We start from the raw sequence: 57671 nt of genomic DNA on the forward strand, positions 1-57671 counted from the left end.
CGGCGGCGGCAACGCCCGGCGCACGGCCTCGCTCAGGCTCGGTGCCCCGTCGTCGAGTGCCGCGGCGAGCGTGGGGACGGTCGCGCGCACACCGGCGGTGTCGGACAGGCCGGAATACACCCCACCGAGCAGCGGATCGACGCTGCGCCGCACCACCTGCTCGCCGAATCGTGTCCCGACGAGTTCGGCGACCGAGACGTCTCCGCCGCGTTCCCAGTGCAACGGCAGGTTCGGTTCGGCGGCGATCCGGTCGAGGGTGGCGGTGTCGACGAGCCCGGCCAGGGTCTGCGCATCGGCGGGGATGCCCATCAGGGTGCCGCCCGGCATCGGATGCAGCTCGGCGCCCGCGTAGATCAGCGGCCGGGCACCGGCCGGGTACACGAGCTGATCGGTCAGGCCCAGTTCGTCGAGCAGCGCCGGCATCTCGGGGCGGCGGCCGATGAAGGCCTCGGCACCGACGTCGACGGGGTCGCCCGCGAGCGGGACGGTGCGCAGTTTCCCGCCGAGCCGATCGGACTGTTCCAGGATCACGATCCGGGCACCGGCACCGAGGCTGGTCCGCAGCCGGTAGGCGGTCACGAGGCCGGTGACACCACCGCCCACGACGACGACGGTCGGCGTGCTCACAGCGAATGCACCAGCTCGACGACGCGGGTCAGCACTGTCGGATCCGTGTCGGGCAGCACGCCGTGGCCCAGGTTGAAGATGTGGCCGGTGGCGCCGACGGCGCGGGCACGATCCGCCTCGGCGGCGATCCGGCGCACCTCGCGTTCGATCACGTTCCACCCGGCGAACAGGATCGCCGGATCGAGGTTGCCCTGCAGGCCCTTGCCCGGGCCGACGCGGCCGGCGGCGACGTCGAGCGGGATGCGCCAGTCGACGCCCACTACGTCGGCGCCGGCCTCGCCCATCGCTCCGAGCAGCTCGCCGGTGCCGACCCCGAAGTGGATGCGCGGCACCCCGGCCGCCTCGATCTCGGCGAACACCCGTTGCGAGTGCGGCAGTACGTACTCGCGGTAGTCGGCGAGCGAGAGCGCCCCTGCCCACGAATCGAACAACTGGATCGCGTCGACGCCCGCGTGCAGCTGTGCCTGCAGGAAGGCGATGGTGATGTCCGCCAGCCGGCCGAGCAGCGCGTGCCAGGTCGCGGGATCGGAGTGCATGAGTGCCTTGGTGCGCTCGTGGTTGCGGCTCGGTCCGCCCTCGACGAGATACGAGGCGAGAGTGAAAGGCGCGCCGGCGAACCCGATCAGCGGGGTGCCGCCGAGCTCGCGAGTGAGCAATCCCACAGCGCGCGCGACCGCCCCGACCTCCTCGGCTTCGAGGGTCGGCAGCGCGGCGACGTCCGCGGCGGACCGGACCGGGTTCGCGACGACCGGACCGGTGCCGGCGACGATGTCGAGGTCGATGCCGGCGGCCTTGAGTGGCACGACGATGTCGGAGAAGAGGATGGCGGCGTCGACCTTGTGGCGACGGACCGGCTGCAGGGTGATCTCACACACCAGCTCGGGCCGGAAGCAGGATTCGAGCATGCCGATTCCTGCGCGGATCTCCCGGTATTCGGGCAGCGATCTGCCTGCCTGGCGCATGAACCACACCGGTCGGTGGGTCGGCTCGGCGCCGCGCGCTGCGGCCAGCAACGGGGCCGTGTCGAGCCGGCGTCGGCTCGGGTACTCCGCGGGGGTGGTGGAGCCGACGTTCGTGTCTTCCAGGCCGGTCATCGATCCTCGTCTTCCAGGAGCATGGTTCGGTACCCGCCACGGCGGGCACGGGATGCTGCCCATGCTGCCACGCCACCGTGGGCCTCCGGAATCGGCGCGCCTCCCGCGTGCTGTGCATCACCGGCACTAACGTCCGCAGTCGTGACCACCTCGCCCGCCGAACCCGCTCAGTTCCGCGCCGCGATCGAAGCGATGAACGCGGCGACTGTGCGCCCGGAGATCGAGGTCGGTCCGATCCGGCCGCCCCAACGACTGGCCCCGTTCAGCTACGCGCTGGGCGCCGAGGTGCTGCACGACGAATCCGGGCCGGTGCCCGAGGAGTCCGAAGGCGACGCGTTCGGACGGTTGATCCTGTTGCACGACCCGTCCGGCGACGAGGCCTGGGACGGCACGATGCGGCTGGTGGCCTACATCCAGGCGGACGTCGACGCGACGCTGGCTGCCGATCCGCTGCTCCCGGAGGTCGCGTGGAGCTGGCTCGTCGACGCGCTCGAGGCGCACGGACAGCCGTTGACGGCGCTCGGCGGCACGGTCACATCCACGAGTTCGGTGCGGTTCGGGGACATCGCCGGACCCGCGCGGGCCCACCAACTGGAATTGCGGGCGTCGTGGACTCCCCTGTCCGGCGAGCTGGGTCCACACGTGGAAGCGTTCTGCGAGGTCCTCGCGTATGCGGCGGGCCTTCCACCGGTCGGTGTGGTGCGCCTCCCGCGCTGACGTGGGGGCACCGGTCCCGACAGTCCGCGCTCGACCGCTCCGAATCGGTCTAGAGTCCATTTCATGTCGGTAGCAGAAGAAAACGAGTCCGTGCGGACACCCGTTCCCCTGCTCACCCCGCGCGACGGTGTCCCGGATGTGATCACCACCGCGGCCGGTGTCGACGCCGCCGCGGCTGTGCTGGCGACGGGAACCGGGCCGCTCGCCGTCGACGCCGAACGCGCCTCCGGCTACCGCTATTCGTCGCGTGCCTACCTGATCCAGCTGCGACGCACCGGGGCCGGAACGGTGCTGATCGATCCGATCCCCACCGCCGGTGCGCTCACGCCGCTCGCCGAGGCGATCAACGGGCTGGAGTGGGTTCTGCACTCCGCCGACCAGGACCTTCCGTGTCTGGCGGAGCTGGGGTTGCACCCGGACTCGGTGTACGACACCGAACTGGCCGGACGGCTCGCCGGGTTCGAGCGGGTCGGGCTCGCCGCGATCGTCGAGCGCATGCTCGGTTTCGAGCTGCGCAAGGGCCACGGTGCCGCGGACTGGTCGACCCGGCCGTTGCCCGACTCGTGGCTCAACTACGCGGCTCTGGACGTCGAGATCCTCGTCGACCTGCGGGATGCGATGGCCGAGGAACTCGATCGGCAGGGGAAGTCGCGGTGGGCCGCCGAGGAGTTCGAGCATGTGCGGTCGGCGGGGCCGCCGGCACCGAAACCGGACCGGTGGCGGCGCACGTCGAAGATCCACACCCTGAAGGATCCGCGGCGCCTCGCGATCGTGCGGGAGTTGTGGACGACCCGCGACGAGATGGCGGCCCGCCGCGACATCGCGCCGGGCCGGGTGCTTCCCGATTCCGCCATCATCGCGGCCGCGGAAGCCGATCCGCGCAGCCCCGAGGAACTGCGCGCGCTACCGGTCTTCGGTGGCCCACGGCAACGCCGGTTGTCCCGGGTCTGGTTGAGCGCGATCGAACGTGCCCGCGCGCTGCCCCAGTCGCAGTTGCCGCCCCTCGCGCAGCCGTTCGTCGGTCCCCCGCCGGCGAACCGGTGGTCGCGTCATCATCCGGAGGCGGCGGCGCGCCTGACCGCTGCCCGCACGGAGCTGACCGCGATCAGCGAGTCCGTGCAGGTTCCGGTCGAGAATCTGATCAGTCCGGAACTCGTGCGGCGGTTGTGCTGGGACTGGGACCCGGTCCCCGGCGCCGACGTCACCGAGTACATCGCGATGCGATTCGCCGACGGCGGCGCCCGGCCGTGGCAGCGGGAAGTCGTGGCACCGAGGCTGGCAACCGTTCTGACGGCCTGATCGGAACGATCGTTTCCGGAACCGCGTCTCGGGGACGTGATTCCGGGGCCATGTCGGAGACGTGATTCCGGGACCGCCTCACGGGCGCAGGCGTCGACCGACGCCGATCGCCGCGGCACCGGCTGCGACCGCGACTGCGGCACCCCCGAGCACACCGTGGTGCTGGGAGGCCCACATCTGCGGACTGTGTGAGTGCGCACGCTCGTCGAAGGCTCCGTGGGCACCGAAGTCCCGTCCCTGCTCGTCGTCGGCCGGGGTGAACAGGTTCTCCGGCTGGTCCGGGTCACGGGGTCGCTCGGTCTGCTGCGAGGCGTAGCCGGTCCGGGCCAGATACCGGTCGAGCAGACCGGGAGCGACCGCGTTGAGGGCCAGGGTCACGGCGGTGCTCGCCCCCACCCAGTACTCACGGCGTTGCGGGTGGTCGGCCGCGTGGAGCACCGCACGCGCGGCGACCTCGGGCTGGAAGATCGGCGGTACCGGCTGCGCCCGTTTCGGCAGCCGCGAACGCACCCAGGAGAACTGCGGGGTGTTCACCGCGGGCATCTGCACCATCGTCACGTGTACGCCGCTGTGCTCGTGCAACAGTTCACAGCGCAGGGATTCCGTGAAGCCCTGGATGGCGTGCTTGGAACCGCAGTACGCACTCTGCAGGGGGATGCCCCGGTAGGCCAGCGCGGAGCCGACCTGCACGATGGAGCCGCGGTTCCGGAGTTTCATCCGACGCAGTGCGGCACAGGTGCCGTACACGTAGCCCAGGTAGTTCACCTCGGTGACACGGCGGTACTCGGCCGCCGAGATCTCCGTCGCGGGCGCGAACACCGAGGTGAATGCCACGTTCACCCACACGTCGATGGGTCCGAGTTCGTCCTCGGTCCGGCTCGCCGCCGCCTCCATGCGGTCCGGGTCCGCGACGTCGGTGGGTATGGGCAGCGCGGTGCCGCCGGCGGCGGTGACGTCGCGGGCGGCCGCGTCCAGGCCGGTTTCGCCGCGGGCCAGCAGCGCCACCCGAGCACCGCGGGCACCGTAGGCGCGGGCGACCGCCCGGCCGATACCACCGGTGGCGCCGGTGACCACCACAACCTGCGTCGGCATCTCGGTCATGACGATTCCTCTCGGCCGGGATCCTCGGCCAGTCGATGGGCGGATTCGAACAGCAGGGCGTGGACGAAGCACTGCGGAAGGTTGCCGCGCAGCTGACGTTGTTCGACGTCGAACTCCTCGGTGAACAGTCCCGGAGAGCCGCACGCGGAGCGGTTGCGTTCGAACCACCGCGCCGCGGCGGTCCGGTGTCCCTGTTGGTGCTCGGCCAGGGCCATCACGAATCCGCAGAGCAGGAAGGCGCCTTCGGCCGCCTCGAGCGGGCCCTTCTCGTGCCGGAACCGATAGACGTAGCCCTCGCGACCGAGGTCGGCGCGCACGGCGTCGAGGGTCCGCCGGCTGCGAGGATCGTGCGCGGGGACGGCACCGCGGATGGCCGGCAACAGCAGCGCGGCGTCGACCCGGTCGTCACCGGGTGCACGCTGCCAGCGGCCGGTCCGGTGCAGGCAGGTCTCGGTGGTGGCGGCGACGAGGGTGTCGGCGAGCGCGTTCCACCGGCCGGAGAGCCGTGCCGGCCCGTGCTTCGCTATCGAACGCAGACCCGCAGCGCAGATCAGCCGGGAATGGGCCCAATACCGGTCGTCGAGCTCCCAGATCCCCGCGTCGGCGTCGCGCCAGTGCTTCTCGATCGCTTCGACCGCGACGTCGACCGCCCTGTGCTGCACGGTGTCGAGCCGGTCGAGGCGGGCCGCGGCGGCGAACAGCACCAGCGCCTCGCCGAACACGTCGAGCTGGAACTGGGCATTGACGTGATTGCCGGCGCGCACGTCCGCTCCCGGGTACCCGGGCAGGTCCACGGTTTTCTCGTCGGGCACCCGACCGCCCTCGACGGTGTAGGCGGGTTTCAGCTCCTCGCCGTCGGCGAGGAGTCGTTCGGAGACGAATCCGACAGCGGTGTCGAGGAGAGGATGCGGGCCCGCGGTCGCGACAGCGACACCGGCGTAGCACTGGTCGCGGATCCAGCTGTAGCGGTAGTCGTAGTTGCGTCCCTGTTCGGCCCGCTCCGGCAGCGACGTGGTCGCGGCGGCGACCATGCCGCCGCTGCCACCGGTGAGGCCCCGCAGCACCGCGGAGGCGAATCGCGCGTCGCGGTCGGCGAGGGTGCCTTCGACCGGGGGCAGTGCGCTGTGCCAGGCGTGTTCGGTGCGGGTCCAGAGTTCGTCGGGGTCCGGCGGACGATCGGGCAGGGTCCGATCGCTCAGTTCCAGCACCAGGTCGTGGTAATCCCCGCACCGTAGCCGGACGGTCGCGGCGAGCCGGCCGTCGTGGACGTGTGCGTCGGGCGCGCCGGTCCAGCGGAGTCTCAACGGGCCGGCCCGCATCGTCCACACGCCGGATCCGGCGGTGATCGTGTCCATGGGAGCCGCACCGAACCCGGCGGCGACGAGCAGCTCGACGTCGACCTGCGCGTCGGCGTCGACGGCGACGATACGGCGCAGCACGATCGCGGTGTGCGGGTCGCCGGGAAAGGCCAGCGCGTCCCGCGATTCGACGATGCCGGTCGCGGTGACCCAGTGGCTGCGCCAGATGAGGGTGCGGTCTTCGTAGAAGCCACCCCACGTGTAGCGGGCACTGTCCGGTTCGACGACATAGGCGCCGGGGCCACCGAGCAGGGAGGAGAACACCGAGTCGCTGTCCCAACGGGGTGCGCACATCCACGCGAGATCCCCGCGGGGGCCGATGAGCGCGCCGCGTTCCCCGTCCGCGATGAGCGCGTAGTCGCGCAGCACGTGCGGCCGGAGTCGGTGGTCGTGCCCGGTCGAGTCGTCCGGCGCCGGCGCGGTGCTCTCGCGGCACCCAGCCGGATCCGCCATCGGCATTTCCTTCCTGCCGTGTGGAGACCGTTCCGATCGGGATTCCCGGCGGGGAACCGGCTCAAACGGTGCTCGAGCAAATCGGTGGTTCCGGTGGTGAATAGACGCGGTGGAGCGGGGAACCCGAACCGAGTCCGATGTCGGTCCGTCGATCCGTGAGGAGGACCCGTCCGATGTCCAGCCAGAAGGTTTCCGACTATCTGCTCGAACGTCTGCGCGCGTGGGGGGTGAAGCACGTCTTCGCCTACGCCGGGGACGGGATCAACGGCATCCTCGCCGCCTGGGGACGCGCCGACGACGATCCGCAGTTCGTCCAGTCCCGCCACGAGGAGATGAGCGCCTTCGAGGCCGTCGGCTACGCGAAGTTCACCGATCGGGTCGGGGTGTGCATGGCGACCTCCGGGCCCGGCGCGATCCATCTGCTCAACGGCCTGTACGACGCCAAACTCGATCACGTTCCGGTGGTCGCGATCGTCGGGCAGACCAACCGCAGTGCGATGGGCGGGTCCTACCAGCAGGAGGTGGATCTGCTCAGCCTGTACAAGGACGTCGCCTCCGACTACGTGCAGATGGTGACGGTGCCCGAGCAGTTGCCGAACGTCCTCGACCGCGCGTTCCGGGTGGCGCTGACCCGGCGGGCCCCGACCGCCCTGATCATTCCGGCGGACGTACAGGAACTGGAGTACTCCCCGCCCGCCCACGCGTTCAAGATGGTGCCGTCCAGCGTCGGCTTCGACCGTCCCGCCGTGGATCCGGACGCCGACGCCGTGAGCCGGGCCGCCGATGTGCTGAACGCCGGCACGAAGGTCGCGATGCTGGTCGGACAGGGTGCGCGGGGCGCCCACGAGGAGGTCGCGCAGGTCGCCGATCTGCTGGGTGCGGGTGCTGCAAAGGCGTTGCTCGGCAAGGACGTGCTCTCCGACGAACTGCCCTGGGTAACCGGTGCGATCGGTCTGCTGGGCACCCGGCCGAGTTACGAGATGATGCGGGACTGCGACACCCTCCTCACCGTCGGCTCGAGCTTCCCGTACACCCAGTTCCTGCCCGGTTTCGAGCAGGCCCGGGCGGTGCAGATCGACATCGACGGCAGCATGATCGGTATGCGCTATCCGTACGAGGTGAACGTCGTCGCGGATGCGAAAAGCGCTCTGCGCGCGTTGATTCCGCATCTGCGGCGCAAGGAGGACCGGACCTGGCGCGAGAAGATCGAATCCGACGTCACCCGTTGGTGGGAGACGATGGACAAGCAGGCCGCGGTGGACGCCGATCCGATCAACCCGCTGCGCATGTTCGCCGAGGCCTCGACACGCCTGCCCGACGACGCGATCGTCACGGCGGACTCCGGCTCGGCCGCGAATTGGTATGCGCGGCAATTGAAATTCCGGTCCGGGATGCGCGGATCGCTGTCCGGGACCCTCGCGACGATGGGACCGGGTGTGCCCTACGGCATCGGCGCCAAGTTCGCGCATCCGGGCCGCCCGGTGATCGTCTTCGCGGGCGACGGGGCAATGCAGATGAACGGCCTCGCCGAGCTGATCACCGTCAAACGGTACTGGCAGCAGTGGGACGATCCACGGCTGATCGTCGCCGTCCTCCACAACAACGACCTCAACCAGGTCACGTGGGAGATGCGGGCGATGTCCGGCGCACCGAAATTCGTCGAATCCCAGACGCTTCCGGATGTCGACTACGCGTCCTTCGCAGCCGGTCTCGGTCTCGGTGGCGTCACCGTCACCACTCCGGACGAACTGTCGGGGGCGTGGGAGGCGGCACTGTCCGCGGATCGCCCGACCCTCCTGGACGTGCACACCGATCCGGACATGCCACCGATCCCGCCCCACGCGACCTGGGATCAGTTCAAGTCCACGACCGCCGCGGTCCTGCAGGGCGACGAGGACGCGTGGGGATTCGTCACGACCGGCCTGGCGACGAAGGCGCAGGAGTTCCTGCCGCACAAGAACGGATGAGCCGGCGTGCTCGACGCACCGATCGAGGAGATCACCGCAACGGCGTACACCGTGCCCACCGACACCGAGGAGGCGGACGGCACACTCGCGTGGACGTCCACCACCCTCGTGCTGGTGCGCGCGGCCGCGGGCGGGCGGGTCGGCACCGGATGGACCTACGGGCCGGTGGCCTGCGCCGACGTGGTCACCGATCTCCTTGCCGGGCGGGTCCTCGGGTGCGATGCGTTCGCGACCGGTCGCGCGTACGAGCGCATGTACCGGGCGGTGCGCAACGCCGGCCGCCCCGGGGTGGCGGCGTGCGCGATCTCCGCGGTGGACATCGCCCTGTGGGACCTCGCGGCGAGATTGCTGGGACTGCCGTTGCACCGGATGCTCGGGGCGGTGCACGACCGGATTCCGGTGTACGGCTCCGGTGGTTTCACCACCTACGACGCGGACCGGCTCACCGCCCAGCTCGAATACTGGGTGCACGTCCAGGCGATTCCCCGGGTGAAGATCAAGATCGGCCAGGACCGCGGCGCCGCCACCGACCGCGATCTCGCTCGTATCGAGCTGTCCCGCAACGCGATCGGCGACGATGCCGAACTGTTCGTCGACGCCAACGGGGCGTACGGGGTCAAGCAGGCGATCCGGGTCGCGTCGGCCGCCGCGGACGCGCGGGTGCGATGGTTCGAGGAACCGGTCTCCTCCGACGACCTCGACGGACTGCGGCGCGTCCGCGATGCGATCGACGCCGACGTCACCGCCGGCGAATACGGCTACGACCTGACGTACTTCCGCCGCATGTGCTCCGCCGGCGCGGTCGATTGCCTGCAGGCCGATGTGTCCCGGTGCGGCGGGATCACCGAATGGCGGCGCGTCGCCGCGGTCGCCGCATCCCACCACCTCGACATTTCCGGGCACTGCGCACCCCACCTGCACGTGCACGTCGCCGCCGCCACCCCGAACCTGCGACATCTCGAATGGTTCCACGATCACGTCCGGATCGAGGCGCTCTTCTTCGACGGCGACCTCGACCCCACCGGTGGATTCCTCCGCCCCGATCCGGATGCACCGGGACACGGTCTGTCGCTGCGGGTGGGCGACATCGACCGGTACCGCGTGCACGGACCCCACCCGAACACCGCCGGAAAGGATTGACCGGCAATGACTTCCGAACTACACCGGTCCACGCTGCCGTTCGCCGCGCTCGAGCAGGACCTGCGGGACCGCGTCGACGGCGAGGTCCGGTTCGACCCCGGTTCACGCGCCACGTACTCGACCGACGCGTCGAACTACCGTCAGGTACCCATCGGTGTGGTGGTGCCCCGGACTCCGGAAGCCGCGGTCGCCGCGGTCGCGGTGTGCCACGAACGCGACGTGCCGGTGCTCTCCCGCGGTGGCGGCACGAGTCTGGCCGGTCAGTGCTGCAACACCGCCGTGGTGCTCGACTGGACCAAGTACTGCCACCGCGTGCTGTCGGTCGACGCCGAGGCCGGCACGGTGCAGGTGGAACCCGGGATCGCGCTCGACGCGCTCAACAACCGTCTCGACCCGAACGGCCTGATGTTCGGCCCGAAGCCCTCGACGCACGTGAGCTGCACCATCGGCGGCATGATCGGCAACAACTCGTGCGGCTCGACCGCCCAGGCGTACGGCAAGACCGTCGATTCGGTGCGCCGCCTCGAGGTGCTCACCCACGACGGGCTGCGGATGTGGGTCGGGGCCACCGACGACGACGAGTTCGAGCGGATCGTCGCCGCCGGGGGCCGGCGCGCCGAGATCTACCGGGGGCTGCGCCGGTTGCGCGACTCGTACGCCGACGAGATCCGCACCCGCTATCCGCGGATCCCGCGGCGCGTGTCCGGCTACAACCTCGATTCACTGTTGCCGGAGAACGGTTTCCACGTGGCGGGACTGCTCACCGGTTCGGAGAGCACCCTGGTGACGGTGCTGCGCGCCGAACTGGATCTGGTTGCGGTCCCGGCCGCCGAGACGCTCGTCGTCGCGGGATTCGGCGACATCGTCGAGGCCGCGGACGCGGTGCCCCTCGTGCTCGAACACGATCCTGCCGCGCTCGAGGGCATCGACCACCGGCTCGTTGCGCTCGAGCACAGCAAGCACCTCGCCGAGAAGGCGCTCGCCGAACTCCCGGAGGGATCCGCGTGGCTGCTGGCCCGGTTCACCGGCGACAGCACCGACGAGTCGGACGAGCGGGCCCGCGCGATGATCGCGCACCTGGAACGCGACAGGTCGGCGTCCACGCGCGTGCTCGACGACCCGGCCCTCGAGAAGAAGGTGTGGGCCGCGCGGGAGGCGGGACTCGGCGCCACCGCCTATCCCCCGGACGGGCCGGAGACCCACGAAGGCTGGGAGGACGCGGCGGTCCCCCCGGACCGTCTCGGCGACTATCTGCGGGACTTCCGGGATCTGCTCGACCGGTACGACTACGGCACCGCGTCGCTGTACGGGCACTTCGGCCACGGCTGCGTGCACACCCGCATCCCCTTCGATCTGCGTACTGCGCCCGGAGTCGCACGCTACCGCCGTTTCGTGGAGGACGCCGCACACCTGGTCGTCGGGTACGGCGGGTCGCTGTCCGGGGAACACGGCGACGGCCAGTCCCGCGGGGAGCTGTTGCCGATCATGTTCGGCGACCGGCTGGTCACCGCGTTCGGGGAGCTCAAGAACCTGTTCGATCCCGGTAACCGGATGAATCCCGGCAAGATCGTCGCGCCCTATCGGCTCGACGAGAACCTGCGTCAGGGTTCTGCGTACCTGCCGCTCGAACCCGCGACCCGGTTCGGGTTCCCGGACGACGACCACCGCTTCTCGCGCGCCGCGGCGCGGTGTGTGGGCGTCGGCAAGTGCCGCGGTCACGAGTCGGGGGTGATGTGCCCGAGCTATCGGGCCACCGGCGAGGAGGAGCACTCCACCCGCGGTCGCGCCCGGCTGCTCTTCGAGATGCTCAACGGCGAGGTCATCACGGACGGATGGCGCTCGGAGGCGGTCCGCGACGCACTCGATCTGTGCCTGGCCTGCAAGGGCTGCCTGTCGGACTGCCCCGTCAACGTCGACATGGCCACCTACAAGGCCGAGTTCCTGTTCCACCACTACCGCGGCCGGGTGCGCCCCCGCGCGCACTATTCGATGGGCTGGCTGCCGGTGTTGGCGCGAGTCGCCGGGGCGGCACCCTCCGTGGTCAACGCCGCCGCCCATGCGCGGGGGGTGTCGCCGCTGCTCGCCCGCGCCGGGGGGATCGACCCTCGGCGAACTCTCCCGCGGTTCGCCCGGCAGCGGTTCACGCAGTGGTGGAGGTTGCGCGAGCCGCCGGCGCCGCACCGAGTGCACGGGCCGGTGGTGTTGTGGCCGGACACGTTCACCGACAACTTCGAGCCGGACATCGCCCGGGACGCCGTGACGGTGCTCGAGGCCGCGGGTTTCGCTGTCGAGGTGCCCGAGGAGTTCGTCTGCTGCGGCCTGACGTGGATCTCGACGGGACAGCTCGCGATCGCACAGAAGGTGCTCGCCCGCACCCTGCGGCTGCTCGCTCCGGTCCTGCGTTCCGGCACTCCCGTCGTGGTGCTCGAGCCGAGTTGCGCGGCGGTGTTCCGGTCGGATCTGCCCGAGCTGATGCCCGGCAACGAAGACGCCCGGCGGCTGGCGGCGCAGACGTTCACCCTCGGGGAGTTGCTGCAGGCGAGGGTGCCGGATTGGCGCCCGCCGCGCGCGCTCGGGGTGTCGGCGCTGATTCAGCCGCACTGCCACCAGCACGCGGTGATGGGCTACCGCGACGACGCAACGGTGCTGGACCACGCGGGTGTGGACACCACCGTTCTCGACGCCGGCTGCTGCGGGCTCGCCGGGAACTTCGGATTCGAAGCCGGCCACTACGAGGTGTCGGTCGCGTGCGCCGAGGACAAGTTGCTGCCTGCGATCCGAGCGGCCGATACGGCGACGACGATTCTGGCGGACGGGTTCAGCTGCCGTACACAGATCCGTGACCTGTTGCCCTCCGCGACCCCGCAGCACGCCGCGCAGCTGCTCGCGGCCGCGGTCCGCAGCGGCTCGGACACGTGATCGACACCATGGCATCACAACCGTGCAACCGCGTCTCCCACCTGTGCCGAAGGTGATAAGTTACTCGGCGGTAACGTCGGGTAGGCTCTCATGCGTCGGACCTTCCACGGCCGGAACCCACCGCTCGTCGCGGACTGTGACGAGACGAGAGCATCGCTCCATCAGGAGGAATCAGCGTGGCTCCAACCACCTCAACGCAACGCGGCGTCGTGTTCGTCGACGGCATCCGCACCCCCTTCGGCAAGGCCGGGGCGAAGGGCATCTACGCCGAAACCCGTGCCGACGACCTGGTCGTCAAGGCGATCCGCGAGCTGCTGCGCCGCAACCCGCAGTTGTCGCCGGAGCGCGTCGACGAGGTCGCGATCGCGGCCACGACGCAGACCGGTGACCAGGGCCTGACGATCGGCCGCACCTCGGCGATCCTCGCGGGTCTGCCCGAGACCGTTCCCGGTTTCGCGATCGACCGCATGTGTGCCGGCGCGATGACCGCCGTGACCACCACCGCGTCGGGTATCGGCTTCGGCCAGTACGACGTCGTCATCGCCGGTGGCGTCGAGCACATGGGCCGCCACCCGATGGGTGAGGGCGCGGACCCGAACCCGCGCTTCCTCGCGGACCGCCTGGTCGACCCGTCGGCGCTGGTCATGGGCAACACCGCCGAGAACCTGCACGACCGGTTCCCGTCGATCACCAAGGAGCGCACCGACGCCTACGCGGTCGCGTCGCAGAACAAGTACGACGCCGCGAAGAAGGCCGGCTTCATCGCCGACACCATCACGCCCGTCGCCACCCGTTCGGCGAACGGCTGGGGCCTGGCCACCGAGGACGAGCCGCCGCGCCCCGGCACCACCGTCGAGGACCTCGCCCAGCTCAAGACGCCGTTCCGCACCGCAGGCCGGATCACCGCAGGTAACGCCGCCGGTCTCAACGACGGCGCGACCGCGTGCATCCTGGCCGGTGAGGACACCGCCGCCGAACTGGGCCTGCCGGTCGGTATGCGGATGGTCGGCTTCGCGTTCCAGGGTGTCGATCCCGCCGTCATGGGCATCGGCCCGGTCCCCGCGACCGAGAAGGTGCTCGCCCGGACCGGCCTGAAGATCGAGGACATCGGCCTGTTCGAGATCAACGAGGCGTTCGCCGTGCAGGTCCTCGCGTTCCTCGAGCACTTCGGCATCGCCGACGACGACCCGCGCGTCAATCAGTGGGGCGGCGCCATCGCCTGCGGCCATCCGCTCGCATCCTCGGGTGTGCGCCTGATGACCCAACTCTCCCGCCAGTTCGCGCAGAATCCGGACGTCCGCTACGGCCTGACCACCATGTGCATCGGCCTCGGCATGGGCGGCACCGTCATCTGGGAGAACCCCAACCACAGTGACTACCAGGCGGGAGAGAAGTAGATGACCGGGATTACCAACGGGGCGAGCGAAGCGACGGGAATTGTCAACGGGGCGAGCGAAGCGACGGGAATTGTCAACGGGGCGAGCGAAGCGACGGGAATTGTCAACGGGGCGAGCGAAGCGACGGGAATTGTCACCGCTTTCGCCGACGAGGTTGTCACCAACGCGTACACGAAGCTGGTGTCCGTTCCCGGCATCGAGGGCAAGGTCGCGCTGATCACCCTCGACAACGGTTTCGATCACACCAAGCCGAACTCGTTCGGCCCGAAGGGTCTGCTCGCGTTCGACGCCGCGCTCGACGAGGCCTTCGCCGCGAACCCCGCCGCGATCGCCGTCACCGGCAAGCCGTTCATCTTCGCCGCGGGCGCGGACCTCAAGGGTGTGCCCGCCGTGACCACCCGGGAGCAGGGCCTCGAGCTCGGGCAGCTCGGCCACCGGGTGTTCGGCCGCCTGCGCACCTCCGAGGTCCCGACCTTCGCGTTCGTCAACGGCCTCGCCCTCGGCGGCGGCCTCGAGGTGGGTCTGCACTGCCACTACCGCACCGTCGCCGACAACGTGCCGGCCCTCGGCCTGCCCGAGACCATGCTCGGCCTCGTCCCGGCGTGGGGCGGCACCCAGCTGCTGCCGAACATCGTCGGTCCGGACGCTGCGGTCACGCTGATCCTGGAGAACCCGCTCAACAACGGCCGCACCATCAAGGCGAAGCAGGCCGCCGACCTCGGCTACGCGGACATCGTCCTCGGATCGGCGGACTTCCTCGAGCAGTCCCTCGCCTGGGCCGCGAAGGTCCTGGCCGGCGAGATCACCCCCGCCCGCCCGGAGATCGACCGCGGCGCGGGCTGGGATGCCGCGATCGCCCGCGCGAAGGCGCTCGTCGACGGCAAGACCCGCGGCTTCGCCCCGGCTCCGGCCAAGGCGATCGAGCTGCTCGAGACCGCCCGCGGCACCGACATCTCCGACGCGGCGTCGCTCGCGGCCGGGTTCGCCGCCGAGGACGAGGCGCTGGCGGACCTACTGCTCTCCGACGAGCTGCGCGCCGGCCTGTACGCGTTCGACCTGGTCAACAAGCGCGCCAAGCGCCCGGCCGGAGCCCCGGACAAGTCACTGGCCCGCAAGATCACCGGCGTCGGCATCGTCGGCGCGGGCCTGATGGCCAGCCAGCTCGCGCTGCTGTTCGTCAAGCAGCTCCAGGTCCCGGTGATCCTCACCGACATCGACCAGGAGCGCATCGACAAGGGTGTCGGCTACGTCCACACCGAGATCGACAAGCTGCTGGCCAAGGGCCGGCTGTCCCCGGACACCGCCAACCGCCTCGAGGCACTGGTGACCGGTTCGCTCGACAAGGCCGCGTTCGCGAAGACCGACTTCGTCATCGAAGCCGTTTTCGAGAACATGGACGTCAAGAAGAGCGTGTTCGCCGAACTCGAGCAGCACATCTCCCCCGAGACGATCCTGGCGACCAACACCTCGTCGCTGTCGATCACGGAGATGGCCGCGGATCTGCAGCACCCGGAGCGGGTCGTGGGCTTCCACTTCTTCAACCCGGTCGCGGTCCTGCCGCTGCTCGAGGTCATCAAGGGCGACAAGACCGACGACGCGACCCTCGCGACGGCGTTCGCGACCGCGAAGGCCCTGAAGAAGTCGGCGGTGCTGTGCGGCGACAAACCGGGCTTCGTGTTCAACCGCCTGGTCACCCGCACGCTCGGTGAGGTCATCGCCGCGGTCGACGAGGGCACCCCGTTCGACGTCGCGGACAACGCGGTGGCCGCGCTCGGCATGCCGATGAGCCCGTTCACGCTGCTCGCGCTCGTCGGCCCGGCGATCGCCCTGCACACGGGTGAGACGCTGCAGGCCGCGTACCCGGATCGGTTCAAGCCGTCGGCCGGGCTGTCGGCCCTCGTCGAGGCCCGCAAGCCCGGCGTGTGGACCTACGGCGAGAACGGCCAGATCGTCGATCCCGAGGTCGCCGCGCTGTGGCCGCAGGGCGACAAGCCCTCCACCGCCGACGAGGTGCTCGACCGCACCCGCCGCGCGTTCGCCGAGGAGATCCGCATCATGCTCGAGGAGGGCGTGGTCGCGGCGCCGCAGGACATCGATCTGTGCCTGATCCTCGGTGGCGGTTTCGCGTTCTGGAACGGTGGCATCACCCCGTACCTGGACCGCACCGGAACCTCGGAAGCGGTGAACGGCAAGCGATTCCTCGAGCCGGGAGTCGCCAGCGTCCCCCGCTGACCTCCGGCACCGACGAACCGGCACCCGACGACGGCGCATCACCGCACGGTGATGCGCCGTCGTTGCACAAACGGCCGTGCGAGCAGGCACTTCCGGCGTAGCGTTGATTCGACTTGGACAGCGCGGCAGCGACGCCCGACGAAAGTAGGTGCCCCATGACGCAACCTTCCGGTGGGCACGCAGCCAAGGTCATCGCCGTGACGGTCGCCGCGGCCGTCGGCGGATTCCTGTTCGGCTTCGACAGTTCGGTCATCAACGGGGCGGTCGACTCGATCCAGGAGAACTTCGGTCTCGGCGACTTCTTCACCGGTTTCGCCGTCGCCATCGCCCTGCTCGGTTGCGCGGTCGGCGCCTGGTTCGCCGGGGAACTCGCCGACCGGTGGGGCCGCAAGAAGGTGATGCTGCTCGGCTCCGCACTGTTCGTGATCTCGTCGGTCGGCTCCGGGTACGCGTTCAGTGTTCCGGATCTGATGCTGTGGCGTGTGATCGGCGGCCTCGGCATCGGCATCGCGTCGGTAATCGCTCCGACCTACATCTCCGAGATCGCACCGGCCCGCTATCGCGGCGCGCTCGCCTCGCTGCAGCAGCTCGCCATCACCATCGGTATCTTCGCGGCCCTGCTGTCGGATGCGGTGTTGCAGAATGCCGCCGGCGGCCCGTCGAACGATCTGTGGTGGGGCCTCGAGGCGTGGCGCTGGATGTTCCTCGTCGGCGTCGTTCCCGCTCTCGTGTACGGCATTCTGGCGCTGATGATTCCGGAGTCGCCGCGTTTTCTCGTGGGCAAGAACCTGGACCAGGAGGCCGCGGACATCCTCGCGAACATCACCGGCGAGCTCCGGCCGAACGAACGCGTGCACGAGATCCGGCTGACGCTCCGACGCGAGTCGACGCGCTCGTTCGGGGACATCCGCGGTCCGCGGTTCGGCCTGCAGCCGCTGGTGTGGATCGGCATCATCATGGCGATCTTTCAGCAGTTCGTCGGCATCAACGCGATCTTCTACTATTCGACCACCCTGTGGAAGTCGGTGGGGTTCACCGAGAACCAGTCCTTCACCACCTCGGTGATCACGTCGGTGATCAACGTGGCCATGACATTCGTGGCGATCCTGTTCGTGGACCGCATCGGGCGACGGATCCTGCTCATGGTCGGCTCGATCGGGATGTTCGTGAGCCTGGTGCTCGCGGCCGTCGCCTTCTCGCAGGCGATCGGCGAAGGCGAGAACGTCGAACTGCCCAGCCCGTGGGGTCCGGTCGCGCTCGTGGGCGCCAACATGTTCGTGGTGTTCTTCGCCGCCACGTGGGGCCCGATCATGTGGGTGATGCTCGGCGAGATGTTCCCCAACCGGATGCGCGCCGTCGCTCTGGGTTTGAGCACGGCCGCGAACTGGCTGGCGAATTTCACTGTCACCCTGGCTTTCCCGCCTCTGACGGGCACGGTCGGGTTGTGGTTCCTCTACAGCCTGTTCGCGTTCTTCGCGCTGCTGTCGTTCTTCTTCGTGAAGGCGAAGATCCCGGAAACGAAGGGCATGGAGCTCGAGGAGATGCACACCTGACGCAGCACTGCGCGACGGGGCCGGCAGACCCCCGCGCTCGTGCGCGGTTCCGGTAGCGCCTGCTACCGAAAACACGCACGAGCGGTGGCGTGTTCGGAGGCGGCGGAGCAGCGGGTCAGCCGACGCCGCGGTTGCGTTCCTCGACCGATTCCGCCGCATCGGCGGAGTCGAGACCCGCGACCCATCCGGTGATACGACGCGCCACGTCCTGCGCGGTCAACCCGAGTTCCTGGTGGATCTGACCGCGCGAGGCGTGCTCGAGGAACCGTTGCGGCACACCCAGTTCGCGGGTGGGTACGTCGAGGTCGGCCTCACTGAGCGCAGCCGCCACCGCAGATCCCACGCCCCCGTGCACACCGCTGTCCTCCACGGTCACCACGACGCGGAAATTGCGGGCGAGTTCGGTCACCGCCGCCGGGACCGGCAGAACCCACCGCGGGTCGACGACCGCGGCGGTGATGCCCTGTTGCGCCAGGCGTTCGGCGGTCTCGAGAGCCAAGCCGGCGAATGCGCCGACGGCGACGAGCAGGACGTCGCCGCTGCGTCCGTCCGGCATCCGTAATACGTCGACCGTTCCGTCGAGGCGTTCGAGCGCCGGAATGTCCTCGCCCACTGCTCCTTTCGGGAACCGCAGCGCGGTCGGGCCGTCGTCGACCGCGAGCGCCTCGCCGAGTTCCTCCCGCAGGGTCGCGCCGTCGCGCGGTGCGGCCACGCGGATTCCGGGCACGATCCCCAGGAGCGAGAAGTCCCACATGCCGTTGTGGCTGGCACCGTCGGAGCCGGTGATACCCGCGCGGTCGAGCACCAGGGTGACCGGCAGCTTGTGCAGCGCCACGTCCATGAGCAACTGGTCGAATGCGCGGTTGAGGAACGTCGAGTACACCGCGACCACGGGGTGCAGGCCGCCCAGCGCCAGGCCGGCCGCGGAGGTGACCGCATGCTGCTCGGCGATGCCGACGTCGAACATCCGGCCCGGGAACCGTTCGCCGAACTTGGCGAGCCCGGTCGGCCCGGCCATCGCGGCGGTGATCGCCACGATGTCGGCGCGATCCTGTGCCTGCGCGATGAGTTCGTCGGAGAACACCGACGTCCAGTCCGGCACCGACGCCGAGGAGGTGGAGCGGCCGGTGCGGGGATCCATGACGCCGGTCGCGTGCATCTGGTCGGCCAGATGGTTCTCCGCGGGCGCGTAGCCGGCACCCTTCCGGGTGACCGCGTGCACGAGCACCGGTCCCCCGTACGCCTTGGCGCGACGCAGGGCCCCCTCGAGCGCGGGTTCGTCGTGCCCGTCGACGGGACCGAGGTACTTGATACCCAGGTCGGTGAACATCACCTGTGGGCTGATCGCATCCTTGATGCCGGCCTTCATCCCGTGCAGCACCGAGTAGGCGGCCGGACCGACCCACGGCAGCTTCTTCACGAAGCGCCGGCTGTTGTCGAGAAGTTTCTCGTATCCCGGCTGCATCCGCAGCGCCGCCAGGTGGTCGGCGAGACCACCGATCGTCGGCGCATAGGAGCGTCCGTTGTCGTTGACGACGATGACCACCGACCGGTCCTTGCCGGCGGCGATGTTGTTGAGCGCTTCCCAGCACATGCCACCGGTGAGGGCGCCGTCGCCGACGACCGCGACGACGGTGCGGTCGCGCTGCCCGGTGAGTGCGTACGCCTTGGCCAGGCCGTCCGCATAGGACAGGGCCGCCGACGCGTGCGACGACTCGATCCAGTCGTGTTCGCTCTCGGCCCGGCAGGGGTAGCCGGACAGGCCACCCTGCTGGCGCAGCGTGTCGAAGCCGTCGGCGCGACCGGTGAGGATCTTGTGAACGTAGGCCTGGTGGCCGGTGTCGAACAGGATCGGGTCGTGGGGCGAATCGAAGGTGCGGTGCAGCGCGAGGGTCAGTTCGACGACACCGAGGTTCGGGCCGAGGTGACCACCGGTCGCGGAAACCTTCTCGACGAGGAACCGCCGGATCTCACCGGCGAGCTCCTTGACCTCGGCAGGCGTGAGCCGCCGCACGTCGTCGGGCGACTGGATGCGGGAAAGGACACCCAACTGGTTTTGCTCCCTCCGGCTCGACTCACGCGGTGGCGCGCGAGCAGTTCCACTCAGTCTACGGAGCGCCGGAAGCACTTCCGCCCACACACCGGCCTCACGGCGGGTCTCACATGAGGTTATGACCTCACCGGCAAGACCATCGTGAGGTTCCTCACAAAGAGGTGCACGGATCGTTCACCCGGCTCCGCACGCACCGAACGCCGTGCACCGGGAGTGCACGGCGTTCGATGCGGTTGTCGTGACGGCGGATCAGGACACCGCGACGGGTTCCTTCTCCTCCGGCACCATGTCGATGGTGGTGCGCAGCTGCCGCTTCGGGATGAGGACCACCGCAACGAGGGTCACGACCGCGAACGCAGCGGCGACCAGGAACAGCAGGCCGGTGGCGTCCCCGTAGGCGCCGCGAATGATCGCCGCGACCGGCTCCGGCAGAGCGCCCAGGTCGAGGTTGCCGCCGCCGGCGCCCGAACCGGTCTCGATGCCCATCTTCGCGAAGCCCTCGGCCGACAGGGTGGCGACCCGGGTGGCGAGGACGGAGCCGAGGACGGACACGCCGATCGCACCACCGAAGGTACGGAAGAACGCGACCGAGCTGCTGGCCGCACCGATGTTGCGCACGCTGACGGTGTTCTGCACGGCGAGCACCAGGTTCTGCATGAGCATGCCGGTGCCGAGACCCACGATCGCGATGTACACCCCGATCAGCCACAGTGACGTGGCGTGATCGATCGTGCCCAGGAGCGCGAAACCGGCGAACTGCAGGACGGCGCCGCCGATGAGGAAGGCCTTCCACTCACCGAAGCGGGTGATCAGCTGACCGGAGACGACCGACGAGACGAGCGTGCCCGCGACCATCGGGATGGTCAGGATGCCGGCCTCGGTGGGGCTGAAGCCGCGCGCGGTCTGGAAGTACTGACCCAGGAAGGTCGTGGCGCCGAACAGGCCGATACCGACGGCGACGGAGGCGATGATCGCCAGCCCGGTGGTGCGCTCGGTGATGATCTTCAGCGGGACGACCGGATCGGCGACCTTGGACTCGACGATCACGGTGGCGACGAGCAGCGCGACGCCGACGATCACGTACAGGGCCGATTCGGTGGAGAACCACTCGAAGCTCGAGCCCGCGAACGAAACCCAGACCAGCAGCACACTGACGCCGGCGGTGAGCAGGGTCGCGCCGAGCCAGTCGATGCGCACGTCGCTCTTGCGTTCCGTGGGGATGTGCAGGGTGCGCTGCAGCAGCACCAGGGAGATCACCGCGATCGGCACGCACGCATAGAAGCACCAGCGCCAGCCGAGGGGACTGTCGACGATGACGCCGCCGAGGATCGGGCCGCCGGACATCGCCACCGCCATGACGGCGCCCATGTAGCCGGAGTAGCGGCCACGGTTGCGCGGCGAGATGATCGTGCCGATGATCGCGACGACGAGCGCGGTCAGACCACCCATGCCCAGGCCCTGGACGACGCGGGCGGCGAGCAGGACCGGCACGTTGTGGGCGACACCGGCGAGAAGCGAACCGGCGACGAAGATGACGATCGCAGACTGCACGAGCGTCTTCTTGTTGAACAGGTCGGCGAGCTTCCCCCAGATCGGGGTGCTGGCGGCGTTCGCGAGCAGGGCGGTGGTGATGACCCACGCGTACTGTGTCTGGCTGCCCTGCAGGTCGCCGATGATGGTGGGCAGCGCCGTCGCGACGATGGTGCTGCTGAGCATCGCGGTGAACAGCGCGGCGAGAAGGCCGGCGAGGGCTTCGAGGATCTCCCGGTGTGTCATCGAGTCACCCGGATGTGTCCCCGGTGCTCCGTGTGTCGTTTGCGTCATCAGGCGGTCCTTCGTGCGTTATCGGTGAGAACGGGTGCGAGCGTGTCGTTCAGGCGGCCGAGCACCCGCAGTGCGTCGTCCATTTCGGCTTCGTCCCAGCCGGCGAGTGCGTCCTTCAGGCGCGCGGCGCGGCGGTCCCGGACCCCGCGCAGCAACTCGACACCGGTATCGGACACCCGCACCCGGTGGGCGCGTTTGTCGTCCGGGTCGGGATGCCGGTCGATGTAGCCCCGCTCGACGAGCTCCCCGATCTGGCGGCTCAAGGCGGACTGGCTCACACACATCTCGCTGGCGAGTTCGTTCTGCCGGCATTCGCCGGCGCGCCACAACAGGAAGAGAACCCCCACCAACGCGGCGGGCAGCGCTTCCTCGTCGATCTGCGACAGTGCGGTCCGGACCGTGCGGCCGAGCATGAAGATCACGTCGACCAGGGCGCTTGCCGTGTCCGAGGGAACCGCCATCCCACTACTCCGTTCGAATCAATTGCTTGCGTCATGCAACTATACGTTAGTTGATTGCTGCAAGCAATTACTAACAAAACGGACAGATCCCGGCACGGGCATCGTGCCGGGATTCTCGGATGACGGTCAGCGCGTGAACAGCGCCAGGCACTCCACGTGGTGCGTCGACGGGAACGCCGCGAACACCCGCAGATCGGCGAGTTCGAAGCCGTGCGAGCGATACAGACCCACGTCGCGACCGAACGACGCGGCATCGCATCCGATGTGCACGATCCGTTCCGGTCCCGCTGCGGTGATCCTCTCGATCACCTCGCGGCCCGCGCCGGCGCGCGGCGGATCCAGCACCACCACTTCCGGACGCGGCAGATCCGCAACCGTCAATTCGACCCGCCCGTGATGGAACCGCACCTGCGGCAGGTCCGCGAGGGCGAGAGCACCGTCGTCGATCGCACTGCGCGACAACTCGACCGACTCGACCCGGCCTCCCTCACCGACCTGGGTGGCCAGCGCGGCCGCGAACACACCGACCCCGCCGTACAGATCCCAGGCCGTCGCTCCCGCGGAGGCATCGGCCCACTCCCCCACGACCCGCGAATAGGTCGCGGCGGCGCCGCGGTGTGCCTGCCAGAATCCGGTCGCGGACAGCCTCCATTCCCGCGTCCCGACCCGTTCGACCGGGCGGCCCGAGCCCTCCATCACCTTCTCCGCGCGCGGCGCACTCGCCGCCGCGCGCCGCGCCGACGCACCCCGGCGACCGGGACTGCGGCGACCGGTCCGCGAGACGTGCGGCGGTGCGATCTCCACGACGTGCCGCTCGCCGTCTGCGTCCAGCACCACCTGCAGTTCGGCGCCGGGCTGCCACACCCGGTCGGTGAGCCCGACGTACGCGCGCGCCTCGATCTGCGGGCACGCCAGGTCCGTCTCCACGTCGTGGCTGTGGTGCCGGCGGTAGCCCGGATTTCCGACCCGGTCGACGGCCAGGCGCACCCGGGTCCGCCATCGGGTGCCGTCCGGCTCACCGCCGGGAAGCAATTCGACCTCGACCGGCCGGTCGATCCCGCCGAGCCGGCGCAACTGTTCCGCCACCACCGCGGCGCCGATCCGCTGCTGCGCGGGCACGCTCGCGTGGGACAGATCGCAGCAGCCGGCGCCGCCCGGCCCCGAGATCGGGCACACCGGGTTCACCCGATCGGGCGAGGCCTCCAGGATCTGCACCGCGTCGGCAAAGCAGTAGGACCCACCGCGATCCTCGGTGACGACCGCGATCACCCGTTCGCCGGGCAACCCGTGCCGGACGAACACGACCCGCCCCTCGTAGCGCGCGACGGTCGAGCCGCCGTGGGCGGGGTTGCCGAGGATCACCTCGATCCGGCGACCTGACCAATCCGTCCGCGGGACCTGCCGTTCGTGCCGGCTCACCGTTGTTCCTCCTGATCGTCGAGTCCGCGTCGTACCGCACCGGGTGCCGCGTCGATTCTTTCCTTGCGTACATCCGCCGACGAGTGCAGCTGCCAGGGCACGCTCGTGACCATCACCCCGGGCTGGAACAGCAGCCTGCTCTTCAGGCGGAGCGCGCTCTGATTGTGCAGGACCTGCTCCCACCAGTGTCCGACCACGTATTCCGGAATGAACACGGTCACCACGTCGCGCGGCGAATCGCGTCGTACCCGCTTGACGTATTCGAGCACCGGGCGCGTGATCTCCCGGTAGGGCGATTCGACGACCTTGAGCGGCACGGTGATGTCGCTGCTCTCCCACTGCCGCACCAGCTGGCGGGTGTCCGCGTCGTCGACGTTCACGGTGACCGCTTCGAGCGTGTCCGGGCGGGTCGCCCGCGCGTACGCGAGCGCGCGCATCGTCGGATGGTGCATCTTCGAGACGAGAACGATCGAGTGGGTGCGGCTCGGCAGCACACCGTCCCATTCGGTGTTTTCGAGTTCCGCGGCGACGCTGTCGTAGTGCCGGCGGATCGCCTTCATCAGCCCGAAGATCGCGATCATCGTGAGGACCGCGATCCACGCGCCCGCAACGAACTTCGTGACGAGCACGATGACCAGGACGGTCGCGGTCATGACGAGGCCGATCGTGTTGACCACGCGCGACCGGACCATGCGGCGGCGCTGGATCGGATCGGTCTCCGTCGCCAGGTGCCGGGTCCAGTGCCGGATCATGCCGGTCTGGCTCAGCGTGAACGACACGAACACCCCGACGATGTAGAGCTGGATGAGGTGGGTGACCTCGGCGTCGAACACCCACACGAACACGATCGCGACACCCGACAGGAACAGGATGCCGTTGCTGAACGCGAGGCGATCGCCACGGGTGTGCAGCTGGCGGGGCAGATACCGGTCCTGGGCCAGCACCGATGCGAGCACCGGGAACCCGTTGAACGCCGTGTTGGCGGCGAGCACCAGGATCAGGGCGGTGACGATGGTGACCAGGTAGAAGCCGAGCGGGAAGTCGTCGAAGACAGTTTCCGCGAGCTGCGCGATGAGCGTCTTCTGGTGGTATCCCTCCGGGGCGCCCTGCAGCTGGGTCGCCGGGTCCTCGGCGATCACGACGCCGATCTTCTCTGCGAGCACGATCATGCCCAGGAACAACGTGATCGCGATGCCTCCCAGCATCAGCAGGGTCGTCGCCGCGTTGCGCGACTTGGGCTTACGGAACGCCGGCACCCCGTTGCTGATGGCCTCGACACCGGTCAGCGCGGCACAACCCGAGGAGAACGCCCGCGCGAGGAGGAACGCGAACGCGATCGCCGTCAGGTTCGACTGTTCGGCCGTCAGCGCGAAGCCCGCCGATTCGGCCTGCAGGTCCTCCTCCAGCACGAAGATGCGGGTCAGGCCCCAGATCAGCATGACCAGCACACCGAACATGAACGCGTAGGTGGGGATGGCGAATGCGGTCCCCGCCTCACGCAGACCTCGCAGGTTGACGGCGGTGAGGATCGCGATCGCGATGATCGCGAAGAGCACCTTGTGCTGCGCGACGAACGGCACCGCCGAGCCGATGTTCGCCGCGGCCGACGAGATCGACACCGCGACGGTGAGCACGTAGTCGACCATGAGGGCGCTGCCGACGGTCAGGCCGGCGGTCGGGCCGAGATTGGTGGTCGCGACCTCGTAGTCGCCACCTCCGGACGGATAGGCGTGCACGTTCTGCCGGTAGCTGGCCACGACGACGGCCAGCACGATCGCGACCATCACCCCGATCCACGGCGCGAACACGAAGGCCGACATGCCGGCGACCGACAGGACGAGGAAGATCTCCTCGGGCGCGTACGCCACCGAGGACAATGCGTCCGACGCGAAGACCGGCAAGGCGATCCGCTTCGGCAACAGGGTGTGGCCGAGCGTGTCGCTACGGAACGGCCTACCCAACAACAACCGCTTCGTGGCGGTCGAAAGCTTGGACACTCGCAAAGCCTAAGCCGTCGCACGTCCGATGGACCCCCGACCCGCTCCCCTGCCCGATATGGTCGAATTGCGGAGCCTGGGCGGCTCGGTTGCCCGCGCGATCACCGCACGGGGCGGTACGGTTTCGGTTCGGCAACCCGGCGACCGCCGGACAATGGACGTTGCCGGTCGGGCGTAGCAGCGGAACGGAGATCGAGCGTGTTCGTGGTGGTGATGGGGTGCGGTCGAGTGGGATCGTCGCTGGCCGCAGCACTCGTCCGTCTCGGGAACGACGTTGCGGTCATCGACCGCGACCCGAGTGCCTTCCTGCGTCTCGGCCCGGACTTTCCCGGTCAGACGATCATCGGCATGGGATTCGACCGGGATGTGCTCGTGCGAGCCGGAATCGAGCGTGCCGACGCATTCGCCGCGGTGTCGTCGGGTGACAATTCCAACATCATCTCCGCGCGTGTGGCGCGCGAGACATTCGGCATCGAGCGGGTCGTGGCCCGCATCTACGACGCCAAGCGCGCCGCGGTCTACGAACGGCTCGGTATCCCGACCGTCGCGACCGTCCCGTGGACCACGGACCGCTTCCTGCATGCGCTCGTCCGCGACGCCGAGACCACCCGCTGGCGCGACCCGACCGGAACGGTCGCGGTCGCGGAGGTGAGCCTCCACGAGGACTGGATCGGCCGTAACGTCACGGACCTCGAGGCCGCGACACAGTCGCGGGTCGCGTTCATCATCCGCTTCGGTGCCGGGCTGCTGCCCGACCGCAAGACGGTGCTGCAGGCCGACGACCAGGTGTACATCGCGGCGGTTTCGGGCACCGTCGCCGAGGCGCTCGCGCTGGCCGCGAACCCGCCCGCCGAGAACGACTGAGAGGACCACGTCGATGAAGGTGGCGATCGCCGGTGCGGGCGCCGTCGGGCGCTCGATCGCGCGCGAACTCATCCGCAACAAGCACGAGGTCATGCTGCTCGAACGCAAAATCGAGCATGTCGAACCCGAATCGGTACCGGATGCCAAGTGGGTGCACGCCGACGCGTGCGAGCTGAGCCTGCTCGAAGCGGCCGAACTCCAGAACTACGACGTGGTCATCGCCGCCACCGGCGACGACAAGACCAATCTGGTGCTCAGTCTGCTCGCGACCACCGAGTTCGCCGTGTCGCGAGTGGTGGCGCGCGTCAACGACCCCCGCAACGAATGGTTGTTCGACGAGTCGTGGGGCGTCGATGTCGCGGTGTCCACGCCGCGGATGCTCGCCGCCCTCGTCGAGGAAGCGGTCTCGGTCGGTGACCTGGTTCGCCTGATGACGCTGCGCAAGGGCGCCAACCTCATCGAGATCACGCTGCCCGACACGACCGCACTCGCCGGCAAGCCGGTCCGGAAGCTGGCACTGCCGCGCGACGCGGCGCTCGTGACGATTCTGCGGGGCGAGCGGGTGATCGTGCCGCAGCCCGACGACCCGCTCGAAGGCGGCGACGAACTGCTGTTCGTCGCGTCCGTCGAGGTCGAACAGGAACTGCGCGAGGCAATCGGGCTCTAGGAGTACCCGATTCCTGTCAGTTGTCGTCGCGGCGCGTCTCGCCGCCCGGCAGTGAGGCGTCCTCGTCGGTGACGGCCGGCTCGACGATGCGATCGGCACGACGCACGGCCCACAGCGTCACCAGCAACACGACCGCGGTGAGCGGCCAGCCCATACCGATGCGGGCGACCGCGAGCCAGCCCGTGCGGTCGGCATCGTAGAGGTGGTTCTGTACCAGGTACCGGGCCAGGAAGACCAGCGTCCACGCCACCGTCGCGAGGTCGTAGGCACGCACCGCATCCCGGTGGGCACGCCACCCGGTGCCCTGGCCGTTGAGCATTCCCCAGATCACGCCGACGAGCGGGTAGCGCACCAGCACCGACGCCAGGAAGACCGCGCCGTACGCGAGGCTGCTGTAGATCCCGAACAGGAAGTAGCCCTTGGCGTCACCCGTCCGGTGGGCGATGAACGCGCACACCGCCACCCCGATGAAACCCGAGATCGCCGGCTGGATCGGGGTGCGCTGCGCGAGCCGCCACACCAGAACGGCGGTCGCGACGGCGATCGCCGACCAGATCGCCGCGGTCAGACCCCAGAGGCCGTTGACCGGGACGAAAACCAGGACCGGCAGTGTCGAGGACACCAACCCGCTGAATCCACCGAGTTGCTCGAGTACGGTCGGCTGCTTGCTGTCGCTCACTCCTACGAGGGTGCCACAACGCGGCACCGGCACCTTCCGCTCAGGGGGGGTGATGTCAGGGGGGATGATCACGAGCCCGGGCGGTCGGCTCCACCGGCCGCGCGCTGTCGCCGGAGTCGGCGACCGAGGATCAGACTCGTTCGCGCAGCTCGTAGTAGGGGTTGTAGATGATCTTCGCCCCGTCGCGTTCGCCGAGGCGGCCGCGGACCAGGATCGTCTTGCCCGGTTCGATGCCCGGGATGCGGCGGCGTCCGATCCACGAGAGCACGACCGAGTCGGTCCCGTCGAACAGTTCTGCCTCGACCGTCGCGCTGGCGGCCTTCGAACAGGTCTCGACGCTGCGCAGACGCCCGAACATCGTCACTTCCTCGCCCCGCGTGCATTCGGCGGCCTTGCGGGCTCCGGTCGCCTGGGACGACTCCGCGATCTCCTCGGCGTCGATGCTTTCGATGTCCTCGGTCAACCGGCGGGTCAGTCGGCGGAAGTAACCGGTGGCGGGTGCCATAACAGCGCTCCTGAAACGGGTGCGGCATGGATCGCATTCCGCACATAGGGGTCTCTGACGGCCACTGTAGACCGAATCGAGACCTACAACCACATCCGGTGCGGGACCCTCGATTCCCGTTCGGCACTATCTACGCATGGCCGATGCCGATCCCACTGTGTTCCCCACCCGGGACCTATCTCAAACCGCCGTGGACCTACCTCGAACCGCCGGGGACCTGCCGCTGACCGCGGTCGTCCTGCCCGGAACCGGCTCCGACGCGCAGTTCGCCGACGCGGCGTTCCGGGCCCCGCTCGAACGTCGCGGCATCCGCGTCGTCGCGGTGGACCCGGACCCGCGCCGCGTCGTCGGCAGTTATCTCGACGCCCTCGACCGGGAGGCCCGCACGGGTGCGATCCTCGCGGGCGGGGTGTCGATCGGTGCTGCGGTCGCCCTGCACTGGGCGGCGCAGCACCCGTCCGCTGCGGTCGGGGTCCTGGCGGCGCTTCCGGCGTGGACCGGCTCCCCGGAGCAGGCACCCGCCGCAGCCAGTGCCCGGTGGACGGCGCACGAGCTGCGTACGCACGGGCTCGAACCCGTGGTCGCGGCAATGGTCGAATCGAGCCCGGCGTGGCTGGGCCGGGAGCTGTCGCGGTCCTGGCGTGCCCAGTGGCCGAATCTGCCGTCCGCGCTCGAGGAGGCCGCGGCCTTCCGTGCACTCGATGCGGAGGCACTCGCGGGCGTGACGGTGCCGGTCGGGATCACCGCCGCGGTCGACGACGCGGTCCACCCGCTCGCCGTCGCGCAGGAATGGGCCGCTCTGCTGCCCTGCGCCGCTCTGACGACCGTCACCCTCGCCGAGATCGGTGCAGATCCGGCGATTCTCGGCACGGGCTGTCTGGCCGTCTGGGAGCGTGTAACCGCGTGACGAACACGCGCGATACCTCCGGTATGTCACTGACATCACACGTGCAGCCGATCGACGCTGCCTACGTCCTGGAAGCCGATCGAGGTCACCACCTCGATCCGCTCAACTTCTGGGTCTTCGACGCCGGGTCCGGGACACCCCCGACCGCCGCGGAGATCACCGAACACTTCCGTCGGCGTGCACCGATCTACGCAGAGCTGAACCGGCGCTTCCTCGCTGTCCCCGGGCATCTCGACCATGCGTACTGGGTGGCCGACGACCTGCCGGTCGAGCAGCGACTCGTGCACGACGACCGGGTGGGACTGAACTGGCCGGCGCTGCTCGACGTTCTCGAGGACCTTGCGGCCGATTCCCTCGACGCGCGGGAGACCGCCTGGCGGCTCGACGTCTTCCACGGCGTCCGCGACGCTCCGGGCGCGACCGGCCCCGCGACGGTCGTGGTGTTCCGCGGGAACCACTCCCTGATCTCCGGGCCGATCGTCCATCCCCTGTGGGAGGCCTTCTACGGCCACGGCACCGAACCCGTGCACTTCCCCGGCCTGGGGCCGGTGGAGCCGCGCGTCAATCCCGTGCTCGCGGCGGCGCGCGGGCTCGCGCGTGCCCCTCGAGCGACCATCCGCTATGTCCGTACGATCCGCGCCGCGGTGCGGGACGCCAAGCAGGCGCAGGCGGACGGAGCCGCCGGATCGGCGCCCGCACCGGAGCTCACCTCGACCCGGCTCAACCGGGATCCCGGTGACCGGCGGACGCTGCTCGTGCTGCGGCTGGGCCGGGTCGGTTCGCTGCCCCGGGGCGTCACGGTGACCGCGCTCGCGCTCACCACCATCTCGCTGGCCCTGCAGCGCTATCTCACCGAGACGGAGGGCCGGTGCCCGCAGGACCTGACGGCGTTCGTCACCCTCGCGGTCGGGGCGGCACCGGAGTCGCTCGGGATCAACCGCATCGGCTGGACGAACGTCCTACTACATCCGGATGTCGACGCGATCCCGGAGCGTGCCGCGGCGGTGCAGGCGTCGCTGGTCGAGGGTAGAGAGGCGGCGACGGCGGCCTCCCTGCGCCGGCTGACCGACGCCACCTCGATTCCGTCGTTCGTGCTGCCGAGGGAACTCGCCGCGAGCCGACGTCGCCTGGAGGCACGCCCGGCCCCGCGCATGCATACCGTGCTCACCAGCATCCGGGTGAACGACGCCACGCCGTGGGCGCTGGCCGGGCGTCCGCTCCTGTTCGGTGCGGGCTGCCCACCGCTGACATCGGAGGCAACGCTCATCCACGGGCTGTTCGGCCTCGGGGACGACCTCACCCTGACGGTGATCACCTCACCGGACGTGATGCCGGACGAGCAGCGCTACGCCACGTTGTTCGAGGAGGCCTTCGCCGAGGTCCTCGAGGAGGTCCGGCCGGGGGTGTGAGTCGGAGGCGACGCATCCGGCGGATGCGCAGGGCTGCGGCTCGGCCGGGTTCGGATGCCGAGCTCCGGTTTCAGAAGCCGAGCTGCTGCATGGCCGAGCCGGACTCACCCCGTCGCGGTCGCGGCGGTTGCGGCGCGGGCGCCTGAGGCGGGGCCAGCGGGGCTCCCGGCTGCCGGCCCGGGACCTGCTGTCCACCCGGCTGGGCCGGCATCTGCCCCTGCTGAAGCCGCTGCTGCTGGGCCTGTTGCTGGGCCTGCTGCTGTTGCTGCTGGGCGGCCGCAGCGAGCTGCTCGGCCAACACCTTCGGAAGCACAACCGGGAGCGGTGTGCGTACCGGATGGGGATCGGTACCGCGGCGGACGACGGTGTCGGCGACGACCGCCCGCGCGATTTCCACCAGCGGCGCGTTCGAGGCGACCGCACCGGACGGTCCCGCCACGACACAGCGGATCATCCACCGGTACCCGTCCACGCCGATGAACCGCAGGTCGGCGTTCGGGGTGACGCCGTACAGTTCACGACCCCACGGGCCGTCCTCGATGCTCACGGTCGCATTGTCGTTGCGCAGCGTGTCGGCGAGCTCGCCGGCGACTTCGCGCCACTGGCCGGGCGACTTGGGGGCCGCGTAAGCCGTCACGGTGATCCGGCCGTACTGGGTCACCAGGTGCACGGCCTGAGGTGCGCCGGTCTGCGCCATCTCGACCTGGATCTGCCCGCCCGGCGGAATCGGCACGAGAACCGAACCGAGGTCGAGCCGGGTCGTGCCGATCGCGTCCTCGCCGATGTCGTCGATGTCGAACGGACCGGTTCCCGGCGCGGGCGGATTACCGCCGACCTCGTCGTCCTGCTCGTCGTACTCGTAGGCGGTGTCGTCGTAGGTGGACTCGGCGCGGTTCTTCTTACGGCGTCCGAACATGTCACATACCTTCCTTGACGAGCCCGGCGTGACCGCCGCTCGATCCGTATCCGCCCGCACCGCGGGTCGTGCCGTCGAGTTCGTCGACCTCCACGAAATCCACGAGCTCGACCTTCTGGACGACGAGCTGCGCGATGCGATCGCCGCGCCGCAGTTCGATCGGCTGTTCCGGATCGTGGTTGATCAGACAGACCTTGATCTCACCGCGATAACCGGCATCGACGGTGCCGGGGGTGTTCACGACGGACAGGCCGAACTTCGCGGCCAGGCCGGACCTCGGGTGGATCAGCCCGACGGTGCCGATCGGCAACGCCACCGCGATGCCGGTTCCGACCAGTACCCGCCGGCCCGGTTCGATGGTCACGTCGGAGGTGGTGCACAGGTCGACGCCGGCGTCACCGGCGTGGGCCCGACGCGGCACGGGGATTCCCGGGTCGAGACGGCGAAGCGGGATGGCTGGTAGCTCGGTCACGTGGACCGAGACTACCCGTGCAGGCGACTACTCTGAACGACGTGTCTGAATCATCTCGTCCCGGGGCCGCCGCCGGCAGCGCGACCGGTTCCCCGACCTACTCCGAACGTCTGTGGGTGCCTCTGTGGTGGTGGCCCATCGGCTTCGGTGTGGCCGCTTTGCTCGCCGCAGAGCTGAACATGGCGGCTCGCGCCCTGCCGGATTGGCTGCCCTACGTGGTCCTGCTGATCGTTCCGGTGTGGATCCTGTGGTGGCTGTCCCGGAAGGAGATCCGGGTGGTCGGCGGTGAGTTCGTGGTCGACCGCGCTCACCTGCCGATCGACGTGATCGCCCGTGGTGTCGTCGTTCCCGCCAGCGCGAAGAGTGCAGCCATGGGCCGGCAGCTCGATCCGGCAGCGTACGTCTCCCATCGGCCGTGGGTGGGCACGATGGCGCTGGTCGTCCTGAACGACCCGGACGATCCGACACCCTATTGGCTGGTCAGCACAAGGCGGCCAGCAGAACTGCTGGCCGCCTTGGGATGTGCGGACACCTCGAAGAGCTGACACGGCCACGGTTTCTCCGGGGACCGCGGGGCCGTGTCTCCCGCTGTCCCCGGTGCAGCCGTCAGGCCGCGCAGTCCCGGCAGATCAGGACGCCGTTCTCCTCGCTGGCGAGGCGGCTCCGGTGGTGAACCAGGAAGCAGCTCGAGCAGGTGAACTCGTCGGCCTGCTTCGGAACGACCCGGACCGACAACTCCTCACCGGAGAGGTCGGCTCCGGGAAGTTCGAACGATTCGGCCGTGTCCGATTCGTCGACGTCTACGACCGCGGACTGCGCCTCGTTGCGTCGCGCCTTCAGTTCCTCGAGTGAATCCTCCGACACTTCGTCGCTGTCGGTTCGCCTCGGTGCGTCGTAGTCAGTCGCCATATCCTCTTACCTCTAGTCCTCGTGCAGATGCTCTTCCGGCGAGCCCTGTTGGTGCTCTCCGGCCAGGGCAACGCCCGACTGTCACGGGAAGTTCCCGCTGGTGGTGTCCCGGTCTCGGACATACCCGGAGCTTCCGTTTCCGAACCCTTGTGGCCGCCTCCCTCGACGACCGGGCCGCCGAACAATAGCCGACGGCGAGGCGAATTTCTCGACCGTTTCGGGCGTGTGCGCGAATTGACGATCAATTGTCATCAACACCACAGCAACTCGAGACATTCCTGACCGCGGCCGCCTCCTCGTGACACACGGGTGCGACCTCTACAGTGATGTCCGCTCTACAGTGATGTCCGCACCCACACAGAACACCCACACAGAACGACGAGAGGCAGGGCGGCGTGGTTTCCCTGATCACCGAGGGCAGCGCGACGGACAAGCGCGGCCGGCCCTTCGTCCGGCGACGCAAGGCCCCGGTCGCCGTCCTGTTCGCGATCCTGGCGGCGATCACGATGGTGGTCTGGATCTCGGTGTTCTCGTCGTCGGAGCCGGACACCACGACGGTCGCGTGCAATGCCCCGCCGACCGCGGCGACCGAACCGGGCGGGCCGGAGCCGGCACCGCTCGGAGAGGTCGTGAGCCGCTCGACGCTGCTCGACGTGGAACCCGCCCCGGTGGCCGCGACCCGGGTGCGCGTGTTCAATGCCAACGGCGAACGTGGTCAGGCCACGCATGTCGCCGCCCAGCTCGGTGACTACGGGTTCGCGAGCGCTCCCGACGTGCAGGCCGGCAACGACCCGGTCTACGTCGATCAGAACATGCAGTGCCACGGTCAGATCCGGTTCGGTTCCGCCGGGCTCGCCGCCGCCAGCACCGTCTGGCTGGTCGCGCCGTGTGCCGAACTGATCCAGGACACCCGCACCGACGACACCGTCGATCTGGCGCTGGGCACCTACTCGCGCGAGATCTCCCCCAACGCCGACGCCGAGGAGGTCCTGCAGGCACTCCGGGAGGCGCCGGTCGACGGGCAGACCGCTCCGCTGGACATCGATCTGCTCGCCGCTGCACGCACGGCACGCTGCTGAGCGCTACCTCCGCCGGGACGTGATCGGGGCGTCCGCTCCGATCTCGGTCAGCAGGGTCAGGAACTCGTCGGCGATGCCCGGCGCGGCCGCCACGGCGAGTTCCCCGTCGGCGCCGAACCCGGCGGGCAGCCGGAGCGATGCTCCCGCCTCCGCGGCGACGAGCGCACCGGCCGCCCAGTCCCACGGGTTCAGCCCGTGCTCGTAGTGGGCGTCGAGCCGGCCCGCCGCGACCATGCACAGGTCGAGCGCGGCGGCGCCGATCCTCCGGATGTCACGAACCCGTGGCAGCAACTCGGCGACGAGGCGGCCCTGATGGGCCCTGCGGTCGGCGTCGTAGGAGAACCCCGTCGCCACGAGGGCCAGCCGCACATCGGTGACCGACGTGCAACGCAGGGTCGTGACGGTGCCGTCCGCGGTGGTCAGCGTGGCTCCGCGACCGGCCGCCGCCGAGTACGTGTCGCCCGTGGTCACGTCGACGACCGCCCCGGCGACCGACAGTCCGTCGATCTGCGCGGCGACCGACACCGCGAACGCCGGGATCCCGTACAGAAAGTTCACCGTGCCGTCGACGGGGTCGACGACCCACCGCACGCGGAACTCGCCCGTCGCGGCATCCCCGCCGCCTTCCTCGCCGAGGAATCCGTCGCCCGGGCGCAGTTGCGTCAACCGTCGGCGGATCAGGTCCTCGCTCTCGGTGTCGGCGATCGTGACGGGATCGGTGATCGTCGACTTCGTCCGGACCGCACCGACCTCGACGGTGGGATCCGACCCGAACAGTTCGCGCCTGCGGGCACGGACGTGTGCGGCGGCTTCCGCCGCCACCGTCACCGCCACCGCGCGCAGCGCCTCGTGATCGTCGGAGTCGACCGGGGCTGCGTCGGGTCCCCGGAGTCCGCCGGCTGCACCGAGTCGCTGGAATTCGCTCACCCGCCCATCCGAACACACGCCACGTCCGCACACCACCCACACCCCGGCCCGGTTCGCACTAATGTGACGGCACGAGCGACGCCCATCCACATACGACAGGGAGCACGAGGATGACGCAGGAAACCCGCCCCGACGCGGCGAATCTCGGTTTCGGCATCGACATCGGCGGCAGCGGCGTCAAGGGTGGCGTCGTCGACCTGTCCACCGGGCAGCTGGTGGGCGAGCGCATCAAGATCCTCACTCCCCAACCGGCGACACCCACCGCAATTGCCGGCACGGTCACCGAGATCGTCGCCCAGGCCGGCTGGGGCGGGCCTGTCGGTCTGACCCTCCCGAGCGTGGTGCGGGGCGGCGTCGCCCTGACGGCCGCGAACATCGACCCGTCCTGGATCGGGACCGATGCGCGCGCGCTGTTCTCGGAGGCGCTCGGCGGCCGCGAGGTGACGGTCCTCAACGACGCGGACGCGGCCGGTATCGCCGAGGACCGCTTCGGGGCCGCGAAGAACGTGAAGGGCGTCGTGGTCCTGCTGACGTTCGGCACCGGCATCGGATCGGCGGTGCTCAACAACGGGGTGCTGCTCCCGAACACCGAATTCGGTCACATGGAAGTCGACGGGAAGGAAGCCGAGCACCGCGCCGCGTCGAAGGTGAAGGAGGACCGGGACTGGTCCTACAAGCGGTGGGCCGAGGAGGTTTCCCGCGTGCTGTCGCGGTTCGAGGCGCTGCTGTGGCCGGATCTGTTCGTCGCCGGCGGCGGGATCAGCCGCAAGAGCGACAAGTGGATTCCACTGCTGACGAACACCACGCCCGTCGTACCGGCCGAACTGCGCAACACCGCAGGCATCGTCGGGGCCGCATACGCTGCGGAAACAGGTCTCACTCCCTGAGTCCGGCACATCGATCGTCACGGCGATCGTTACAATGGTGCACAGCCGGCCGTGAACCGGTCCGATCCCGACAGACCTCTCCGCCGGAGCTACTCTGGCGCGACGCCGCACTACCTCGTCACGAAAGGGCGTACGTGGCAGCCACCGACATCCACACCGCTGATTCTTCCGCCGAATCGGCACCCGTCTCGGACGCCGCGGGCGCCGCCGCGGACCCCGCGACCGGTACCGCACCCGCCACGAAGCGGCCGGCGAAGAAGGCCGCAGCCAAGAAGGCCCCCGCCAAGAAGGCAGCAGCGAAGAAGGCCCCCGCCAAGAAGGCCGCGAAGAAGACCACCGCGAAGAAGGCCGCAGCCAAGAAGGCGACGAAGGCGGCTGGCGAAGAGGACTTCGACAACGACGACACCGACCTCGAAGATCTCGACATCGGCGAGGACGACCTCGAGGGTGCCGAGGAGGTCGTCGTCGAGGAGGACACCGACGCCGACGAGCCCAGCGAGAAGGACAAGGCGTCCGGCGACTTCGTGTGGGACGAGGAGGAGTCCGAGGCACTGAGGCAGGCCCGCAAGGATGCCGAGCTCACCGCGTCCGCGGACTCTGTTCGCGCCTACCTCAAGCAGATCGGCAAGGTCGCGCTGCTCAACGCCGAGGAGGAGGTCGAGCTCGCCAAGCGCATCGAGGCCGGCCTGTACGCGACCTACCGGATGCAGGAACTCGCCGCGAAGGGTGAGAAGCTGCCGGTCGCTCAGCGCCGGGACATGAACTGGATCTGCCGCGACGGCAACCGCGCGAAGAACCACCTGCTCGAGGCCAACCTGCGCCTCGTCGTCTCGCTCGCGAAGCGCTACACCGGCCGCGGCATGGCGTTCCTGGATCTCATCCAGGAGGGCAACCTCGGTCTGATCCGCGCCGTCGAGAAGTTCGACTACACCAAGGGCTACAAGTTCTCCACGTACGCGACGTGGTGGATCCGTCAGGCCATCACCCGCGCGATGGCCGACCAGGCCCGCACCATCCGTATTCCCGTGCACATGGTCGAGGTCATCAACAAGCTCGGCCGTATCCAGCGTGAGCTGCTCCAGGATCTGGGTCGTGAACCCACGCCGGAGGAGCTCGCCAAGGAAATGGACATCACGCCGGAGAAGGTGCTGGAGATCCAGCAGTACGCGCGTGAACCCATCTCGCTCGACCAGACGATCGGCGACGAGGGCGACAGCCAGCTCGGCGACTTCATCGAGGACTCCGAGGCCGTCGTGGCAGTCGATGCCGTGTCCTTCACGTTGCTGCAGGATCAGCTGCAGTCGGTACTCGAGACCCTGTCCGAGCGCGAGGCCGGTGTCGTGCGCCTGCGGTTCGGCCTCACCGACGGCCAGCCCCGCACGCTCGACGAGATCGGCCAGGTCTACGGCGTGACGCGTGAACGCATCCGCCAGATCGAGTCGAAGACGATGTCGAAGCTGCGGCACCCGTCCCGCTCGCAGGTGCTGCGCGACTACCTCGACTAGAGCACCCCACCTCGGAATGCAGTCAGGGCCACCCGGAAGGGTGGCCCTGACTGCATTCCGAGGTGGTCAGAGACGATCCGGCTCGGGTCCGGGTGTCTTGGCCGGCTGCCCGGATCGGCGGCTCCCCACGGCGCGCATCACGGGTTCGACGACGCGTGCCGCGACCGGGCCGAGCACCGCGGTGATCATCACGTAGGCGGACGCGATCGCCGCGAGTTTGCTGTCGACGTGACCGGACGCGACGCCCAGCCCCGCGATCACGATGGAGAACTCACCGCGTGCGATGAGCGCAGCCCCCGCGCGGGCGCGGCCCATGACGGCGATGCCGTGTTGGCGTGCGGCGATCCACCCGGTCGCGAGCTTCGTCAGCGACGTGACGACGGCCAGCAGCACCGCCCACCCGAGTACCGGCGGAATCGCCGTCGGGTCGGTGTTGAGGCCGAAGAACACGAAGAAGATCGCGGCGAACAGATCGCGCAACGGCTCGAGCACTCGCGACGCGTTGTGGGCCGTCGACCCGGAGATGGCGATGCCCAGCAGGAACGCACCGACTGCGGCCGAAACCTGCAGCGCCGAGGCGATACCCGCGACGAGCAGCGCCGCGCCGAGCAGCTTCAGCAGCAGCGTTTCCCGGTCGGGACTGTCGAGAACGAGCGAGACGTAGCGGCCGTACTTCAGGACCAGGACGAGCACGACGGTGACCAGTCCGAGGGAGATCGCGACGGCTTCGAGGCCGCCGAGCAGACTCACCCCGGCGAGGATCGCGGTGAGGATCGGCAGGTACACGGCCATGGCGAGATCCTCGAACACGAGGATCGACAGCACGATCGGGGTTTCCCGGTTACCGAGCCGGCCGAGGTCGTCGAGGACCTTCGCGATGATGCCGGACGAGGAGATGTAGGTGACGCCGGCGAGCACGAACGCGCCGATCGGACCGAGTCCGAGCATGAGCGCGAGGATTGCGCCCGGGGTCGCATTGAGGACGAGATCGATGATTCCGGCCGTGCGCGACCGGCGAAGTCCCGTGACCAGTTCGTTGGCGGTGTATTCGAGCCCCAGCAGCAGCAACAGCAGCACCACGCCGATCTCGCTGGCGAGGTGGCTGAATTCGCTGATGTCACCGAGCTGGATGAATCCGCCGTTACCGAAGCACAGGCCACCGATGAGATAGAACGGGATCGGGGACATGCCGAATCTGGCGGCGACACGCCCCAGGACCCCGAGCGCGAAGAAGACCGCACCCAGTTCGATGAGTGCGAGATTTGTCGAATTCATGCGTGCGGGTCAGCCGTTCCGCAGGATCTTGGCCGCGGCGTCGAGGCCGTCCGCGGTGCCGACTGCGACGAGGATGTCACCTCCGGTGAGGACGAAGTCCGGTTTCGGGGACGGCGCGACCTGTCCCGCGCGCATCACCGCGACCACCGAGACGCCGGTCCGGGTGCGCAACGCGGTGTCGCCCAGGACCGCGCCGTCGAAACGCGAGCCTTCGTGGACGTGGAGCTGGCGGGTGATGATCCCCGGCAGATCCCGGTGGTCCTCTTCGAGCTGGGCGACGAGTTGCGGTGCGCCGAGCAGGTTGCTCAGCGTTGCCGCCTCCTCGACGGTCATAGGAAGGGAGGCGGCACATGCGTCCGGGTCGTCGGCCTTGGAGATGATCAGGTCGGAATGGCCGTCCCGGTGGGTGATGACCCCGATCCGGCGCCCCGATGCCAGCTCGAAATCCTTGCGTACTCCAATGCCCGGTAGCGGCGTCACGTCGACGTTCATTCCGCAAGAGTAGGACTGCCCGGCGACCGCGCGCAGTAGGGGCTCACCTCTGCCCCGGATCGGCCGGTTCCGCGCGCGCGGAACCGGGGGCGACGCGGCTCACAGAGCAGCGAATCGCCCGTCCTCACCCGGCTCGTACGGGGTCACGTCCACGACCGCTCCGACCGGCAGCGGGCCGTACAGATGGGGAAAGCGCATCGATTCGGGATCGCCGGGCACACCGGGCTCGTACCGCACCGGATCGGACAGCCGTTCCGGTGCGACGTGGAGCAGAACCAGGTCGCCGCGTCCGGAGAACAAACGGTTCGCCGGCAGGTGCACCTGCTCCGGCGTGGACAGATGCACGAAGCCCACCGCCTCCAGCGATTCCGGGGCCACGACCCCGTCCCGCTGCGCGGCAGACCACTCGTCACGGCTGCAGATGTGTAGCAGATTCCCGGTCACCGGCACTCCTTCCGCTGCGCTGTGAGCGAACAAACACTCGGCATATATGTCCACGTCCTGGGCTTTTGGAGCCGTTCACGTGAAACGCGCCACCATCGTCCCCCTTGGGGAACAACACATGAACGCACATCGTCTGACAGAGTAGATCTACCGCGCCACCCCGGCGCGGCGGACCAGACCCCAGGCGACCGACTCAGTGGTGGCCAGTTTGGAGGAGTCATGCCCGGTACCTTGACCAGCCCGAAGTTGACCGCTGCAGACCGGTGCGACCGGTGCAGTGCCGCCGCTCGCGTCCGCGCCGTTCTGGCCACCGGTGGTGAGCTGTTGTTCTGCGGACACCACGCCAAGGAACACACCGACCGCCTCCGCGAGATGGGTGCCACGATCGTCACCGAGGACGACGCCACCGCAACCGTCTGATCCGCCGTCCGGAGCCGTACGGCTCGGACCCGACCCCCGAAGCGGGCGCCCACACCGTGGGCGCCCGCTTCGTCGTTCGTAGCGGTGGCGGCCGGGAGTCGTCACCAGCTGCCTGCCGTCGTCACCAACTGCGCAGCACCGCGATGCGGTCGCGCAACTGTTCCGCCGTCGCCAGTGCGGTCGGCGGGCCGCCGCACTGGCGGCGTAGTTCCCCGTGGATGACCCCGTGGGGCTTCCGGGTGCGGTGATGCACGACCGCCACGAGCGAGTTCAGATCCCGGCGCAGCTGGGCGAGGGTGTCGGCGGTGGTGACCCGCTCGACGACCTGCGGCGGCGGTTCGGGCGCCGCCTTCCGCGGCTTGCTGAGCTGCTCCTCCTGGCGCTGGCGCAGCAGCGCACGCATCTGGTCGGCGTCGAGCAGCCCCGGAAGCCCGAGATAGTCGGCTTCCTCGTCGCTCCCGGCGAACGTGGCCGTTCCGAACGAGGAACCGTCGTAGATGACCTGGTCGAGTTCGGCGTCCGCGCCGAGGGAGGTGAAGGCCTTCTCCTCCTCACCCGGTTCGTCCTTGCGCCGGTTCGCGTCGGCGAGCAGTTCGTCGTCGAAACCTTCCTTCTCCCGGTGCGGCTTGCCGAGCACGTGGTCGCGCTGGGCTTCGAGCTGGGCCGCCAGGTCGAGGAGCACCGGCACCGACGGAAGGAACACGCTGGCCGTCTCGCCCTTGCGCCGTGACCGCACGAACCGGCCGATGGCCTGGGCGAAGAACAGCGGCGTCGACGCGCTCGTCGCATACACCCCGACCGCGAGCCGCGGCACGTCGACGCCTTCGGACACCATTCGCACGGCGACCATCCACCGCTGGTCCCCGTCGCTGAACCGGGAGATTCGATCGGAGGCGGTCGGGTCGTCGGACAGCACGACGGCCGGCATCTCGCCGGTGAGTTGTTCGAGGATCTTCGCGTAGGCGCGCGCCACCGTCTGATCGGTCGCGATGACCAGGCCACCGGCGTCGGGCATCCCGCCCGCGCGCAACTGCTCGAGCCGCGTGTTGGCGGCGGCGAGGACCGCAGGGATCCAGTCACCGGCCGGATCGAGCGCGGTGCGCCACGCCCGTGCCGTCTGCTCGGCGCTGAGCGGCTCCCCGAGCCGCGCGGTGAACTCCTCCCCCGCGCTCGTGCGCCACCGCGCCTCACCCGAGTAGGCGAGGAACACGACCGGCCGGACGACGCCGTCGGCCAGCGCGTCCGCGTACCCGTACGAGTGGTCCGCCTTGGACTGCATGAGCCCCTCGTCGTTCGGCTCGTACGTCACGAACGGAATGGCGCTGTCGTCGCTGCGGAAGGGCGTTCCCGTCAGGGCGAGCCGGCGGGTGGCGTCACCGAAGGCCTCGAGAATGCCCTCGCCCCAGCTCTTCGCGTCGCCGCCGTGGTGGATCTCGTCGAGGATGACCAGCGTCCGGCGTGCTTCGGTGCGCACGCGATGTTTGAACGGGTGCGACGCCACCTGCGCGTAGGTCACCACGACACCCTGGTAGTCGCTCGACGTCTGCCCGGTCGAGTTGGTGAAGTTCGAGTCGAGTGCGATGCCGCTGCGTGCCGCCGACGCCGCCCACTGGTGCTTGAGGTGCTCGGTGGGAGCGACGACGGTGATCTGGTCGACGGTGCGGTCCCGCAGCAACTCGGCGGCGACGCGCAGCGCGAACGTCGTCTTGCCGGCGCCGGGCGTCGCGACAGCCAGGAAGTCCCGCGGTCCGGTCGCCAGGTACTTGGTCAGGGCTCGCCGCTGCCATGCGCGCAGCTGCCCTGCAGGGGCGGAAGTCGTGGCAGGGCCTACGGTTTCGGTGCTCACCTGTTGCTTGTGCTCCTTCTCCGCTCACGATCGGCCGGCTGCCGCTGCGTCGTCCCGACCTTCCGCCGACCGTGTGGCAGCCTATCGTCTCCGGCGGCCGTTCCCTGCCGCGAACCGCCCGGCGACCGGGGTTTCGTGCCCGATCGTGGCAGAATTCGACGCGCACACATCGACCGCGGATACACGTCCTCGCGCGTCGTCAGGAATGCTGGAAGTACATGAGCGAGCCATCCGGATCCCCCGCACCGCGGACTGCTCACCGACGCGTCCCGCGGCAGGTGCAGGCCGCGCTTCGGGTGATCGGTCGAACGGCCGCCAAGGCGTGGGACGACTCGATCTTCAGCAAGGCCGCGACCGCTGCCTTCTGGCAGACGCTGTCGCTGCCGCCGCTGGTGCTCGGGCTGATCGGAACCCTCGGTTACGTGGGCGGATGGTTCGGACCCGACACCGTCGACATCATCCTGTCCAAGACCATCACCTTCAGCCGGACCATCTTCAGCGAGAACGTGGTCGACGGCATCATCAGCCCGACCGCCACCGATGTGCTGGTGCGGGGACGCCCCGAGTTGATGTCGCTGGGCTTCCTGTTGTCGCTGTGGGCGGGCTCGTCGGCGATCTCGACGTTCGTCGATTCGATCGTCGAGGCTCACGGTCAGCAGGAGCATCGGCACCCGGTGTGGCAGCGCTTCTTCGCACTGATTCTGTACGTGATGTTTCTCATCCTCGCGGTGTTCACGCTGCCGCTGGTGGCTCTCGGACCGAATCTGATCGGCCGGGCGCTGCCCGAGTCCTGGTACGACATCGGGTCCCGGATCGTCGACACGTTCTACTACCCGGCGGTGGGCCTGCTGCTGCTGGTCGGTTTGACCACGCTGTACAAGGTGGCGCTGCCCAAGACGTTGCCGTGGCATCGACTGCTCGGCGGTGCTCTCGTCGCCGGGGCCTTCTTCCTGGCCGCCAGCGAGGGCCTGCGCTGGTATCTGAGCTGGATTGCCGGCACCGGCTACACCTACGGCGCGCTCGCCACGCCCATCGCTTTCCTGCTGTTCACGTTCTTCCTCGGCTTCGCGGTCGTGCTCGGCGCCGAGTTCAATGCGACCGTGCAGGAGTTCTGGCCGGCGCGGGCGACCCGGCTCGAGCAGTGGCGCGAGTGGCTGGCGCAGCAGGCCGCTCAGCAGCCGTCGCCGGAACTCGGACCGGTGACGAACCTGACCCGCCGGCTGACCACGAATCCGGTGCGGCTGTCGGATCTGCTCCGCCCGGGCGACCGGACTCCGGAATCGTGCCCGATCGACGACAAGCCGGAGGACTTGCGATCGGGGGTCTCAGGGCCGGTCGACGCGGCACCGGAGAGCTTCCTGCGGGGCACGTCCGGACCGCACGAGACCCCGTCGCACGATGCCGCCCCACCGCGTGAGATTCCGGTGGAGGACACCGGGCAGGCACCGAGTCCCGACCCGATCGTCCGGGCCGGGACTCCGCAGGCCGGCTCTACTGCTTCTTCGCTGCCTCAGTCGCCCTTGCGAAGGCCGTCGTAGACCTTCTTGCACTCGGGGCACACCGGCGAACCGGGCTTCGGCGACCGCGTGACCGGGAACACTTCACCGCACAGCGCGACGACGTGGGTTCCCATGACCGCGCTCTCGGCGATCTTGTCTTTCTTCACGTAGTGGAAGAACTTGGGAGTATCGTCACCGGTCGATTCGTCGGTGGTGGTATCGGGCCGTTCCTTGATCTGGGTGCTCACGGTTCCATGATGCCGCACCGCGTGTGCATTCGACACGGCGGAGTGGGACAGTAGAGGGATGGCGAGAACTCCAGGTTTCGGTGGATCCCACGAGAGTGGATCACCCGACAACCCGATTCTGATCACCGAGGCCGCCACGTCTCTCGAGGACCAGCACCGGGCACGGGTCCGCAAGTACATGACCATCATGGCTTTTCGCATTCCGGCGCTGATTCTCGCGGCGCTGGCCTACGGCGCCTTCGAGAATCCGTGGATCTCGATGGCGATCATCGGCGTGTCCATTCCGCTGCCGTGGATCGCGGTGCTCATCGCCAACGATCGGCCGCCGCGCTCGAAGGACGAACCGAGCCGCTGGGACGGTCGGCGCGCGGACATCGCCGCGACCGAAGCCCTGGAGGCCCCCAAACCGCACGTCATCGACGGCTGACCCTCGCGGCCGTCGGCGTGTCCGGCTGCTGCGAGAATGCAGGGCGTGGACCGTGACCTGCTGCTGTCGATCTGTTCCCCCCTGCGCACCGCGCTGCTCCGTTGCCGGTACGACACCGACACCATGCTCGAACTGCTCGGGCCGGACTCACACGCGGCGCTCGGCCGCAGCGAGCCGGTGCCGGTCCGCCGCGCGGCCGTTCGTGGCGGCGACCTGGGCACGCTGATCCGGCTGTTCCTGCTCGGCGACACGTGCCCGACCGAGGAGGTCGCGGCGGCGCTGGAACCGGTCGCGATCGACACCGCGGTTGCGGCGGGGCTGCTCGAGCACGACGGTGACGGCGTGCGTGCCGCCTTGGACCTGCGTCCGCTCGACGCCGGCACCGGAACCCGGTGGATGCTGTCCGATCTCGACGGCGCGATCCGCCCGGTCCCGACGCGTCCGGACCATGTGCTCGGCGTCGGGCAGGCGTCGCTGTCGCTGCTGCGGGCCATCCCGGCCGATCCGGTCGGGACGATCCTGGACCTGGGCACGGGCTGCGGCGTGCAGGCGGTGCGGGCCACCGATTTCGCCGAGAAGGTCACCGCCACCGACGTCAACCCCCGCTGTCTGGCGCTGGCGGAGGTTACCGCCGCACTCAACGAGGTCGAACTGGAACTGCTCGAAGGTTCGTGGTTCGAACCGGTCGCGGGCCGGCGCTTCGATCGGATCATCGCCAATCCCCCGTTCGTGGTGAGCGCCGGACGCATCGAGCACAGCTACCGCGATTCGGGTCTGGATCTGGACGGTGCGAGCAAGCTGATGGTGTCGCAGGCCGTCGACCATCTCGAACTCGGCGGGACCGCCGCGATGCTCGCGTCGTGGGTGCACGTGGAGGACGAGGATTGGCGGGCACGCGTCGCGTCGTGGCTGCCGGCCCACGGCGTCGACGCGTGGATCGTGCAACGTGATGTGGCCGACCCCGCCCTGTACGTCGGCACGTGGCTGCAGGACGGCGACGCCGATCCGCGCGACCCCGCGGTCGCCGATCGGGCGGAGGCGTGGCTCGATCATTTCGACAGCCATCGCGTCGAAGGCGTCGGGTTCGGGTTCGTGTACCTGCGCCGCACCGACGAGCCGTCGGACGTGCTCGCCGAGGACCTACGGCACGGTTTCACCGATCCGCTGGGCGCGGAGGCGCTCGCCTACTTCGAGCGGCTGGCGTGGTTGCGCGACCACGATGTCCTCACGGCCCGGTTCGCGGTCCGCGCGGACACCGCACTCGAGCGGGTGTACCTGCCCGGCGAGGACGGATGGCGGCAGGTCGTGGCGCGGGTGCACCGCGGTGACGGACCGGCCTGGCAGCACGAGGTCGACGACCTCGCCGCGGCGTTGCTCGCCGGCATGCGCCGGGACGGCCTCGTGTTGGAGGAGCTTCTCGCGCTGCTCGCGGTCGCACACGGCGAGGACGAGGAGGCGCTCGCCGAGCAGGCGATACCGCTCGTCCACGGTCTGGTGCGGCACGGGCTGATCGAACCTGTGTGAGGGCGTGACGAGGGAGCCGAGGGGGTGCCGTCGCCGGTTCCCCCGCGGTTCCCCGCCACAGATCTTCTCAGCAACTTCTCAGGACCGCTCCCCCATCGGCGCAGGTCAACAGCATCGACACTCGGGAACCTCGGGAACTTCCGTGCCCGCCCCGACGTTGAACGCTGTGAGACACCACCGATGAGGAGGCACGTCATGGCACGCCCCGACACCTACGCTCGAGTCGATTCCGACCTCGATTCCCAGAGCCCGGCCGCGGACCTGGTCCGCGTCTATCTGAACGGCATCGGCCGGACGGCCCTGCTGACCGCAGCGGACGAGGTGGAATTGGCCAAGCGGATCGAGGCCGGCCTGTACGCGCAGCATCTGCTGGAAACGAAGAAGCGCCTGAGTGCCGCCAAGAAGCAGAACCTGGCCATCCTGGTGCGCGACGGCCAGGCCGCGCGCAGCCACCTGCTCGAGGCGAACCTGCGCCTGGTCGTGTCGCTCGCGAAGCGCTACACCGGCCGCGGCATGCCGCTGCTGGATCTGATCCAGGAGGGCAACCTCGGCCTGATCCGCGCAATGGAGAAGTTCGACTACGCGAAGGGCTTCAAGTTCTCGACCTACGCGACCTGGTGGATCCGTCAGGCCATCACCCGCGGTATGGCCGATCAGTCCCGCACGATCCGCCTGCCCGTCCACCTCGTCGAGCAGGTCAACAAGCTGGCTCGCATCAAGCGGGAACTGCACCAGCAGCTCGGCCGGGAGGCCACCGACGAGGAGCTGGCGGCCGAGTCGGGTATCCCCGTGGAGAAGATCGCCGACCTGCTCGACCACAGCCGCGACCCGGTGAGCCTCGACATGCCGGTCGGCAACGACGAGGAAGCGCCGCTCGGCGATTTCATCGAGGATGCCGAGGCGACCTCCGCCGAGAGCGCCGTGATCGCGGGTCTGCTGCACAGCGACGTCCGCAGTGTGCTGGCCACCCTCGACGAGCGTGAACAGCAGGTCATCCGCCTGCGGTACGGGCTCGACGACGGGCAGCCGCGCACCCTCGACCAGATCGGCAAGCTGTTCGGCCTGTCCCGGGAACGGGTCCGGCAGATCGAACGCGAAGTGATGGGCAAACTCCGCGAGGGCGATCGAGCAGAACGCCTCCGCGCCTACGCCAGCTGACCGGGCAAGTCAGCGCCGACGATCCCCGAGAACCGGGCTGGGTTCTCGGGGATCGTGGTTTTCGGGGCTTCTTGCACTCCCTGGGCGGAGTGCCGTTCAGCGCAACCGGCGGGGCCCGAGATCCAGCGGGTGCGGCTCGGGACCGATCCGCAGATGCGCGTCGGTCAGTTCGGCGCCGATCGCCGACGCGAGGACCGGTTCGCACGCGATCTCCCGCACCTCGGGAAGGTCGTCGGCGAGCGCGGAGATGCGCTGGACGAAATCGACGAGTGCGGCCTTGCTGACGGGAGCGGCGTTGCGGTACCCCGACAGCAGCGGAGCGGCCTTCGGGGCGTCGATGAGTTCCGCGGCCTCGTCCTCGGTCAGCGGCAGAACCCGGTAGGCGCGGTCGCCGAGCAGATCGGAGATGACCCCGGCGAGCCCGAAGGAGATCAGAGACCCGAACGACGGGTCGTCCTGGACACGCACCACGCAGCCGATGCCCTTGGTGGCCATCTTCTGCACGTGCATGAGCGGTTCACCGGACGCCGCCGCCAGGTCGCGGTAGGCGATCCGGACCGCTTCGCCGTCGAGCAGGTCGAGACGCACGCCACTCAGATCCGGCCGGTGCCGCCATTGGGCGCCGGTGGCCTTCACCGCCACCGGATATCCGATCTCCTCCGCCGCCGCGACTGCTTCGTCGGCGGTGGTCACGGCCCGGAAGTCGGCGACGTGCACCCCGTAGCAGGACAGCAGCAGGGCCGCTTCGGAGTCGGACAGCCACCGGCCGTCGGGAGAATTGGCGAGCCAGCCGTCGACGAGACCGCGCGCCCGCTCCGGGTCGATGCCGGACGGACGGACCACCTGGGAGGTGGGGCGACTGCGCCATTTCGCATACCGCCACGCCCGGGCCAGGGCCCGGATAGCACGTTCCGGTCCCGGATAGGACGGCACCGACCCGCGGATCGGGTTGCCCTCGTCGTCGCGGACCGCGAGCACGTCCGGGATGCCCTCGGTCGCGAGGAAAGTACTGACCACCGGCTTCTCGGAATCGGCGACGACATCGCGCAGCGCCTGTGCGTACGGTTCGACGGTCACGGCGACGGGCGGCACGAACACCGCGATCACGGCGTCGACGTCGGGCGCGTGCACCGCCTTCGCGACCGCGTCGGCAAACTCCTGCGGGCTGGCCTGGGCGCCCAGGTCGTTGGGGGTTCCCGGCTGCAGTCCTTCGCTGCGGGCAGAGTCGACCGCCAGCATCCCGAGCGCGGTCGAGTTCCCGACGACCGCGACGCGCGGGCCGGAGGGAAGGGGCTGGTAGCCGAACAACAGTGCCGTGTCGAACAGCTGCGCGATGGAGTCGACCTGCACGACACCTGCCTGTTCGAACAGGTCCTTGACGATGGTGTCGTCCATCTCCCCGGTGTTCGCGGCCAGCGCCGGCGGCACCGCGTGGCGGCCGCTCTTGACCGCGACGATCGGCTTGCTCCGGGCGACCCGGCGGGCGATGCGCGAGAACTTGCGCGGGTTGCCGAAGCTCTCCAGGTACAGCAGCACGACTTCGGTTGCCGGATCGGTGTCCCAGTACTGCAGCAGGTCGTTGCCGGACAGGTCGGCGCGGTTACCGGCCGAGACGAACGACGACAGCCCGACCCCGGTCTTGGCGGCCTCGTCCAGGATCGCGATGCCGAGCGCGCCGGACTGGCAGAAGAAGCCGACGTTGCCCGCCGGCGGCAGCACCGGGGCCAGGGTGGCGTTGAGCCGCACCGCCGGGTCGTTGTTCGCGACACCGAGCGCGTTCGGTCCGATCAGCCGCATGCCGTGTGCCCGCGCCGCGTGTGCAAGGCGACGTTCGGAATCGCGGCCCTCCGGACCGGTCTCGCCGAACCCGGACGACACCACGAGCAGGGCCTTGACGCCCTTGGCGAGACAGTCGTCGAGCACGGCGTCGATGGCCTCGGCGGGCACCGCGGCGATGGCGAGATCCACCTCGTCGGGAATGTCCCGCACGGTCGGGTAGGCGCGCACGCCACGTACCGAACGGTGTTCGGCGTTGACCGGATAGACGGGTCCGGTGAATCCGCTGCGCAGCATGTTCACCAGCACCGCGTTGCCGACCTTCCGGCTGTCGGTGGAGGCGCCGATGACCGCGGCGCTGCGGGGGCTGAGCAGGTTGCGGACGCTGCGCGCCTCGGCGGCACGTTCGCGGGCGTTGCGCACCGAGACCAGCGCCTCGGTCGGGTCGATCGCGAACTCGAGGCGAACCACACCGCCCTCGAAACTGCGGCTGACCTGGTATCCGGCCTCACGGAAGACGGTGATCATGTTGCGGTTCTCGGCGAGGACCTCGGCGACGAACCGGTGGATGTCGTTCTCCGCGGCCGCACCGGCGAGATGCTCGAGCAGGATGGGTCCGAGCCCGCGTCCCTGGTGCGCATCGGCGACCGTGAACGCGACCTCGGCGGACTTGCCGTCTCCCTCACCGGGCAGCCCCTCGTACCGGCCGACGGCGATGATCTCGTCGCCGAGCACCGCGACGAAGGCGACCCGTTTGTGGTGGTCGACGACGGTGAAGTTGAACAGATCCTTCTTCGAGATCGTCGGGTAGGGACCGAAATAGCGCAGATACCGCGTGCGATCGGAGAGTTTGGAGTGGAACTCGAGGAGCCGTTCGGCGTCCTCCGGGACGATCGGCCGCAGGTGCACGGCCCCGCCGTCGGAGGCCAGGACGTCGGCGACCCAGTGACGGGGAAAGTTCCGCGCGACCTCGACCGCGCGCTCCTGAGCCGCCTTCTTCTCCGCCTCCGCTGCGGCCTTCGCCGCGTCCGCCTCGGAAATTGCGGGCGTGCCGTCGGAATCAGTCACGTGGGTCCTCCGGATCCAGGCCGAGCAGCGGGAAGGTGGCACGTCGTGTGGCGATGATCGCCGAATCGATCCGGGTCAGGGCTCGATCGAGGGAGGCGATGCCGGTCTCCGGTGTACCGCCGGGACCGTCCCATTTCAGATAGGACACGTCGCCGCCCTCCCCCATCGTGGTCGGCAGATCCACCCCGGGTGCGATCGTCGCGACCCGTTCGCGCCACTCCTCGGGAACGGCGGTGGCCGGATCGATCTCGCGATCGAGTGCCGCCGCGATCAGGTGGGTCCACGCACGGGGTACGACGCGCACGAGGCCGTATCCGCCGCCGCCGACGGCGAGCCAGCGGCCCTCGCAGTACCGGTCGGCGAGGTCGCGCATCGCAAGGTAGGAGGCGCGTTGCCCGTCGACGGTCAGCGACAGGTCGGCGAGAGGATCCTCGCGGTGACTGTCCGCCCCGCACTGGCTGATCAGGATCTGCGGCCGGAATGCCGCGATCGCACCGGGAACGATGGCATGAAACGCGCGCAGCCACAGTGAATCCACCGTGCCGGGCAACACCGGGATGTTGATGGCCGTGCCCTCGGCGGCACCGGACCCGATCTCGCTGGACCATCCGGTGTTCGGCCACAGCGTGGCCGGATGCTGGTGGATGGACACGGTCAGCACCCGGGGATCGCCGAGGAAGGCGTGCTGGACACCGTCGCCGTGATGGGCGTCGACGTCGATGTAGGCGATGCGGTCGTAACCCTGGTCGAGCAGCCACGAAATCGCGATCGCCGCGTCGTTGTACACGCAGAACCCGGCGGCCCAGTCGGCCATGGCGTGATGCATGCCACCCCCGATGCTCACCGCGCGCACGGCGCGCCCGGCGGCGATCTCCCGCGCGGCGGCCAGCGTGCCGCCCGCGAGGATCGCACCGGCCTCGTGCATGTGCGGGAAGATCGGGTTGTCCTCGGTGCCGAGCCCGTGGGCGGCATCGGGTTCGACGTGCCCGGAATCCGGTTGCTGCGCACCGGCGCGTTTCACCGCCTCGACGTATCCGGGAGTGTGGATCCGCAGCAGCTCGGCGTCGGTTGCGGCTGTGGGCCGGACGGTTTCGACGCCGTCGAGCAACCCGATGTTCCGGGACAGCGCCATCGTCAGATCGAGTCGTGTCGGGTTCATCGGATGGGTCGGGCCCCATCGGTAGCCGAGATAGTCCGGGCTCCACACCACAACGCGATCGCTGTCCAGATGTGCCGAACCGCCGGTCGCGGTGGATGTGGTGGTCATGCCTGCAGACGCTACTGCGCGCCCCCGGTCGACGCGAGCACCGCGCGGCCCCACTGCACGTTTCGTCCGGCTAGAATCGGCCGCAGACGAAGGGGTGTGAGAGTGAAGGACCTGGTCGATACAACGGAGATGTATCTCCGGACGATCTACGACCTGGAGGAGGAAGGCGTCGTGCCCCTGCGGGCGCGCATCGCCGAACGCCTCGAGCAGAGTGGGCCGACCGTCAGTCAGACCGTTGCGCGGATGGAGCGCGACGGTCTCCTGCGCGTCGCCGGCGACCGCCACCTGCAGTTGACCGAGAAGGGCCGCGACCTCGCGGTGTCGGTGATGCGCAAGCATCGCCTGGCCGAGCGGCTGCTCGTCGATGTGATCGGACTCGACTGGGAGAACGTGCACGCCGAGGCGTGCCGCTGGGAACACGTCATGAGCGAAGAGGTCGAACGTCGCCTGGTGGAGGTTCTCAACAATCCGACGACCTCCCCGTACGGCAACCCGATCCCCGGGCTGGCGCAGCTCGGACTGAACCGTCCTGCACCGGAGGACGAGAAGCTGGTGCGGCTGACCGAGATCCCGCCCGGTAAGCCGACCGCGGTGGTCGTGCGACGACTCGCCGAGTACGTGCAGTCCGATCCCGACGTGATCGCGCGGCTGCGGGAGGCCGGGGTCGTTCCGGACGCGCGCGTTACAGTCGAGACGAAGCCCGGGTCGGTGATCATCACGGTCGCCGGTCACGAGGGTTTCGAACTGTCCGACGAAATGGCTCATGCCGTTCAGGTGAAGCAGGTCTGATCGAGGCCCTCTTCGCCGGCGGGTACCGGGCCGGCGAAGAGGGGTCGACGATCGTGAAGCTTCTGGTGACCGGCGGTGCCGGATACGTGGGTAGCGTGTGCAGCACCGTCCTGCTCGAACAGGGTCACGAGGTGGTGATCGTCGACGACCTGTCGACCGGGAACGCGGACGCGGTGCCCGCCGGCGCGGAGTTCGTCGAGGGCGACATCGGGAAGGTCGCCGCCGAGGTTCTCGGAGTGGGCGCGGACATGCCGCGGTTCGACGGGGTGCTGCACTTCGGCGCGCAGTCGCTGGTCGGCGAATCCGTCGAGGTGCCCGAGAAGTACTGGCAGGGCAATGTCGTGACGACACTCGCACTGCTCGAAGCCATCCGGCTTTCCGGGACACCGCGTCTGGTGTTCTCTTCTACGGCCGCGACTTATGGTGAGCCCGAACAGGTTCCGATCACCGAGGACGCGCCGACCCGGCCCACCAATCCGTACGGTGCTTCCAAACTCGCTATCGACCATGCGATTTCGTCGTACGCGCACGCGCACGGTCTGGCCGCGACGAGCCTGCGGTACTTCAACGTCGCCGGTGCCTATCACGGTGCGGGCGAAAACCGCGTCGTCGAAACCCATCTCATTCCGCTCGTTCTGCAGGTGGCATTGAAGCAGCGTGAACACATCTCGGTGTTCGGCACCGACTGGCCCACCAAGGACGGCACCGCGGTCCGCGACTACATCCACGTCAAGGACCTCGCCGACGCGCATCTGCTGGCTCTGAACTCGGCGCAGCCGGGCACGCACACGATCTACAACCTCGGCAGCGGAGAGGGATTCAGCGTCCGCGAGGTGATATCGGCCTGCGAACGCGTCACGGGTCTGCCGATCCCCGCGGTGGACGCGCCGCGCCGCGCCGGCGATCCGGCCGTGCTCGTCGCGTCGAGCCGCCGCGCCATCGAGGAACTCGGGTGGGAACCCAAGCACACCGATCTCGACGAGATCGTCTCGGACGCATGGGATTACCTCCGCGAGCTGGGCGACCGATCGCACGCCGCACGGCGCTGAGGTCATCCCGCGGGATCCGGCGGCGGTAGCGGGACACCGAGTCGCGCAGCGATCTCGAATCCCGTGTCGGCGAGACCCCGCACGGTCTCCGGGCGCAGACCCGCCTGCAACGCCTGATCGAGCAGGTCGGCCAGCCGGTGTCGCGGGTTCGCCTCGAGCGCCACCCCGAGCGCAACGCCGGCGAAGGGCCCGTCTCCGCGGATGTACGCCCCGAATCCGACGAGCGCGGCCGCCTCGGCGCGCTCGGGGTCGGGCAACGACCGCGTCAGCGTGATCCACAAGCGCTCGGCCGCATCCGCGTACGGACCGGCCGCGAGCGCCAGCACGGCATCGCGGACCGTCGGATTCGACAGCAGCACAGCGAGTTCCGCCATCTCCGGCGCGAGTGTTTCGATTCCGTTGTCGTGATCGGCGATACGGTCCAGGACCGTTTCCAGTTCCATCCGGTCCGCGTGGTCGCGGCCACCCGCCCGGACCGCGTATTCGTAGGCCAGGTCACGGGAGTCGACCGCCTCGTCGATGTACCCGGCGACGCGGCTGCGCACCGGCATCGGCAGCGGTTCGAGAACCTCCGCCAGCTCGGTGCGTGATCGCCGGATGAGGCCACCCTCGTAGACGCGGGCGACGGCGACCGGAGACGCCGCCGGATCCGGCACCGTTCCGCGACGCGCATCGCGGCCGAGCGCGAACCATTCGCTTCCGCTGCCGATCTCCGGCACCGCGTGCACCCCGGCCACGTCGATGCCGTGGTGCGCCAGTTCCGCGATCAGGGCGTCGACGACCCGGCGGGCCTGGTCCACCGCCGCGCTGTCCGGCCGGTCCAGCCGGGGGTCGACGAGGACGACGAGAACCGCTTCGGCCCCGTCACGCGCACACACCGTGCCGAAGCGGGCGAACGCCGCGCCCATCAGCTCGGGGACCGGTTCGTCGCCGTCCGGGAGCAGCAGGTCGTGCCGCATGACGGCTCCGATCGCGGCGGCGCCCGGGGTGTCGCGGGACGGGCTCAGGCTCACGACGATCACGGAGCGGACCGGGGTGAACCCGAGCAGGGCGGGGACCGCGGCGATCAGTTCACCGGGTTCGGTCAGCCGCAGCGGACGGGAGGACGAGGCGAATGTGGTCATGCGCCGACCTTCCCCGATCCGGGTGCCGCTCGGGCGGGCCGACGACGGGAATCGCGGAATCTGGGGATGGATCGGGCGCCTGTGGACAACTCTCGCCGCACCACGGTGATCACGGACCCGCGGCGCCGGGATTGTCGGACCCGGCTGATAACGCGCCGGCTACCGGCGCCGAGTCATCCCGCGAGGATTCGCGCGACCGCGGCGTCGTAGACGATGCCGAGGTTGTCGAGGTCGGGATCGTCGGCCCCGAACGACATGTAGGTCACGAGCAGCCGGAGATCCCCGATCTGCGCGATGCGGGTGCGCATCGACTGGGTGACCGCGTCGTCCCCCCTCCCGGATCGCACCGTGCGGGACAGTTCGAGGGTGTCGACTCCCGCCGCCGGCGACGGCGGCGCGGATTCGGGAACCGTCGTGACGGTCGCGGTGGCACCGCGGTGGGTGGTCTCGATCTCCGGGCAGTCCGCGAGGTAGGTGCGCAGGTTCTCGAGCGGTGCTGCGCCCGCGACGAGTTCGACGCTGATGGTGGCTCGCCGGTCGTTGTCGGTGCCCACGACCATGGCGGTGCCGTCCGGCCCGTAGTCCTGTACGGGTGGCAGGCACCCGGGCGGGTTCACCTTGGCACCGACCGGGACACCGGTCAGGTCCGGAGCGGCCTGGGCGACCGCCTGCGGTGGCAGGACGACGGCCACGTAGGGCTCGGGGAATTCCTCGGGGGGCAGCAGGAGCTCCGCCGGAGGCCGTGACGAGGGTGAAGCCGGTGCGGTCGCCGCGAGACCGTCGACCGAGGACGCCTGTGGAAGGGGCGCACCGGGGACGGTGGTCGCGCACGCGGTGACGACGAGAAGCGCCGGCAGTGCCGCGACCACCGCCGATCGTGCGCGCCGGAACCGGCCCCGCGAGTGGGATTCTCGACGATCGTGCCCTGCCACTGGGACCTCCGACGCTCGACGACCCGGTCCCGTGCCCGGGCATGAGCCGTTCACCGGTTCAACTAGACTCGTTGTCCACCATGCCACGTCGCGTGCCTTCGGGTGGCGCGGGTGGTTCAGACGATCGGAGTGTTTGCATGGACGAGCAGTCCCGCATGTACGAGCTGGAGTTCCCCGCTCCGCGCCTGACGTCGGCGGATGGTCGGGGGCCCGTGCTCGTGCACGGACTGGAAGGGTTCGCCGACGCCGGGCACGCGGTGCGGCTGGCGACGACGCATCTTCGGGAGAGCCTCGAGACCGAACTGGTCGCGTCGTTCTCGGTCGACGAGCTGATCGACTACCGCTCGCGCCGGCCGCTGATGACGTTCAAGTCCGATCACTTCTCCGACTACGCCGCGCCCGAGCTGAACCTGTACGCGCTCGTCGACACCGACGGGACTCCGTTCCTGCTGCTCGCCGGCGTGGAGCCGGACCTGAAGTGGGAGCGGTTCATCACCGCGGTCCGGCTGCTGGCCGAGCAGTTCGGGGTGCGCCGGACCATCGGGATCAACGCGATTCCGATGGCGATCCCGCACACCCGTCCGCTGGGGGTCACCGCCCATTCGACGAACAAGGATCTGATCGCCGACCACCACCGCTGGTCCGGAGAACTGCAGGTGCCGGCCGGGGCGTCGTCGCTGCTCGAACTGCGGATGGCGCAGCACGGGCACGAGGCCGTCGGGTTCTCCGTCCACGTTCCCCACTATCTCGCGCAGACGGACTACCCGGCCGCAGCCGAGACACTGCTCGAGCAGGTCGCGGAGGTCGCGGATCTGAAGCTGCCGCTGGAGGCGCTCGGTCAGGCCGCGGCGCGCGTGCGCGAGCAGGTCGACGAGCACATCGGCGACAACGAGGAGGTCCAGACGGTGGTCCGCGCGCTCGAACGTCAGTACGACAGCTACGTGGCCGCGCAGGAGCAGCAGGCGTCTCCCCTGCCCGCCGACGAGAGCCTGCCGACGGGCGAGGAACTGGGTGCGGAGTTCGAGCGGTTCCTGGCCGAGTACGAGCGCCGTGACGACGATCCGGGCACGACGCCGTAGGCGAAGTTACGGTCCGGCAGCGGCCGGACCTGCGGCGATTACCGGGCGGTTACTTCGCTGTTACTCTTCGTGTTGTCCGGGCCACATACAGTCGGTACGCTCACCGAGCATGCAAGAGTGGGCAGGCGGTAGAACACCGGCCGGCCTTCCGACGGTCCTCGTGACCCCGGATCCTCGCGACGTCGTCAGGAGACGTTCATGGGTACAGCGCGCACACGGAAACTCCGCCCGGTTCCCGACTCCGAACCGCGTTTGGTCTTCCGCACGATCCACGGCTACCGCCGCGCCTTCCGGCTCGCCGGGAGCGGTCCCGCGCTGCTGCTGATCCACGGGATCGGTGACAACTCGTCGACGTGGCAGGAGATCATCCCCCACCTCGCGGAGAACTACACCGTCATCGCCCCCGACCTGCTCGGCCACGGCCGTTCCGACAAGCCGCGCGCCGACTATTCGGTCGCCGCGTACGCGAACGGCATGCGCGATCTGCTGTCGGTCCTGGACATCGACAAGGTCACCGTGATCGGGCACTCGCTCGGTGGCGGCGTCGCGATGCAGTTCGCCTACCAGTTCCCGCACATGGTCGATCGCCTCATCCTCGTCTCCTCCGGCGGCGTCACCAAGGACGTGCATCCGGTCCTGCGTCTGGTGTCGATGCCGGTGTTCGCCGAGGCGCTCAAGCTGTTGCGGCTGCCCGGCGCCCTGCCGGCGGTCAAGATCACGGGCAACGTGCTGAGCCGGCTGCACGGCACCCCGCTGCGCCCGGGCGCACTGCTCCACGACACCTCCGATCTGGTCCGGGTGCTCAGCGAACTGCCCGACCCCACCGCCTACGAGGCGTACCTGCGCACCCTCCGCGCGGTCGTGGACTGGCGCGGGCAGGTCGTCACCATGCTCGACCGCTGTTACCTCACCGAGAACCTGCCGGTACAGCTCATCTGGGGCGATCGCGACAGCGTGATCCCGGTCGGCCACGGCTATCTCGCCCATTCCGCGATGCCGGGCTCCCGGCTGGACATCTTCCGCGGTGCCGGGCACTTCCCGTTCCGCGACGATCCGATCCGGTTCCTGCGAGTCGTCGAGGAGTTCCTCACCACCACTCCCCCGCTCGAATTCGACGCCGAGCGCTGGCGGCAATTGCTCATCGCCGGTGTCAGCGAAAGCCAGATCGGCGGCGGTCCCGAGACCCGTATGGCGGTCCTCGACGCGATGGGCGCCGACGAGCGCAGCGCCACCTGACGAGTGCGGCGCCACCCGGACACGGACCGTGGCTCGTCGGCGGGCGAAGGTCGACCAGGGCGTGTCTCCCGAAATAGGGATTGGGAGACATGCCCTAGCCTGTAACGGTGCTGCTGCCGGATCTGATCCCCGACCCCGTCGACGAGGACTCGCTGTTCGACGCCTTCACCTCCTGGACGACGGACAGGGGCCTGACGCTCTATCCGGCGCAGGAGGAAGCGCTGATGGAGATCGTCGCCGGCTCGAACGTCATCCTGGCGACGCCGACGGGTTCGGGAAAGTCGATGGTGGCGCTCGGTGCGCACTTCTTCGCGCTGGCCACCGGCAAGCGCACCTTCTACACCGCACCCATCAAGGCACTGGTCAGCGAGAAGTTCTTCGCGCTGTGCGAGGTGTTCGGCGCCGACCTGGTCGGGATGATGACCGGTGACGCCTCGGTGAATTCGGGTGCGCCGATCATCTGCGCGACCGCGGAGATCGTCGCGAACCTCGCATTGCGGGAGGGCGCGGACTCGGACATCGGTCAGGTGATCATGGACGAGTTCCACTTCTACTCGGAACCGGACCGCGGCTGGGCGTGGCAGGTTCCGCTGATCGAACTTCCGCACGCGCAATTCCTGCTCATGTCGGCGACGCTCGGTGACGTCAGCCGGTTCCAGGAGGATCTGACGCGCCGCACCG

General features: G+C 69.3%; 49 protein-coding genes and 1 pseudogene (1 of these 50 running past the window's edge). 26 read left to right on the top strand and 24 right to left on the bottom strand.

Annotated features, from left to right (window positions below):
- Together ACN675_RS03510 and hemE are read right to left on the bottom strand one after the other, a co-directional pair.
- A partial coding sequence (locus ACN675_RS03510) for an FAD-dependent oxidoreductase (protein WP_420749531.1) occupies positions 1-627 on the bottom strand: 627 nt, incomplete at its 3' end.
- Positions 624-1721: a uroporphyrinogen decarboxylase gene (gene hemE, locus ACN675_RS03515; protein ID WP_420749532.1), complete on the bottom strand. Its 1098-nt coding sequence runs from the start codon at positions 1719-1721 to the stop codon at positions 624-626. The genes ACN675_RS03510 and hemE, both read right to left, overlap by 4 nt.
- 141 nt (positions 1722-1862) lie before the next feature.
- Between hemE and ACN675_RS03520 the strand changes: the two genes are divergently transcribed.
- Complete coding sequence (locus ACN675_RS03520; protein WP_420749533.1) at positions 1863-2438, top strand: DUF3000 domain-containing protein; 576 nt, start codon at positions 1863-1865, stop codon at positions 2436-2438.
- 63 nt (positions 2439-2501) lie between these two features.
- Positions 2502-3737, top strand: a complete 1236-nt coding sequence (locus ACN675_RS03525) for an HRDC domain-containing protein (protein WP_420749534.1) — start codon at positions 2502-2504, stop codon at positions 3735-3737.
- A 78-nt stretch (positions 3738-3815) separates the two neighbouring features.
- Here the strand turns inward: ACN675_RS03525 and ACN675_RS03530 are convergent, their stop codons facing one another.
- Together ACN675_RS03530 and ACN675_RS03535 are read right to left on the bottom strand one after the other, a co-directional pair.
- Entirely contained in the window at positions 3816-4838 is a 1023-nt protein-coding gene (locus tag ACN675_RS03530) for an SDR family oxidoreductase (protein ID WP_420749535.1), read from the bottom strand.
- Entirely contained in the window at positions 4835-6649 is a 1815-nt protein-coding gene (locus tag ACN675_RS03535; RefSeq protein ID WP_420749536.1) for a glycoside hydrolase family 15 protein, read from the bottom strand. Before ACN675_RS03535 ends, ACN675_RS03530 begins: the two co-directional genes overlap by 4 nt.
- Positions 6650-6822: 173 nt before the next feature.
- Here ACN675_RS03535 and ACN675_RS03540 point away from each other — a divergent pair, with 173 nt between their 5' ends.
- From ACN675_RS03540 to ACN675_RS03565, 6 genes are all read left to right on the top strand, one after another.
- Positions 6823-8616, top strand: coding sequence for a thiamine pyrophosphate-requiring protein (locus ACN675_RS03540; RefSeq protein ID WP_420749537.1), 1794 nt, complete (start codon positions 6823-6825; stop codon positions 8614-8616).
- Between the two features lie 6 nt (positions 8617-8622).
- Positions 8623-9756: an enolase C-terminal domain-like protein gene (locus ACN675_RS03545; RefSeq protein ID WP_420749538.1), complete on the top strand. Its 1134-nt coding sequence runs from the start codon at positions 8623-8625 to the stop codon at positions 9754-9756.
- 6 nt (positions 9757-9762) lie between these two features.
- Positions 9763-12675 (top strand): FAD-binding and (Fe-S)-binding domain-containing protein, encoded by a 2913-nt coding sequence (locus ACN675_RS03550; protein ID WP_420749539.1) that lies wholly within the window; start codon positions 9763-9765, stop codon positions 12673-12675.
- A gap of 176 nt (positions 12676-12851) precedes the next feature.
- Positions 12852-14072: a thiolase family protein gene (locus tag ACN675_RS03555; RefSeq protein WP_420749540.1), complete on the top strand. Its 1221-nt coding sequence runs from the start codon at positions 12852-12854 to the stop codon at positions 14070-14072.
- Complete coding sequence (locus ACN675_RS03560; protein WP_420749541.1) at positions 14073-16304, top strand: 3-hydroxyacyl-CoA dehydrogenase NAD-binding domain-containing protein; 2232 nt, start codon at positions 14073-14075, stop codon at positions 16302-16304.
- A gap of 113 nt (positions 16305-16417) precedes the next feature.
- Positions 16418-17857 (top strand): sugar porter family MFS transporter, encoded by a 1440-nt coding sequence (locus ACN675_RS03565; RefSeq protein WP_420749542.1) that lies wholly within the window; start codon positions 16418-16420, stop codon positions 17855-17857.
- Positions 17858-17972: 115 nt separating this feature from the next.
- On the opposite strand, the gene dxs is transcribed toward ACN675_RS03565, so the two are convergent.
- The 5 genes from dxs to ACN675_RS03590 form a co-directional block, all read right to left on the bottom strand.
- Complete coding sequence (gene dxs, locus ACN675_RS03570; RefSeq protein ID WP_420749543.1) at positions 17973-19907, bottom strand: 1-deoxy-D-xylulose-5-phosphate synthase; 1935 nt, start codon at positions 19905-19907, stop codon at positions 17973-17975.
- A gap of 252 nt (positions 19908-20159) precedes the next feature.
- Positions 20160-21734 (bottom strand): MDR family MFS transporter, encoded by a 1575-nt coding sequence (locus ACN675_RS03575; protein WP_420749544.1) that lies wholly within the window; start codon positions 21732-21734, stop codon positions 20160-20162.
- The gene (locus tag ACN675_RS03580) at positions 21734-22195 is read right to left on the bottom strand and encodes a MarR family winged helix-turn-helix transcriptional regulator (protein ID WP_420749545.1); all 462 of its coding nucleotides are present in this window, start codon (positions 22193-22195) and stop codon (positions 21734-21736) included. The genes ACN675_RS03575 and ACN675_RS03580 overlap by 1 nt, the downstream gene beginning before the upstream one ends.
- 126 nt (positions 22196-22321) lie before the next feature.
- Complete coding sequence (locus tag ACN675_RS03585; RefSeq protein ID WP_420749546.1) at positions 22322-23614, bottom strand: class I SAM-dependent RNA methyltransferase; 1293 nt, start codon at positions 23612-23614, stop codon at positions 22322-22324.
- Positions 23611-25611, bottom strand: coding sequence for an APC family permease (locus ACN675_RS03590; protein WP_420749547.1), 2001 nt, complete (start codon positions 25609-25611; stop codon positions 23611-23613). The genes ACN675_RS03585 and ACN675_RS03590 overlap by 4 nt, the downstream gene beginning before the upstream one ends.
- 213 nt (positions 25612-25824) lie before the next feature.
- On the opposite strand from ACN675_RS03590, the pseudogene ACN675_RS03595 reads away from it, so the two are divergent.
- Together ACN675_RS03595 and ACN675_RS03600 are read left to right on the top strand one after the other, a co-directional pair.
- Positions 25825-26148, top strand: a pseudogene (locus ACN675_RS03595) (potassium channel family protein); the annotation flags it as partial.
- Between the two features lie 199 nt (positions 26149-26347).
- A complete protein-coding gene (locus ACN675_RS03600; protein ID WP_420749548.1) occupies positions 26348-27142 on the top strand; it encodes a potassium channel family protein in 795 nt (264 codons plus the stop codon).
- Positions 27143-27158: 16 nt separating this feature from the next.
- Here the strand turns inward: ACN675_RS03600 and ACN675_RS03605 are convergent, their stop codons facing one another.
- Positions 27159-27821 (bottom strand): DUF3159 domain-containing protein, encoded by a 663-nt coding sequence (locus ACN675_RS03605; protein ID WP_420749549.1) that lies wholly within the window; start codon positions 27819-27821, stop codon positions 27159-27161.
- 130 nt (positions 27822-27951) lie between these two features.
- The gene (locus ACN675_RS03610; protein ID WP_197252645.1) at positions 27952-28326 is read right to left on the bottom strand and encodes an OB-fold nucleic acid binding domain-containing protein; all 375 of its coding nucleotides are present in this window, start codon (positions 28324-28326) and stop codon (positions 27952-27954) included.
- Positions 28327-28462: 136 nt separating this feature from the next.
- On the opposite strand from ACN675_RS03610, the gene ACN675_RS03615 reads away from it, so the two are divergent.
- Positions 28463-29233: an alpha/beta fold hydrolase gene (locus tag ACN675_RS03615; protein WP_420749550.1), complete on the top strand. Its 771-nt coding sequence runs from the start codon at positions 28463-28465 to the stop codon at positions 29231-29233.
- Between the two features lie 23 nt (positions 29234-29256).
- Positions 29257-30642 carry a WS/DGAT domain-containing protein gene (locus ACN675_RS03620; RefSeq protein WP_420749551.1) on the top strand — a complete coding sequence of 462 codons (1386 nt, stop codon included), beginning with the start codon at positions 29257-29259 and terminating at the stop codon, positions 30640-30642.
- Between the two features lie 70 nt (positions 30643-30712).
- On the opposite strand, the gene ACN675_RS03625 is transcribed toward ACN675_RS03620, so the two are convergent.
- Together ACN675_RS03625 and dut are read right to left on the bottom strand one after the other, a co-directional pair.
- Positions 30713-31558 (bottom strand): DUF3710 domain-containing protein, encoded by an 846-nt coding sequence (locus ACN675_RS03625; RefSeq protein ID WP_420749552.1) that lies wholly within the window; start codon positions 31556-31558, stop codon positions 30713-30715.
- Between the two features lies 1 nt (position 31559).
- Positions 31560-32030, bottom strand: a complete 471-nt coding sequence (gene dut / locus ACN675_RS03630) for a dUTP diphosphatase (protein ID WP_420749553.1) — start codon at positions 32028-32030, stop codon at positions 31560-31562.
- 41 nt (positions 32031-32071) lie between these two features.
- Between dut and ACN675_RS03635 the strand changes: the two genes are divergently transcribed.
- Positions 32072-32575, top strand: a complete 504-nt coding sequence (locus ACN675_RS03635; RefSeq protein ID WP_420749554.1) for a DUF3093 domain-containing protein — start codon at positions 32072-32074, stop codon at positions 32573-32575.
- Between the two features lie 61 nt (positions 32576-32636).
- On the opposite strand, the gene ACN675_RS03640 is transcribed toward ACN675_RS03635, so the two are convergent.
- On the bottom strand, positions 32637-32939 hold the full coding sequence (locus tag ACN675_RS03640) for a DUF4193 domain-containing protein (protein ID WP_068162126.1): 303 nt from the start codon (positions 32937-32939) through the stop codon (positions 32637-32639).
- Positions 32940-33334: 395 nt separating this feature from the next.
- Between ACN675_RS03640 and cei the strand changes: the two genes are divergently transcribed.
- Positions 33335-34018, top strand: coding sequence for an envelope integrity protein Cei (gene cei, locus ACN675_RS03645; RefSeq protein WP_420749555.1), 684 nt, complete (start codon positions 33335-33337; stop codon positions 34016-34018).
- A 3-nt stretch (positions 34019-34021) separates the two neighbouring features.
- Here the strand turns inward: cei and ACN675_RS03650 are convergent, their stop codons facing one another.
- Entirely contained in the window at positions 34022-34861 is an 840-nt protein-coding gene (locus tag ACN675_RS03650) for an inositol monophosphatase family protein (RefSeq protein WP_420749609.1), read from the bottom strand.
- Between the two features lie 194 nt (positions 34862-35055).
- Between ACN675_RS03650 and ppgK the strand changes: the two genes are divergently transcribed.
- Both ppgK and ACN675_RS03660 read left to right on the top strand, forming a co-directional pair.
- On the top strand, positions 35056-35832 hold the full coding sequence (gene ppgK / locus ACN675_RS03655; protein WP_420749556.1) for a polyphosphate--glucose phosphotransferase: 777 nt from the start codon (positions 35056-35058) through the stop codon (positions 35830-35832).
- 134 nt (positions 35833-35966) lie between these two features.
- On the top strand, positions 35967-37337 hold the full coding sequence (locus ACN675_RS03660) for an RNA polymerase sigma factor (RefSeq protein ID WP_420749557.1): 1371 nt from the start codon (positions 35967-35969) through the stop codon (positions 37335-37337).
- Between the two features lie 66 nt (positions 37338-37403).
- Here ACN675_RS03660 and ACN675_RS03665 read toward each other — a convergent pair whose 3' ends face one another.
- The 3 genes from ACN675_RS03665 to ACN675_RS03675 form a co-directional block, all read right to left on the bottom strand.
- Complete coding sequence (locus ACN675_RS03665) at positions 37404-38612, bottom strand: cation:proton antiporter (RefSeq protein ID WP_420749558.1); 1209 nt, start codon at positions 38610-38612, stop codon at positions 37404-37406.
- Between the two features lie 9 nt (positions 38613-38621).
- Positions 38622-39104 carry a cation:proton antiporter regulatory subunit gene (locus tag ACN675_RS03670; protein ID WP_420749559.1) on the bottom strand — a complete coding sequence of 161 codons (483 nt, stop codon included), beginning with the start codon at positions 39102-39104 and terminating at the stop codon, positions 38622-38624.
- Between the two features lie 99 nt (positions 39105-39203).
- Positions 39204-39548 (bottom strand): DUF952 domain-containing protein, encoded by a 345-nt coding sequence (locus tag ACN675_RS03675; RefSeq protein ID WP_420749560.1) that lies wholly within the window; start codon positions 39546-39548, stop codon positions 39204-39206.
- A gap of 219 nt (positions 39549-39767) precedes the next feature.
- Between ACN675_RS03675 and ACN675_RS03680 the strand changes: the two genes are divergently transcribed.
- On the top strand, positions 39768-39968 hold the full coding sequence (locus ACN675_RS03680) for a DUF7455 domain-containing protein (RefSeq protein ID WP_197256691.1): 201 nt from the start codon (positions 39768-39770) through the stop codon (positions 39966-39968).
- A gap of 121 nt (positions 39969-40089) precedes the next feature.
- Here ACN675_RS03680 and ACN675_RS03685 read toward each other — a convergent pair whose 3' ends face one another.
- Positions 40090-41814: a DEAD/DEAH box helicase gene (locus ACN675_RS03685; RefSeq protein ID WP_420749561.1), complete on the bottom strand. Its 1725-nt coding sequence runs from the start codon at positions 41812-41814 to the stop codon at positions 40090-40092.
- Between the two features lie 218 nt (positions 41815-42032).
- Between ACN675_RS03685 and ACN675_RS03690 the strand changes: the two genes are divergently transcribed.
- Positions 42033-43352 (top strand): YihY/virulence factor BrkB family protein, encoded by a 1320-nt coding sequence (locus ACN675_RS03690; protein WP_420749562.1) that lies wholly within the window; start codon positions 42033-42035, stop codon positions 43350-43352.
- On the opposite strand, the gene ACN675_RS03695 is transcribed toward ACN675_RS03690, so the two are convergent.
- Positions 43325-43561: a DUF3039 domain-containing protein gene (locus tag ACN675_RS03695; protein WP_197256695.1), complete on the bottom strand. Its 237-nt coding sequence runs from the start codon at positions 43559-43561 to the stop codon at positions 43325-43327. The two genes, ACN675_RS03690 and ACN675_RS03695, sit on opposite strands and share 28 nt — an antisense overlap.
- Positions 43562-43619: 58 nt before the next feature.
- Between ACN675_RS03695 and ACN675_RS03700 the strand changes: the two genes are divergently transcribed.
- The 3 genes from ACN675_RS03700 (at position 43620) to ACN675_RS03710 (ending at position 46670) form a co-directional block, all read left to right on the top strand.
- Positions 43620-43988, top strand: a complete 369-nt coding sequence (locus ACN675_RS03700; RefSeq protein WP_197256697.1) for a DUF3099 domain-containing protein — start codon at positions 43620-43622, stop codon at positions 43986-43988.
- 45 nt (positions 43989-44033) lie between these two features.
- Positions 44034-45512 carry a DUF7059 domain-containing protein gene (locus ACN675_RS03705; RefSeq protein ID WP_420749563.1) on the top strand — a complete coding sequence of 493 codons (1479 nt, stop codon included), beginning with the start codon at positions 44034-44036 and terminating at the stop codon, positions 45510-45512.
- A gap of 195 nt (positions 45513-45707) precedes the next feature.
- Positions 45708-46670 (top strand): sigma-70 family RNA polymerase sigma factor, encoded by a 963-nt coding sequence (locus tag ACN675_RS03710; RefSeq protein WP_420749564.1) that lies wholly within the window; start codon positions 45708-45710, stop codon positions 46668-46670.
- A gap of 96 nt (positions 46671-46766) precedes the next feature.
- Here the strand turns inward: ACN675_RS03710 and ACN675_RS03715 are convergent, their stop codons facing one another.
- Entirely contained in the window at positions 46767-49514 is a 2748-nt protein-coding gene (locus tag ACN675_RS03715; protein WP_420749565.1) for a GNAT family N-acetyltransferase, read from the bottom strand.
- A complete protein-coding gene (locus ACN675_RS03720; RefSeq protein WP_420749566.1) occupies positions 49507-50781 on the bottom strand; it encodes an acetoin utilization protein AcuC in 1275 nt (424 codons plus the stop codon). Before ACN675_RS03720 ends, ACN675_RS03715 begins: the two co-directional genes overlap by 8 nt.
- Before the next feature lie 102 nt (positions 50782-50883).
- Here ACN675_RS03720 and ACN675_RS03725 point away from each other — a divergent pair, with 102 nt between their 5' ends.
- Both ACN675_RS03725 and galE read left to right on the top strand, forming a co-directional pair.
- On the top strand, positions 50884-51570 hold the full coding sequence (locus ACN675_RS03725) for an iron dependent repressor, metal binding and dimerization domain protein (RefSeq protein ID WP_420749567.1): 687 nt from the start codon (positions 50884-50886) through the stop codon (positions 51568-51570).
- A 53-nt stretch (positions 51571-51623) separates the two neighbouring features.
- Positions 51624-52619, top strand: coding sequence for a UDP-glucose 4-epimerase GalE (galE, locus tag ACN675_RS03730; protein ID WP_420749568.1), 996 nt, complete (start codon positions 51624-51626; stop codon positions 52617-52619).
- 2 nt (positions 52620-52621) lie between these two features.
- Here galE and ACN675_RS03735 read toward each other — a convergent pair whose 3' ends face one another.
- Entirely contained in the window at positions 52622-53743 is a 1122-nt protein-coding gene (locus ACN675_RS03735; protein ID WP_420749569.1) for a DUF4192 domain-containing protein, read from the bottom strand.
- 173 nt (positions 53744-53916) lie between these two features.
- Positions 53917-54612, bottom strand: coding sequence for a sensor domain-containing protein (locus ACN675_RS03740; RefSeq protein ID WP_420749570.1), 696 nt, complete (start codon positions 54610-54612; stop codon positions 53917-53919).
- Between the two features lie 200 nt (positions 54613-54812).
- On the opposite strand from ACN675_RS03740, the gene ACN675_RS03745 reads away from it, so the two are divergent.
- The 3 genes from ACN675_RS03745 to ACN675_RS03755 form a co-directional block, all read left to right on the top strand.
- Complete coding sequence (locus tag ACN675_RS03745; RefSeq protein WP_420749571.1) at positions 54813-55754, top strand: proteasome assembly chaperone family protein; 942 nt, start codon at positions 54813-54815, stop codon at positions 55752-55754.
- 198 nt (positions 55755-55952) lie between these two features.
- A complete protein-coding gene (locus ACN675_RS03750) occupies positions 55953-56990 on the top strand; it encodes an alpha/beta fold hydrolase (RefSeq protein WP_420749572.1) in 1038 nt (345 codons plus the stop codon).
- 107 nt (positions 56991-57097) lie between these two features.
- Positions 57098-57671: the start of a DEAD/DEAH box helicase gene (locus tag ACN675_RS03755; protein ID WP_420749573.1), read on the top strand. 1931 nt of this gene lie beyond the right edge of the window; only the first 574 of its 2505 coding nucleotides appear in the window; its start codon is at positions 57098-57100; its stop codon lies beyond the right edge, outside the window.

It is taken from the genome of Rhodococcus sp. O3, from assembly GCF_048897285.1.
In the GTDB taxonomy this organism is placed as follows: Bacteria; Actinomycetota; Actinomycetes; order Mycobacteriales; family Mycobacteriaceae; genus Rhodococcus.

Excerpts from the sequence above, each read along its gene's own strand:
- hemE (WP_420749532.1), bottom strand. The coding sequence starts at position 1,721 with ATGACCGGCCTGGAAGACACGAACGTCGGCTCCACCACCCCCGCGGAG.
- ACN675_RS03525 (WP_420749534.1), top strand. The coding sequence starts at position 2,502 with ATGTCGGTAGCAGAAGAAAACGAGTCCGTGCGGACACCCGTTCCCCTG.
- ACN675_RS03530 (WP_420749535.1), bottom strand. The coding sequence starts at position 4,838 with ATGACCGAGATGCCGACGCAGGTTGTGGTGGTCACCGGCGCCACCGGT.
- ACN675_RS03535 (WP_420749536.1), bottom strand. The coding sequence starts at position 6,649 with ATGGCGGATCCGGCTGGGTGCCGCGAGAGCACCGCGCCGGCGCCGGAC.
- ACN675_RS03540 (WP_420749537.1), top strand. The coding sequence starts at position 6,823 with ATGTCCAGCCAGAAGGTTTCCGACTATCTGCTCGAACGTCTGCGCGCG.
- ACN675_RS03550 (WP_420749539.1), top strand. The coding sequence starts at position 9,763 with ATGACTTCCGAACTACACCGGTCCACGCTGCCGTTCGCCGCGCTCGAG.
- ACN675_RS03560 (WP_420749541.1), top strand. The coding sequence starts at position 14,073 with ATGACCGGGATTACCAACGGGGCGAGCGAAGCGACGGGAATTGTCAAC.
- ACN675_RS03575 (WP_420749544.1), bottom strand. The coding sequence starts at position 21,734 with ATGACGCAAACGACACACGGAGCACCGGGGACACATCCGGGTGACTCG.
- ACN675_RS03580 (WP_420749545.1), bottom strand. The coding sequence starts at position 22,195 with ATGGCGGTTCCCTCGGACACGGCAAGCGCCCTGGTCGACGTGATCTTC.
- ACN675_RS03610 (WP_197252645.1), bottom strand. The coding sequence starts at position 28,326 with ATGGCACCCGCCACCGGTTACTTCCGCCGACTGACCCGCCGGTTGACC.
- ACN675_RS03615 (WP_420749550.1), top strand. The coding sequence starts at position 28,463 with ATGGCCGATGCCGATCCCACTGTGTTCCCCACCCGGGACCTATCTCAA.
- ACN675_RS03620 (WP_420749551.1), top strand. The coding sequence starts at position 29,257 with ATGTCACTGACATCACACGTGCAGCCGATCGACGCTGCCTACGTCCTG.
- ACN675_RS03625 (WP_420749552.1), bottom strand. The coding sequence starts at position 31,558 with ATGTTCGGACGCCGTAAGAAGAACCGCGCCGAGTCCACCTACGACGAC.
- ACN675_RS03640 (WP_068162126.1), bottom strand. The coding sequence starts at position 32,939 with ATGGCGACTGACTACGACGCACCGAGGCGAACCGACAGCGACGAAGTG.
- ppgK (WP_420749556.1), top strand. The coding sequence starts at position 35,056 with ATGACGCAGGAAACCCGCCCCGACGCGGCGAATCTCGGTTTCGGCATC.
- ACN675_RS03665 (WP_420749558.1), bottom strand. The coding sequence starts at position 38,612 with ATGAATTCGACAAATCTCGCACTCATCGAACTGGGTGCGGTCTTCTTC.
- ACN675_RS03670 (WP_420749559.1), bottom strand. The coding sequence starts at position 39,104 with ATGAACGTCGACGTGACGCCGCTACCGGGCATTGGAGTACGCAAGGAT.
- ACN675_RS03680 (WP_197256691.1), top strand. The coding sequence starts at position 39,768 with ATGCCCGGTACCTTGACCAGCCCGAAGTTGACCGCTGCAGACCGGTGC.
- ACN675_RS03690 (WP_420749562.1), top strand. The coding sequence starts at position 42,033 with ATGAGCGAGCCATCCGGATCCCCCGCACCGCGGACTGCTCACCGACGC.
- ACN675_RS03700 (WP_197256697.1), top strand. The coding sequence starts at position 43,620 with ATGGCGAGAACTCCAGGTTTCGGTGGATCCCACGAGAGTGGATCACCC.
- ACN675_RS03710 (WP_420749564.1), top strand. The coding sequence starts at position 45,708 with ATGGCACGCCCCGACACCTACGCTCGAGTCGATTCCGACCTCGATTCC.
- ACN675_RS03720 (WP_420749566.1), bottom strand. The coding sequence starts at position 50,781 with ATGACCACCACATCCACCGCGACCGGCGGTTCGGCACATCTGGACAGC.
- ACN675_RS03735 (WP_420749569.1), bottom strand. The coding sequence starts at position 53,743 with ATGACCACATTCGCCTCGTCCTCCCGTCCGCTGCGGCTGACCGAACCC.
- ACN675_RS03745 (WP_420749571.1), top strand. The coding sequence starts at position 54,813 with ATGGACGAGCAGTCCCGCATGTACGAGCTGGAGTTCCCCGCTCCGCGC.
- ACN675_RS03750 (WP_420749572.1), top strand. The coding sequence starts at position 55,953 with ATGGGTACAGCGCGCACACGGAAACTCCGCCCGGTTCCCGACTCCGAA.